The sequence below is a fragment of the Streptomyces sp. NRRL F-2580 genome, assembly GCF_000720115.1.
Classification (GTDB): domain Bacteria; phylum Actinomycetota; class Actinomycetes; order Streptomycetales; family Streptomycetaceae; genus Streptomyces.
Window position 1 is genome coordinate 1 of sequence record NZ_JOIR01000052.1, and the last position, 54,174, is coordinate 54,174.

General features: G+C 70.1%; 58 protein-coding genes and 4 pseudogenes (1 of these 62 only partly in view). 32 read left to right on the forward strand and 30 right to left on the reverse strand.

Going from position 1 to position 54,174, the window contains the following annotated elements:
• On the reverse strand, positions 1-232 hold a 232-nt coding region (locus IF88_RS41420), incomplete at its 3' end, for a hypothetical protein (RefSeq protein WP_037808318.1).
• Between the two features lie 191 nt (positions 233-423).
• Between IF88_RS41420 and IF88_RS0135915 the strand changes: the two genes are divergently transcribed.
• The gene (locus IF88_RS0135915; RefSeq protein WP_158754792.1) at positions 424-807 is read left to right on the forward strand and encodes a hypothetical protein; all 384 of its coding nucleotides are present in this window, start codon (positions 424-426) and stop codon (positions 805-807) included.
• 58 nt (positions 808-865) lie between these two features.
• Here IF88_RS0135915 and IF88_RS0135920 read toward each other — a convergent pair whose 3' ends face one another.
• Together IF88_RS0135920 and IF88_RS48700 are read right to left on the reverse strand one after the other, a co-directional pair.
• Entirely contained in the window at positions 866-1,843 is a 978-nt protein-coding gene (locus IF88_RS0135920; protein ID WP_063754895.1) for an AraC family transcriptional regulator, read from the reverse strand.
• A 124-nt stretch (positions 1,844-1,967) separates the two neighbouring features.
• A pseudogene (locus IF88_RS48700) lies at positions 1,968-2,081 on the reverse strand (DUF6480 family protein); the annotation flags it as partial.
• A gap of 268 nt (positions 2,082-2,349) precedes the next feature.
• Between IF88_RS48700 and IF88_RS0135925 the strand changes: the two are divergent.
• The 3 genes from IF88_RS0135925 (at position 2,350) to IF88_RS0135940 (ending at position 5,864) form a co-directional block, all read left to right on the forward strand.
• Positions 2,350-3,150: an SDR family NAD(P)-dependent oxidoreductase gene (locus IF88_RS0135925; protein WP_030722564.1), complete on the forward strand. Its 801-nt coding sequence runs from the start codon at positions 2,350-2,352 to the stop codon at positions 3,148-3,150.
• A gap of 292 nt (positions 3,151-3,442) precedes the next feature.
• Complete coding sequence (locus tag IF88_RS0135930) at positions 3,443-3,988, forward strand: type 1 glutamine amidotransferase domain-containing protein (protein ID WP_030722568.1); 546 nt, start codon at positions 3,443-3,445, stop codon at positions 3,986-3,988.
• 601 nt (positions 3,989-4,589) lie between these two features.
• Positions 4,590-5,864 (forward strand): cation:proton antiporter, encoded by a 1,275-nt coding sequence (locus tag IF88_RS0135940; RefSeq protein ID WP_030722574.1) that lies wholly within the window; start codon positions 4,590-4,592, stop codon positions 5,862-5,864.
• A 112-nt stretch (positions 5,865-5,976) separates the two neighbouring features.
• Here the strand turns inward: IF88_RS0135940 and IF88_RS46040 are convergent, their stop codons facing one another.
• The 5 genes from IF88_RS46040 to IF88_RS0135965 form a co-directional block, all read right to left on the reverse strand.
• Complete coding sequence (locus IF88_RS46040) at positions 5,977-6,297, reverse strand: hypothetical protein (protein ID WP_030722577.1); 321 nt, start codon at positions 6,295-6,297, stop codon at positions 5,977-5,979.
• A gap of 90 nt (positions 6,298-6,387) precedes the next feature.
• Positions 6,388-6,654: a DUF4235 domain-containing protein gene (locus IF88_RS0135950; protein WP_030722581.1), complete on the reverse strand. Its 267-nt coding sequence runs from the start codon at positions 6,652-6,654 to the stop codon at positions 6,388-6,390.
• Positions 6,651-7,139, reverse strand: coding sequence for a DUF3618 domain-containing protein (locus tag IF88_RS0135955; RefSeq protein ID WP_030722584.1), 489 nt, complete (start codon positions 7,137-7,139; stop codon positions 6,651-6,653). Before IF88_RS0135955 ends, IF88_RS0135950 begins: the two co-directional genes overlap by 4 nt.
• Positions 7,136-7,549: a phage holin family protein gene (locus IF88_RS0135960; protein ID WP_030722587.1), complete on the reverse strand. Its 414-nt coding sequence runs from the start codon at positions 7,547-7,549 to the stop codon at positions 7,136-7,138. The genes IF88_RS0135955 and IF88_RS0135960 overlap by 4 nt, the downstream gene beginning before the upstream one ends.
• A gap of 172 nt (positions 7,550-7,721) precedes the next feature.
• Positions 7,722-8,708, reverse strand: a complete 987-nt coding sequence (locus tag IF88_RS0135965) for a magnesium and cobalt transport protein CorA (protein WP_234323821.1) — start codon at positions 8,706-8,708, stop codon at positions 7,722-7,724.
• A 139-nt stretch (positions 8,709-8,847) separates the two neighbouring features.
• On the opposite strand from IF88_RS0135965, the gene IF88_RS0135970 reads away from it, so the two are divergent.
• The 4 genes from IF88_RS0135970 (at position 8,848) to IF88_RS0135990 (ending at position 12,927) form a co-directional block, all read left to right on the forward strand.
• Positions 8,848-9,252 (forward strand): DUF1622 domain-containing protein, encoded by a 405-nt coding sequence (locus IF88_RS0135970; RefSeq protein ID WP_030722593.1) that lies wholly within the window; start codon positions 8,848-8,850, stop codon positions 9,250-9,252.
• 67 nt (positions 9,253-9,319) lie between these two features.
• On the forward strand, positions 9,320-10,480 hold the full coding sequence (locus IF88_RS0135975) for an FUSC family protein (protein WP_078893364.1): 1,161 nt from the start codon (positions 9,320-9,322) through the stop codon (positions 10,478-10,480).
• Positions 10,481-11,268: 788 nt separating this feature from the next.
• Positions 11,269-12,183, forward strand: coding sequence for a SigB/SigF/SigG family RNA polymerase sigma factor (locus IF88_RS0135985; RefSeq protein WP_030722599.1), 915 nt, complete (start codon positions 11,269-11,271; stop codon positions 12,181-12,183).
• A 315-nt stretch (positions 12,184-12,498) separates the two neighbouring features.
• Positions 12,499-12,927, forward strand: coding sequence for an ATP-binding protein (locus IF88_RS0135990; protein ID WP_234323822.1), 429 nt, complete (start codon positions 12,499-12,501; stop codon positions 12,925-12,927).
• Positions 12,928-12,941: 14 nt separating this feature from the next.
• Here IF88_RS0135990 and IF88_RS0135995 read toward each other — a convergent pair whose 3' ends face one another.
• Positions 12,942-13,481, reverse strand: coding sequence for a DinB family protein (locus tag IF88_RS0135995; protein ID WP_051838155.1), 540 nt, complete (start codon positions 13,479-13,481; stop codon positions 12,942-12,944).
• 267 nt (positions 13,482-13,748) lie between these two features.
• On the opposite strand from IF88_RS0135995, the gene IF88_RS0136000 reads away from it, so the two are divergent.
• Positions 13,749-14,162: a TraR/DksA family transcriptional regulator gene (locus tag IF88_RS0136000; protein ID WP_051838157.1), complete on the forward strand. Its 414-nt coding sequence runs from the start codon at positions 13,749-13,751 to the stop codon at positions 14,160-14,162.
• 99 nt (positions 14,163-14,261) lie between these two features.
• Here the strand turns inward: IF88_RS0136000 and IF88_RS0136005 are convergent, their stop codons facing one another.
• The gene (locus IF88_RS0136005) at positions 14,262-14,540 is read right to left on the reverse strand and encodes a GlsB/YeaQ/YmgE family stress response membrane protein (protein ID WP_030389541.1); all 279 of its coding nucleotides are present in this window, start codon (positions 14,538-14,540) and stop codon (positions 14,262-14,264) included.
• 796 nt (positions 14,541-15,336) lie between these two features.
• Here IF88_RS0136005 and IF88_RS48705 point away from each other — a divergent pair.
• Complete coding sequence (locus IF88_RS48705; protein WP_234323826.1) at positions 15,337-15,681, forward strand: hypothetical protein; 345 nt, start codon at positions 15,337-15,339, stop codon at positions 15,679-15,681.
• Here IF88_RS48705 and IF88_RS0136015 read toward each other — a convergent pair.
• Positions 15,575-16,018: a MarR family winged helix-turn-helix transcriptional regulator gene (locus tag IF88_RS0136015; protein WP_030722609.1), complete on the reverse strand. Its 444-nt coding sequence runs from the start codon at positions 16,016-16,018 to the stop codon at positions 15,575-15,577. The two genes, IF88_RS48705 and IF88_RS0136015, sit on opposite strands and share 107 nt — an antisense overlap.
• 107 nt (positions 16,019-16,125) lie before the next feature.
• Here IF88_RS0136015 and IF88_RS0136020 point away from each other — a divergent pair, with 107 nt between their 5' ends.
• Positions 16,126-16,686, forward strand: a complete 561-nt coding sequence (locus IF88_RS0136020; protein WP_030722611.1) for a quercetin 2,3-dioxygenase — start codon at positions 16,126-16,128, stop codon at positions 16,684-16,686.
• Positions 16,687-16,785: 99 nt separating this feature from the next.
• Positions 16,786-17,043 carry a hypothetical protein gene (locus IF88_RS46955; RefSeq protein WP_158754794.1) on the forward strand — a complete coding sequence of 86 codons (258 nt, stop codon included), beginning with the start codon at positions 16,786-16,788 and terminating at the stop codon, positions 17,041-17,043.
• A gap of 94 nt (positions 17,044-17,137) precedes the next feature.
• Here the strand turns inward: IF88_RS46955 and IF88_RS0136030 are convergent, their stop codons facing one another.
• From IF88_RS0136030 to IF88_RS0136055, 6 genes and pseudogenes are all read right to left on the reverse strand, one after another.
• Complete coding sequence (locus IF88_RS0136030) at positions 17,138-19,618, reverse strand: SpoIIE family protein phosphatase (protein ID WP_030722617.1); 2,481 nt, start codon at positions 19,616-19,618, stop codon at positions 17,138-17,140.
• Between the two features lie 320 nt (positions 19,619-19,938).
• A pseudogene (locus IF88_RS44750) lies at positions 19,939-20,121 on the reverse strand (glutathione-dependent formaldehyde dehydrogenase); the annotation flags it as partial.
• A 212-nt stretch (positions 20,122-20,333) separates the two neighbouring features.
• Positions 20,334-22,442 (reverse strand): prolyl oligopeptidase family serine peptidase, encoded by a 2,109-nt coding sequence (locus tag IF88_RS0136035; RefSeq protein ID WP_051838159.1) that lies wholly within the window; start codon positions 22,440-22,442, stop codon positions 20,334-20,336.
• 40 nt (positions 22,443-22,482) lie between these two features.
• Positions 22,483-24,264 (reverse strand): N-acetylglutaminylglutamine amidotransferase, encoded by a 1,782-nt coding sequence (locus IF88_RS0136040; protein ID WP_030722623.1) that lies wholly within the window; start codon positions 24,262-24,264, stop codon positions 22,483-22,485.
• A 645-nt stretch (positions 24,265-24,909) separates the two neighbouring features.
• Positions 24,910-25,173 carry a DUF5133 domain-containing protein gene (locus IF88_RS41430; RefSeq protein WP_324617230.1) on the reverse strand — a complete coding sequence of 88 codons (264 nt, stop codon included), beginning with the start codon at positions 25,171-25,173 and terminating at the stop codon, positions 24,910-24,912.
• 445 nt (positions 25,174-25,618) lie between these two features.
• Positions 25,619-26,173 carry an isochorismatase family cysteine hydrolase gene (locus IF88_RS0136055; protein ID WP_030722629.1) on the reverse strand — a complete coding sequence of 185 codons (555 nt, stop codon included), beginning with the start codon at positions 26,171-26,173 and terminating at the stop codon, positions 25,619-25,621.
• A gap of 220 nt (positions 26,174-26,393) precedes the next feature.
• Here IF88_RS0136055 and IF88_RS0136060 point away from each other — a divergent pair, with 220 nt between their 5' ends.
• From IF88_RS0136060 to IF88_RS0136075, 4 genes are all read left to right on the forward strand, one after another.
• A complete protein-coding gene (locus IF88_RS0136060) occupies positions 26,394-26,612 on the forward strand; it encodes a GlsB/YeaQ/YmgE family stress response membrane protein (protein ID WP_051838167.1) in 219 nt (72 codons plus the stop codon).
• A gap of 191 nt (positions 26,613-26,803) precedes the next feature.
• Positions 26,804-27,694 carry a glucose 1-dehydrogenase gene (locus IF88_RS0136065; protein ID WP_030722635.1) on the forward strand — a complete coding sequence of 297 codons (891 nt, stop codon included), beginning with the start codon at positions 26,804-26,806 and terminating at the stop codon, positions 27,692-27,694.
• A gap of 257 nt (positions 27,695-27,951) precedes the next feature.
• A complete protein-coding gene (locus tag IF88_RS0136070) occupies positions 27,952-29,157 on the forward strand; it encodes an amidohydrolase (protein WP_030722639.1) in 1,206 nt (401 codons plus the stop codon).
• Positions 29,158-29,846: 689 nt separating this feature from the next.
• Entirely contained in the window at positions 29,847-30,176 is a 330-nt protein-coding gene (locus IF88_RS0136075; RefSeq protein ID WP_030722642.1) for a plasmid stabilization protein, read from the forward strand.
• Positions 30,177-30,448: 272 nt separating this feature from the next.
• Here the strand turns inward: IF88_RS0136075 and IF88_RS0136080 are convergent, their stop codons facing one another.
• Positions 30,449-31,213: a helix-turn-helix domain-containing protein gene (locus IF88_RS0136080; RefSeq protein ID WP_078893357.1), complete on the reverse strand. Its 765-nt coding sequence runs from the start codon at positions 31,211-31,213 to the stop codon at positions 30,449-30,451.
• Position 31,214: 1 nt separating this feature from the next.
• Entirely contained in the window at positions 31,215-32,405 is a 1,191-nt protein-coding gene (locus IF88_RS0136085) for a CynX/NimT family MFS transporter (RefSeq protein WP_037808328.1), read from the reverse strand.
• 138 nt (positions 32,406-32,543) lie between these two features.
• Between IF88_RS0136085 and IF88_RS0136090 the strand changes: the two genes are divergently transcribed.
• Together IF88_RS0136090 and IF88_RS0136095 are read left to right on the forward strand one after the other, a co-directional pair.
• Positions 32,544-33,014, forward strand: coding sequence for an Lrp/AsnC family transcriptional regulator (locus IF88_RS0136090; protein WP_420711029.1), 471 nt, complete (start codon positions 32,544-32,546; stop codon positions 33,012-33,014).
• 795 nt (positions 33,015-33,809) lie between these two features.
• Positions 33,810-34,385, forward strand: coding sequence for a site-specific integrase (locus IF88_RS0136095; RefSeq protein WP_051838171.1), 576 nt, complete (start codon positions 33,810-33,812; stop codon positions 34,383-34,385).
• Positions 34,386-34,390: 5 nt separating this feature from the next.
• Here IF88_RS0136095 and IF88_RS0136100 read toward each other — a convergent pair whose 3' ends face one another.
• The gene (locus IF88_RS0136100; protein ID WP_030722656.1) at positions 34,391-35,005 is read right to left on the reverse strand and encodes a TetR/AcrR family transcriptional regulator; all 615 of its coding nucleotides are present in this window, start codon (positions 35,003-35,005) and stop codon (positions 34,391-34,393) included.
• Positions 35,006-35,073: 68 nt separating this feature from the next.
• Between IF88_RS0136100 and IF88_RS0136105 the strand changes: the two genes are divergently transcribed.
• Positions 35,074-36,408: an alpha/beta hydrolase gene (locus IF88_RS0136105; protein WP_030722659.1), complete on the forward strand. Its 1,335-nt coding sequence runs from the start codon at positions 35,074-35,076 to the stop codon at positions 36,406-36,408.
• A gap of 170 nt (positions 36,409-36,578) precedes the next feature.
• Entirely contained in the window at positions 36,579-36,743 is a 165-nt protein-coding gene (locus IF88_RS46960; RefSeq protein ID WP_158754797.1) for a hypothetical protein, read from the forward strand.
• 249 nt (positions 36,744-36,992) lie between these two features.
• Here the strand turns inward: IF88_RS46960 and IF88_RS0136115 are convergent, their stop codons facing one another.
• Positions 36,993-38,108 carry a glutamate--cysteine ligase gene (locus tag IF88_RS0136115; RefSeq protein ID WP_030722662.1) on the reverse strand — a complete coding sequence of 372 codons (1,116 nt, stop codon included), beginning with the start codon at positions 38,106-38,108 and terminating at the stop codon, positions 36,993-36,995.
• Positions 38,109-38,839: 731 nt separating this feature from the next.
• Here IF88_RS0136115 and IF88_RS46965 point away from each other — a divergent pair.
• Entirely contained in the window at positions 38,840-40,780 is a 1,941-nt protein-coding gene (locus tag IF88_RS46965) for an NACHT domain-containing protein (RefSeq protein ID WP_158754799.1), read from the forward strand.
• Positions 40,781-40,827: 47 nt separating this feature from the next.
• On the opposite strand, the gene IF88_RS41435 is transcribed toward IF88_RS46965, so the two are convergent.
• Positions 40,828-41,250 carry a hypothetical protein gene (locus IF88_RS41435; RefSeq protein ID WP_158754801.1) on the reverse strand — a complete coding sequence of 141 codons (423 nt, stop codon included), beginning with the start codon at positions 41,248-41,250 and terminating at the stop codon, positions 40,828-40,830.
• Between the two features lie 680 nt (positions 41,251-41,930).
• Positions 41,931-42,353, reverse strand: coding sequence for an STAS domain-containing protein (locus tag IF88_RS41440; RefSeq protein WP_037808334.1), 423 nt, complete (start codon positions 42,351-42,353; stop codon positions 41,931-41,933).
• A 740-nt stretch (positions 42,354-43,093) separates the two neighbouring features.
• On the opposite strand from IF88_RS41440, the gene IF88_RS0136140 reads away from it, so the two are divergent.
• Positions 43,094-43,369 (forward strand): isoamylase early set domain-containing protein, encoded by a 276-nt coding sequence (locus IF88_RS0136140; RefSeq protein ID WP_030722674.1) that lies wholly within the window; start codon positions 43,094-43,096, stop codon positions 43,367-43,369.
• A 591-nt stretch (positions 43,370-43,960) separates the two neighbouring features.
• Here the strand turns inward: IF88_RS0136140 and IF88_RS0136145 are convergent.
• From IF88_RS0136145 to IF88_RS0136155, 3 genes are read right to left on the reverse strand one after another with little or no spacing between them, the layout of a single operon-like run.
• Complete coding sequence (locus tag IF88_RS0136145) at positions 43,961-44,314, reverse strand: Asp23/Gls24 family envelope stress response protein (RefSeq protein ID WP_030722677.1); 354 nt, start codon at positions 44,312-44,314, stop codon at positions 43,961-43,963.
• Entirely contained in the window at positions 44,311-44,982 is a 672-nt protein-coding gene (locus tag IF88_RS46065) for a hypothetical protein (protein WP_051838174.1), read from the reverse strand. Before IF88_RS46065 ends, IF88_RS0136145 begins: the two co-directional genes overlap by 4 nt.
• On the reverse strand, positions 44,973-45,617 hold the full coding sequence (locus IF88_RS0136155) for an RNA polymerase sigma factor (RefSeq protein ID WP_078893361.1): 645 nt from the start codon (positions 45,615-45,617) through the stop codon (positions 44,973-44,975). The genes IF88_RS46065 and IF88_RS0136155 overlap by 10 nt, the downstream gene beginning before the upstream one ends.
• A gap of 164 nt (positions 45,618-45,781) precedes the next feature.
• On the opposite strand from IF88_RS0136155, the gene IF88_RS0136160 reads away from it, so the two are divergent.
• The 5 genes from IF88_RS0136160 (at position 45,782) to IF88_RS0136180 (ending at position 48,257) form a co-directional block, all read left to right on the forward strand.
• A complete protein-coding gene (locus IF88_RS0136160; protein WP_030722686.1) occupies positions 45,782-46,258 on the forward strand; it encodes an Asp23/Gls24 family envelope stress response protein in 477 nt (158 codons plus the stop codon).
• 81 nt (positions 46,259-46,339) lie between these two features.
• Positions 46,340-46,519: a hypothetical protein gene (locus IF88_RS0136165; protein ID WP_030722688.1), complete on the forward strand. Its 180-nt coding sequence runs from the start codon at positions 46,340-46,342 to the stop codon at positions 46,517-46,519.
• Positions 46,516-46,917, forward strand: a complete 402-nt coding sequence (locus IF88_RS0136170; RefSeq protein WP_030722689.1) for a hypothetical protein — start codon at positions 46,516-46,518, stop codon at positions 46,915-46,917. The genes IF88_RS0136165 and IF88_RS0136170 overlap by 4 nt, the downstream gene beginning before the upstream one ends.
• 35 nt (positions 46,918-46,952) lie before the next feature.
• Positions 46,953-47,603 (forward strand): DUF6286 domain-containing protein, encoded by a 651-nt coding sequence (locus IF88_RS41445; protein ID WP_234323824.1) that lies wholly within the window; start codon positions 46,953-46,955, stop codon positions 47,601-47,603.
• Between the two features lie 48 nt (positions 47,604-47,651).
• Positions 47,652-48,257 carry a hypothetical protein gene (locus IF88_RS0136180; protein ID WP_030722693.1) on the forward strand — a complete coding sequence of 202 codons (606 nt, stop codon included), beginning with the start codon at positions 47,652-47,654 and terminating at the stop codon, positions 48,255-48,257.
• A gap of 478 nt (positions 48,258-48,735) precedes the next feature.
• Here IF88_RS0136180 and IF88_RS0136185 read toward each other — a convergent pair whose 3' ends face one another.
• Positions 48,736-49,551 carry a sulfite exporter TauE/SafE family protein gene (locus IF88_RS0136185; protein WP_030722695.1) on the reverse strand — a complete coding sequence of 272 codons (816 nt, stop codon included), beginning with the start codon at positions 49,549-49,551 and terminating at the stop codon, positions 48,736-48,738.
• 365 nt (positions 49,552-49,916) lie between these two features.
• Between IF88_RS0136185 and IF88_RS41450 the strand changes: the two are divergent.
• The 4 genes and pseudogenes from IF88_RS41450 to IF88_RS0136205 all read left to right on the forward strand — a co-directional run.
• A pseudogene (locus tag IF88_RS41450) lies at positions 49,917-50,266 on the forward strand (NADPH-dependent oxidoreductase); the annotation flags it as partial.
• Between the two features lies 1 nt (position 50,267).
• The gene (locus IF88_RS0136195; RefSeq protein WP_030722697.1) at positions 50,268-51,161 is read left to right on the forward strand and encodes an SDR family oxidoreductase; all 894 of its coding nucleotides are present in this window, start codon (positions 50,268-50,270) and stop codon (positions 51,159-51,161) included.
• Positions 51,162-51,303: 142 nt separating this feature from the next.
• A complete protein-coding gene (locus tag IF88_RS0136200) occupies positions 51,304-51,570 on the forward strand; it encodes a hypothetical protein (protein ID WP_030722700.1) in 267 nt (88 codons plus the stop codon).
• Positions 51,571-51,965: 395 nt separating this feature from the next.
• Positions 51,966-52,202 carry a DUF6479 family protein gene (locus IF88_RS0136205; RefSeq protein ID WP_030722702.1) on the forward strand — a complete coding sequence of 79 codons (237 nt, stop codon included), beginning with the start codon at positions 51,966-51,968 and terminating at the stop codon, positions 52,200-52,202.
• 208 nt (positions 52,203-52,410) lie between these two features.
• On the opposite strand, the pseudogene IF88_RS44790 reads toward IF88_RS0136205, so the two are convergent.
• Together IF88_RS44790 and IF88_RS0136210 are read right to left on the reverse strand one after the other, a co-directional pair.
• Positions 52,411-52,569 (reverse strand): annotated as a pseudogene (locus IF88_RS44790) (DUF4235 domain-containing protein); the annotation flags it as partial.
• A gap of 10 nt (positions 52,570-52,579) precedes the next feature.
• Positions 52,580-52,999 (reverse strand): DUF3618 domain-containing protein, encoded by a 420-nt coding sequence (locus tag IF88_RS0136210; RefSeq protein ID WP_078893363.1) that lies wholly within the window; start codon positions 52,997-52,999, stop codon positions 52,580-52,582.
• 169 nt (positions 53,000-53,168) lie between these two features.
• Here IF88_RS0136210 and IF88_RS0136215 point away from each other — a divergent pair, with 169 nt between their 5' ends.
• Complete coding sequence (locus IF88_RS0136215; protein ID WP_051838178.1) at positions 53,169-53,750, forward strand: DUF2231 domain-containing protein; 582 nt, start codon at positions 53,169-53,171, stop codon at positions 53,748-53,750.
• Between the two features lie 100 nt (positions 53,751-53,850).
• On the opposite strand, the gene IF88_RS0136220 is transcribed toward IF88_RS0136215, so the two are convergent.
• Positions 53,851-54,174: the 3' portion of a hypothetical protein gene (locus IF88_RS0136220; RefSeq protein WP_030722719.1), read on the reverse strand. Its footprint extends 99 nt past the window's final position; only the last 324 of its 423 coding nucleotides appear in the window; the start codon falls outside the window, past its right edge; it ends in the stop codon at positions 53,851-53,853.

Consider the following 54,174-nt stretch of genomic DNA (forward strand, 5'->3'; position numbering starts at 1 on the left):
AGTAGACGGTGCCCTGGTAGAACTTGCAGCCCGGCATGTTCTTGACGTCCTTGATCTTGCCGTGCTTCTTGCCCTGGTTCTTCTTGCCGTGCTTCTTGCCCTTGCCGTGGCCTTGGTTGTCCTTCTTGCCCTTGCTCTCATGACCGCTCTTCGCATGGTCGGCAACCAGCGTGACCGACTCGCCGACCTGCGGCTTGGCCGGCGCGGCGAATGCACTGGTGGGCAGCAGCACGCCTCCCCCGACAATCGCGGCCGAGACGGCGCGCTTACCGGAGGCTCCTCGCCCTGGCCGGCTGAGGACACCCGCCCCGCCTGCCCCCGCCCGCACGGGCACGGCTGCCGGCTTCGTTTTCCGGCTCGACTCGTGAGGATCTCTTCGCACAGCGGCTTTCGCATGCGCCGTCGGGTCGCTGAAGTAGGTACATGCCATCCACATCGGCCGCACCGACCTCCGAACCTCCCGAGGATGGAACCGACGACCATTGCGAACGGGTGCGGCGCATCCTCACCCGGGCCGGTTTCGACACGGCGTCGGAGCGGGGTGACGGCCTGCGCGTGTGGACGGCTCCGGAGGGGGTCATGGTGGGGTGGGTCGCACGGGAGGTGCTGCGGCCGACCGTTCAAGTCCACGGGCACAAAGAGGACCTCTCCCGGTTCACTTCCCTGGCCGGCCTGCACAAGGCGCTCCAGACCGCCCTCGCGCTGATTCTGCGCGAAGCGGGCCTCGATGTCGCCACCCGCGGGAATCATCTCGTGGCCGTCTGGCCCGGGACGGCGTCACCGGCGGGCGACGAGGCGGGCCCGTAGGCCAAGGGGCCGCACGCCGCACAGGACTGTGGCACTGCGGCTGGCCTGTCGTCCCCGGTCAGGACTGGGCCAGCGTGCGCCGGGGAGGACCTCCGTAGGCGGCGCGGTAGGCGGCCGAGAAGCGTCCCTGGTGGTGGAAGCCCCACCGCTGGGCGATGGCAGTCACCGTGTCGCGCGACGGATCCGCCGCGAGCAGGTCGGCATGGGCGAGAGCCAGCCGTACGCGGCGCAGGTAGGCCGTCGGAGTCGTCCCGAGGTGGCGTCGGAAGGCGTACTGGAGCGCCCTCGGGGTGACACCGGCTGCTGCGGCCATCTCGCCCAGGCCGATTTCGGCATCCGGCTCCGCCTCGATGAAGGCGACCGCCCGGCGGACGGTCTCCGGCGTCGCGTCCCGGGTGTCCGCGAGCACGGGCTCGGGGCGGGCGTTACTGGGGAAGGCGACGAGGACGGTCGCGGCGAGCATCCTGGCGAAGGCGTCGATCATCAGGGGTTCGCTCTCCCCCGGCAGGGCCAGGACGCTCTCCTCGACGTAGTTGACGGTCCTCTTCCACTGGGTGGCGAGGGCGTCGGAGGCCGGAGTGAAGCGGGTGAGGCGTAACGGGCGTGCGGACCGTCCGGGCATGCGGCCCGCGAGCTGTTCGAGCAGGGCGAGCGGGATGGTCACGGCGCGCAGCTCGGCCGCTTGCACGCGGCCCGCGTAGGGAAGGTGCGGTTGCGAGATCGCCAGGACGTCGCCGGGCCCGGCTTCGGTGACGTCGTCCGCGCACTCCCGGGCCATGCGGCCGCTGACCACGTGCGTGATGGCCACCGCTCCCAGGGGGTCAGTGGTGTAGGCGTAGTCCGTCGGCAAGGACAGGGTGCTGAGCGACACGGGACCGGCGGCGGTGCGGGTGTACCAGAAGGAGCTGTGCGGGGCGGGTGCCTTCATGCGCAGGCTCGTTCCGTACGCCGCCTTCAGCCAGTCGCGGGCGACGTCCACGTCGGTGGTCCGAACGCTCCTGACGCCGGGTGGGTCCGCGTACGGCTGAAGAGGCATGGTGAGGGACCTCCTTCGGCAGCGAGCGCGGCACGGGCGGCACGGCGAGCAGTGCGGGCCCCAGCGTACGTCGCGGAACGGGTGCAGGTGTACGTCCAGGCGTCCTCCCCGGGGCGCAGGCCTGGGCGACCAGGCAGATCGCCACGAGGGGGCCCTTGGCCCAGCCGCGGTTGAGGAGGCGGTACGGACCCACCCCGGAGCCGGTGCTCGACTCTCTGGGCGGGGTCTCGCCCGGCGGTACGCCGCCGCCGTACCGCCGGGGCGCGTTTCACGTGCCTGGGTCTGGACCATGTGCAGACATGTCTGCCTCCTCGCCACGAAAGCCGGGCCCAGCCTTCCGGCAGGTCGGCCGGGGCTGTCCCACCCCCTCGCGGGCCAGTCCCCCGGACCGCCCGGCCAGACCGAATCCGAGGGGCCCGGGGCACGGCGCCCGAGCAAAGCCCGGGCCGCCGAGGGCCCCCGTCCTGGCCGGGCGTAGGCCGTACCGGTGAGGGTAGGCGCCGCGTATGAACGCTTTGCGTCCGCTGGCCGTCGTCACCGGCGCCTCCAGCGGTATCGGCTTCGAGCTGGCAACGGAGGCCGCGGTCCACGGTCACGACCTGGTCATCGCCGCCGAGGAGCACTCGATCGAGGACGCGGCCGCCCGTCTGGAGGTTCACGGGGTGGAGGTCCGGGCGGTCCAGACGGACCTCGCCACGTATGCGGGCGCCGAGACCCTCGTCCGGCAGGCGCGGGCCCTGCGGCGGCCCGTACGCACCGTGGTGCTCAATGCCGGGATCGGCCACGGCGGCGCCTTCCTGGACGCCGACCTCGCCGGACTGACCCGCGTGATCGATCTCAACATCACCGCAACGGTCCATCTGTGCCGGCGGCTGCTGGAGGATCTGGTGGCGCAGGGCGAGGGGCGGCTCCTCATCACGTCCTCGGTCGCGACGCAGGTTCCCGGTCCGTATCACGCGGTGTACAACGCCTCCACGACGTTCCTGCGCTCCTTCGGCTTGGCGCTGCGCACCGAGCTCCGCGGTTCGGGTGTCACGGTCACCGTCCTGATGCCCGGGCCCCCGCACACGCGGTTCTTCGTACGGTCGGGTCTGCTCAGCACGCGGCTCGGGCGTTCCCGCAAGGAGGATCCCGCCTTCGTGGCCCGACAGGCGTACGAGGCCTTGGTCTCCGGCCGCGCCCAGGTGGTGGCGGGCTCGCTGCACACCCGAGCGCAGGAGCTGGCCGCGCACGCCCTCCCCGTACGCGCGAAGGCGACCCTGCACCGCCGACTGGCCGAACCGGGCGGTAGCCGGAGCCACCTCTGAGAGTCGGGGACGTGGGACGCCGCCCGTGGACCTTCTACGCGCCGCGCCGTAGTGGACCTGTCGTCGGAACCCTCAGCCGCCCGCACCTGCTCGTCCGACGGACCGGCCGGGCGCCGCCGACACTCGGCCGCGGATCTGCCGCGCTCCGGTTCAGGACCGGCGGCAGGGGAAGGCGCGCAGGGACCGAGTCGCACGCCGGGCCCGAGCCGGCGCGACAACCGCCGCGCCTGCGCCGACGCGGCAGCGGCGGTCCACCGGGGTGACCGACACCCCGACGAAGGGAGTGAGCGACATGCGCATCGCGTTTCTGACCGCCCCGGAGGGTGTGGAGGAGGTCGAGCTCACCGTGCCCTGGAAGGCCGTCGAGACGGCCGGCTGGGTCCCGCAGCTCGTATCGACCGAGCCCGGACGGGTGCAGGCGTTCAACCACCTCGACAAGGCGAACACCTACCCCGTCGACCACCTGCTGGCCGGCGACACCTCGGACGCCTTCGACGCACTCGTGCTGCCGGGCGGTGTCGCCAATCCGGACGCCCTGCGCATGAACGAACGCGCCGTCGGGTTCGTCCGGAGCTTCTTCGATGCGGGCAAGCCCGTCGCGGCGATCTGCCACGCGCCCTGGACCCTGGTCGAAGCCGACGTCGTACGCGGCAGGACGCTGACCTCGTGGCCCAGCCTGGCGACCGACATCCGCAACGCGGGAGGCACCTGGGTCGACGAGGAAGTCCAGGTCTGCCGCGCGGCTCCGGCGACGCTCGTCACCAGCCGCAAACCCGACGACCTCGACGCCTTCTGCGCCACGCTCGTGAAGGAGTTCACCCTCGCCGCGCAGGCGTGACGGCACAGCGCCCGTCCTGGAGCGAGGGCTGCGGTGTCGCCTCGGCGAACTCCCGCGCGAGGCCGTCCCGCGCCGGAGCACGGTGAAGCGCGGGCGTCAGCCGACATGGCCAGGACGGGCCGTGCCGGTCGTCACGGGGTGGCTCCCGTGCGCTCTGGTTGCCATCGGCGTCCACGAAGGCGCCGTGGCGGCCATCACCCGGCAACGGCGCCAGAACGTCGAGCTCGGGCCAGGTCGCTCCCCCGCTGTCCTTGCGCAGGTCGACGACCCACCCGCAGGGCCTGGAGACGTCGAGCGTGCGGACCACCTGTGCACCGGGCCGGGTGTCGGCCCGGTCACGGTGCGGGTGCCGTACGCGACCAACGCCCGGTGGTGCAGCCAGGAACGCGCCCGGCCGGCCAGGGGCCCGGACCACCAGGACGTACGGCTGCCTGGAGCACCGCGAGGGGGCCGGCACGGCACCGTGGACGGCTACCTCCTCCGCCATCCCCATGGATCCTCCCGAGCTGCCGGCGATCACCGCGCACCGAAGCAGCAGAGATATGTCGAGGCTGCCCGCTGCAAGATCGGGTAGGCGGTCCCCACAGGGTCTCGTACGGGAATGGTGATCGGCTTGCTGGGTTGGACGGGGATCGACGTGGTGTACGCCTGCGCGGGCCTGGGGGCGTTGTGCGCGGCGGTGCTTCCGACTGCCCTGGCGAAGCGGCCCCTGTCCTTGCCCATGGTGTTTCTGGCGGCGGGTTTCCTGGTTTTTCTGCTGCCGCTCGACGCGCTCCCGGCACTCGATCCCGTCCGGCACCGGAGCCTGGTGGAGCATCTCACCGAGGTCTGCGTCGTGGTCGCGTTGATGGGCGCCGGACTGGCCATCAACAGGCCTCCGGGCCGGCGTGCCTGGTCGACGACGTGGCGGCTGCTGGGCTTGGCCATGCCCCTGACGATCCTGCTCACCGCGGCCGTGGCGGGCTGGTTGGTGGGGTGGCCGCCGGCCGTGGCCCTGCTTGTGGCGGCTGCCCTCGCTCCCACGGACCCGGTATTGGCCGCAGAAGTACGCGTGGGTGAGCCGACGGACGAGGACGACGATGAGGACGAGGTTCGCTTCGCGCTCACCAGCGAGGCAGGGCTCAACGACGGTCTGGCCTTCCCCTTCGTCCTGGCGGCCATCGCGCTGACCACGGCCTCGGCGACGGGTTGGTCCACGGATGGGCTCTGGCACTGGGTGTGGAGCGACATCCTGGTGCGCAGCGTGGTGGGATTGGCGGTGGGGCTCGGCGTCGGACGGCTCCTCGGCTGGATGTTCTTCCAGGCCTCCTGGAAGGCGCTGCGGCTCTCCGAACACCGCGAGGGCTTCGTCGCGCTCGCCGCGACCTTCACGGCCTACGGGCTGACCGAACTCCTCCACGGCTACGGTTTCCTCGCTGTGTTCGTCGCGGCCTGCACGATCCGCAACGCAGAGCGCGCCCATCGGTACCACCGCGTCATGCACGCCTTCACCGATCAGGTCGAACGGCTCCTCACGGCCGTCATCCTCTTCCTCGTCGGCGGCTTCATCGCCGACGGTGGCCTCGCCGCACTGACCTGGCGTGGAGCCGTCCTGGGGCTCGTGCTGTTCCTGCTGATCCGCCCGGCCGTCGGCTGGGCCGTCCAAATGCGGGGCAGTGCCACGGGGAAAGAGCGCATGATCATCGCGGTGTTCGGCATCCGGGGCATCGGATCGTTCTTCTATCTTGCCTACGCATTGGGCGAAGCCGAGTTCGCCGCGCCCGCGCGCGAGCTGTGGGCCGTGGTGACGTTCACCGTGTTGCTCTCAGTACTCCTGCACGGCATCGCGGCGACACCCGTTACGGCCCGGCTCGACCGCTCGGCCCCGGAGGGATGAGAAGAGCCGAGCACCGATGGTCTCCTCGCGTGCTCGGTCCGCGGGCGTACCGCACGGCGAGATCAGTCGTCGATCGGGCGGGGCTTCCGGGCCCGGAGCCAGGCCGTCCCTGTCAGTTCTGGGCGCGGCCCGTGTCCGAGCGCGGGTAGAGCGGGGCGATGCTCGCCCAGTACCGCTCGAGGTGCGCGTCGGCTGTCCGCAACGCTTGATTGCCCGGCAGGTCGAGGAAGGCGGCGTGCGGGCCGACCCCGCGGTCGTGAACCGCGCCGGCCCCGGAGGATGTGGCCCGGCTCCATGGCGCGCGGGCGGCGTCGGCGCCGTGCCCGCTGTGGCGTCGTGCGCGAGTGCGCCACCAACGCCCCGTGAGGACGCCGGTGGTGACGGCTGCCGCGGCCACGGCGGCCAGGACCTGCAGACCGTGTTGCACGGCCATGACTTCCTCCATGAGAGGAACGTTGTCGGCAAAGGGTGTGGTGGGGGCGGTGCCGGCCGGCTCGGGGAGAGTGGCCGGCACCGCGGCTGGTCAGCCCGGCCAGCTGCCCGTCAGACGCCGTACGGCCACAGCCCCTGACCTGTCGACCGAGGCCTTCACCACGGCGAAGATCGCACCCTGGATGGCTGCGGCGAGCAGGATCTGCTTCCAGCTCCGGTCCTCGTCGGTGGCGTCGGGAGCGTCGCCCTCTCCCTCAATGGTCTTCCACGCCTGCTTGAAGGCGGCGCCTGCGATCAAGCCGCTGAGGGCGCCCAGGGCCAGCCCGACGGGCTTGTAGGCGATCTTGGATGTCTTCATCGGCGACGTCCCCGGCTGCGGCGGACCAGCAGGAGGACGACTACGGCGGCTCCGGCCACCAGGAGCGGGGTGCGGTTGGCGCGTGCAGCCGTCGCCGCCTGACCGGCCTTCTCCAGGAGCGGGTCGGGCGTCTTGTCCGCCGCGTACTGGCCCGCCTTGGCCGCACTCTCCCGTACCTGGGCTGCGGCCTGCGCGGTCTTCTCCAGGAGCGGGTCGGGGGTCTTGTCCTTCACCAGCTGGGCGGCGGCACCCGCCTTCTCGCGGATCTGGTCGGAGACCAGCACTGCCTTCTCGGCGGCCTGGTCCTTGACGGCGGCCGTCTTCTCCTTCGCCTGGGCCTTGATGTCGGCCTTCGCAGCGAGGGCCTCGACGGTCTGTCCCAGCTCGTCGCGGGTGCGCTCGACCTGATCGCGTAGTTCCGCCGAGCCGGAGTTGCCAGGGGTGGGGGCGGGGGTGCCGATGTTGGTTCGGGCGTCGTCGTTCATCGGTGTGCCTTCTCCTTGATCTCGGCCAGATCGGCCTTGACGCTGTCAATGGTCTGCTCGGGAGCCGGGATACCGGCCCGGGCGATCTGCTTCTTTCCGGCCAGGGCAGTCCCGCCCGCCACGATCCCCAGGACCGCGGTGATGATGACGGCGGACGCCCACACGGGAAGAACCAGCGCGAGAGCGGCGATGCAGGTTGCCACCAGCGCCTGAAGTGCCAGGATGCCGGCGATTCCTGCGGCGCCGAAGAGGCCGCCGCCCTTCCCGTAGCGCTTGCTCTTCTGCGTCATCTCCGCCCGGGCCAGCTGCATCTCTTCGCGCACCAGCTCGGACATCTGTTGCGAGGCGCGTGAAACCAGGACGCCCACCGATTCGTCGGCGGCGTGGGACTGCCGCTCTACCGTGGTCATGGTGCGGACACCTTGCCCTTCTTCGCGTTCGTCGTCACGACGCGACTACCCCGCAACCGCACCGTCACCCGCGCGGCAACCGGCGTTGTACGAAAGGCGGCTTGCCAGCGACCCGCTCGTGGCCGGTACCCCCGCGATCGTCGTCTCCATCGGGGCCCGGCGGCGCCGGCTGCTACAGCCAGCCGTTGCGGCGGAAGGCACGGTAGAGGGCGCCTGCCGCGAGCGCCATGAGACCGACGGCGAGCGGGTAGCCGTAGGTCCAGCCGAGTTCCGGCATGTGCTCGAAGTTCATGCCGTAGACGCCGGCGACCATCGTGGGAATCGCGAAGATCGCCGCCCACGCGGAAATGCGTCGCATGTCGTCGTTCTGCCAGGTGCCCACGCGGGCCTGCTGCGCGCCGAGGACCGAGTCCAGCAGTTCGTCCAGGGTCCGCACCTCGATGTCCGTGCGGTGAAGGTGATCGGCGACGTCACGGATGTACGGTGCGATCTTCGGCTGGTGGTTCTCCTCACCCGGGCCGCCGGGCAGGAGGCCTTGGACCACCGGAACGAGCGGCTGCACAGCGTCACGGAACTCGCGTACCTCCCGCTTGAGGGAGTAGATGCTCCCGGTGTGGTCGACGCGGGAGGTCGAGAACACCTCGTCCTCGAGCCGGTTGAGCGTGGCGCGCACGCTTCGGGCGGCGTCGCTGTACGCATCGACGGTGACGTCCAGCACGGCGTGCAGCACAGCCCAGGGGCCATGGCTCAGCATGTCCGGATCGGCGTCCAGCCGGCGGGCGGCCTCGGTGCAGGGATCGATCGTTCCGTGGCTCACGGTGAGAACGCTGCGGGGTCCGACGAAGATCATGACGTCGCCGGTCTCCACTGCCGCTTCTTCTTCCACGTACCGGAGGGTCTTCAGCGCGACCGCCAGGACGTCGCCGTATCGCTCGCGCTTCGGACGCTGTCGCCCGTGGAGCGCGTCCTCGACGGCCAACGGGTGAAGGCCCAGTTCCTCGGCCAGCTGGGCCAGTTCGCCTTCCGAGGGGCCTGCCAGTCGGACCCACGCGAACTCACCGTCGCCCAAGCCCCGCAGCCGCTTGAGGACAGACTGACAGGCGTCGTCCGGCAGCTCGCACTCCACGCGCTCCGACCGGCCCGAGACCTGGTCGTACATGACACATTCCATCTCCCGCGCATGCTTCACCAGCCCCGTTTCATGCGCCCGCAGCCGGTTCTCGTTCTGCGGGCGCCGTGTGGCGGGAGACACCGGAGCAGCTCGTGTAGGCGCGCGGACGCGGGTAAGGAGCAACCCCATGAACGCGTCGAGTGAACTGTTGTCCGAGTCCGGGGTGCGGGAGCTGATCGGATGGCTGGTGCACGTCATCGAGGCGGGCGGCGCGCTGATCATCTTCGCGGGCGCCGTCTGGGCCTTCGCCCGGTTCGCCACGACCGGCCTGCGCAGACGCTCCCTCATCGTCGAGTTCAACAAGATCCGCCTCAGCCTGGGCCGCTTCCTCGTCCTGGGACTGGAATTCCAACTGGCGGGCGACGTCCTGCGCACGGCGGTCGCCCCCAGCTTCACCGAGATCGGCCAGCTGGCGGCCATCGCCGCCATCCGCACCATCCTGAACTTCTTCCTCACCCGCGAGATCGCGCAGGAGCGCGCCGAGATCGAAGCCGACCAGAAGGAGCCGGTGCAGCGGACCGTAGCCTCCTGACCATTGCGCTCCGCCACCGGTGTTTGACACCGGTCGGCGGGGAACACGGGCTTGCGAGGTGATCACTGTGCCCACACCCACACGGGACGAAGTACGCAGCCGAGTGCGGGCTGCTGTCACGGGAAAGATCGAATACCTGCGGCGTGCCGCACATGGTCCTGGAAGCGAGCGGGACGATCTGATCCTGGTCATCAAGTCCGTGGTCGCCGCCATGGCCGCGTGGGTGATCGCCCGCTACCTGCTCCCGCCGACCGTTTCCACGTTCGCACCGTTCACCGCGCTGGTCGCCCTGCAGGCCACGGTGTACCGCTCGGTGCGCGAGTGCGTCCAGTACCTGCTGGCGATGGCGGCGGGAGCCGCACTCGCAGCCTCCCTGGCGGCCGTGGCGGGGATTCACGGGTGGACGTTCGGACTCCTCACCCTGATCGCGCTCTTCCTGGGAAGGAGCGAGCGGTTCGGCCAGCAGGGCACCCAGGTCGCCATCATCGGCTTCTTCGCGTTCTCCTCCGGCCAGGGACGCATCGATTACATCGGCCACCTGGCCGCGTCGGTTGCCGTCGGTGCGCTCTGCGGCCTCACCGCCCACCTCCTCCTCGCGCCCGCCCGCCACGTCCACCACCGGCAGCAGGCCGTCGCCGACCTCTACGCCGCGATGAGCCGACGCCTCGACGACCTGGCCGAGATCCTCGAAGGAAACGACGCCGACACCCAGCGCATCCGCCACTGGCGACGCGACTGGCGCAAACTCGCCGCCTCCTGCGAACGCATCCGGAAGACCATCGACACCGAGATCGAGAACAGCCGCTTCCATCCTCGCCGCACCGTCGACAGCGCCGACGCCGCCCTGCCCCGTGCCCGCGACGCCGTCACCGTCGCCGAACGCACGATGGACCACCTCCGCTCCCTGACCCGCACCCTCGACTACGCCCTGGACAGCCGCGAAATCGAGAACCTGCCGGAGTCCTTCCGAACCGCCTCCAGCTCGCTGCTGCGAAGGGCGGCCACCGCGATGCAGAAGATCGGCCAGGTTTCCCTCACCGACTCCGGACAGCTGGACGACCTGATCGACGACGCGACGGCAGAACTCGACCGCGTCGAACGGCAGGAGCGCGCAGCCACCGACGCCGCACCGGTGGTGCACACCCTTCAGGGAACCCTTCTCACCGACATCGGCCGTGTTCTGGCCGAGCTCCGCTCGGGCCGCCAAGACCTCACCCCGAAATCCTGACCGATGCCGCCGGGGTGCCGGCACGGCCGGAACGCCCTGGCAGCGCGTATCGCTTCGTGGTCTGGGAACACGAGCGGTCATGTACGGACGACATGCACGTCCCACGAGCAAACCATTCGGCCCGGCACCCGCAGCCAAAGCGCCCCCGCCCGGCCATGACGGCGCCAAACACTCGCGCCGAAGCCGGATAAGCGGCCGGTTCCGCCGCCGGATACTGGCGTACCGGGCAGTCGAATTCCTGTCCGCACACATCCCGGAGGCCTCGGGCCCGGGCGAGGAATGCCTGCTGCTCGTCCACGTCCGTCAGGTCGTCGGCCAGGTTCACTACCGGATCTGCCAGGACTGCGCCCGGGGCGTCATCACCGCGGTCATCATCGACCAGCGCTTCCACCGCGCCGGCCTGGGCACCCGGGCGCTTTCGCACCTACGCTCCCGCCACCCCAGGACTGCCTGGCGCACCACGGCGACGAGGCGCACCGCCCGGGATCTCCTGCGCCGCATGCGCATTCCCACGATCACTTCTGATCCGTTTTGCATCCATACGCGCCGACCCTTGCTTGACCCGACTCCGGCCACCTCCTGACCGACGACCCGCCGCTCGCACGCAAGCGCTACCTTCTGCGACTCCGCCGGCCTCAGCGCCCTCCTCCACGCCCGCCTGATCAGACGCGCGCTTCCGCCCCCGTGTCCTGCTGCGCGCCACCCGCCACGACAGATCAGTGCATAGAGCCGCAAAGCCTGGGCAGAAGGGGCGGACAGCCGTCGGTCAACTGGGAGGGAAGGTCGTCATGTCTCGCTCGGCCACCATGATGGGCCCCGTTCGGGCAAGGGAAGCGCAAGTCACAGGTACCCCGGGGTTGCCCACGGAGGAGCCGGAAACGGTCCGAGTGGACAACGCCCGCGAAATGGCGCCCGGCGACGCACGCGAGCTGTCGCGTGTCTTCTTCCGGAGACTGCGCACGCTGGAGGAGGGCACGCGCGAGTACCAGTACACGCGCAACACACTGATCGAGATGAACGTCTCCCTCGTGCAGTTCGCCGCACGCCGCTTCCGCGCCCGCGTGCTCGGCGGCGGACTCGACATGGACGACATCATCCAGGTGGGAACCATCGGCCTCATCAAGGCGATCGACCGCTACGACCTCGACCGCGAGGTCGAATTCTCCACCCTCGCCCTCCCCTACATCATCGGTGAGATAAAGCGTCACTTCCGCGACACCACCTGGGCCGTGCACGTCCCCCGCCGACTCCAGGAACTGCGTAGCGAGCTCGCCCAAGCCCAGGAGGCACTCACCGACGTCCTGGGCCGGGCCCCGACGGTCAAGGAGGTCGCCGGGCACCTCGAACTGACCGAGGAAGAGGTCATCGACGGACTCATCGCCGCGAACGGCTACACGAGCGGCTCCCTCGACACCGCCGCCGCGGAGAGCGACGTATCGTCCCCGACGAGCCGTACCACTCGGCCACTGGCCGAGCTCGTCGGCGATGTCGACCCCGCCATGGAACTCTTCGAGGACTTCCACACCCTCGCACCACTGCTGCAACAGCTGGACGAGCGCGACCGGCTGATCCTGCGGATGCGCTTCGGCCAGGAGAAGACCCAGGCCGAGATCGGCGCCGAATTGGGCATCTCCCAGATGCAGGTCTCCCGCCTCCTGTCCCGAACTCTCGCCCGGCTTCGCGCCGGCATGCTCGCCGGGTAGGGGCGACTGATGACGTCCCTACCGGGGAACGCGGTGCCGCGGTCCGAGGTCGACCCACCGATTCTGCGATCTGGTCGAGCTCCGCAGCACCGCCGGCAGCTTCACAGTGCGGCTTCACAAAGCAACGCCCTGAGACGAGGGGTCCCCTACACTGTCACGACCACGGCGAGGCTTCCCGCCCCACCCACGGGCATCCGACCGCCTCATGACGCCGGCCGCTATCGTGGCATGGGCCCGGTGCCGGGAGCAGAGGCCGTGGGTGAACACGGGGGTGGGATCACAGTGGAGACCAAGGAACCGGAGGCGAGCGGTCCGATGAGCGTTGGCCTTCCCTCCAGGAGGCAGCGCCGACGGCTCGCCCTCGTGGGCGTTCCGGGGGCCGTTGCCAAGGGCCGCGACTTCACCCGCCAAGCACTCCGGGACTGGGGCTGGGACAAGACCGAGACCTCCGAGGACGTCCTCCTCGTCGTGTCGGAACTGCTGACCAACGCTTCACTGCATGCGAACGGCTGCCACGAACTGGTCCTGACCGCCGAAGAAACGGCCTTGCACATCGAGGTCCACGACGGCACGACCACCCCTCCCGTCCGCCACCCGGCGCCCCAACGCGGGATGCCGGGCGGCCGCGGTCTGTACATAGTGGAGCGCCTGTCCGATCGTTGGGGCGCACACATGTACGAGACCGGGAAGGCCGTATGGGCTGAGATCGAGGCTTCCCGGCTGGAGCACGGCATCAACGCCTGAGGAGTGCGCCGGGTTCAAGCCTCATCTGCCGAGGTCCCGGCAGCCTGACCCCGGCCTGTCGTGCCGTCGAGCATCTCGCGCAGGATGTCCAGGTGGCCGTTGTGGCGGGCCGTCTCCTCGGTGAGGTGGAGGAGGATCCAGCGCAGGTCGACGTGGAGGCCGTTGCGGACGGCTCGCCGGGCCTTGTCGTCCAGGCGCTTCCCGGCGACCAGTTCGCGGTAGCGAGCGCTCTGTTCGGCGTATTCGTCGAGCAACTGCGTCAGTGGGAAGTCGACGGCGATCCGCATCTCGCGGTCGGGGTCCTCCTCGGTCCAGGGCCCCTGGTCTTCCTCGCCGAGGAAGACCACCTGGAACCAGTAGTACTCGACCCAGCGGAGGTGGTTGATCACTCCGCTCACGGTCATCAGCGGTGAGCCCGGCAGGAGCGCCTTGCGGGCGTTCTCTGCGCAGACGCCGGCGCACTTGGCGCGGGCGGTGTCACGTGTGTAGTCGAGAAACGTGGTGAGCTGGGTGCGCTCGTCCCACGCGGGCGGCGTGTCGTCGATTCTGGCCATCGCGCGAAGCGTCCCCGATCACCGCGACGATGTCGAGCGTATTTCTCGACGGACCCAACCCGCTCCACCCAGCTCCTTGTCCGGCGGGTCACCAGAGCGATTCAGCACCGATGGGACGCCCGGCAGGATCCGCCGGAACTTCGCACTGGGCGCTCGCGGATCCGTGGCAGGGACAGATCATGGGGGAACGCCGAACCAGCCGTTCTGCTCCGTGCGTGAACGCGTGCCGGGGGAATCGGAGGACCGCGGGCCGGCGTTGTCATGTAGGTGGGTAACGCATCCCGGTACGGCCATGACGAGCAGGGCCCGGCCGATTTCGAGGCCGCCCGCGCACGCATTGCGGCCGACCGCGCCGACACCGTCGCGCGGGCGGCCGCGCTCGGCCGCGACTTCGACGGGATCGTCGCGGCGAACGCCCTGGTCGCGGTAGACGACGAGCACGACCCCGAGGGGGCCAGCACCGCCTTCGAGCGGGCGCACGTCGCCGCCCTGATGGCGCGGGCACGCGAGCACCTGGAAGAACTGGACCGTGCACTGGAACGGCTCGAACGGCACGAGTACGGGCGGTGCGAAGTCTGCGGCGAGACGATTCCGCCCGAGCGCTTGGAGATCCGTCCGGCAGCGACCACCTGCATCCGCTGCGCCCGGACCGCCCCTCACCGGTTGACGGGCCCCGCCTGACGTCGGCCCGTCCGAGGCGTGCGAGCCCCCGGCCAGGGGCAGCGGAACGGCTCCGCCCTCGGAAGGAGGGGGAGCCGTTTCTGTCGGGGGCTGGGTCGCTCAGGCGTGACGGTGGTGGCGCCGGTTGCCGGTGACGAGTCGGTAGACGGCGAGGAGGATGACGGAGCCGATGATGGCGGCGATCCAGGTGGAGAGGTCGAAGAAACCGTCGATGGAGTCGACGCCGAAGATGACCTTGCCGAGCCAGCCGCCGAGCAGGCCGCCCGCGATGCCGATGAGCATCGTAATGATGATCCCGCCCGGGTCCTTGCCGGGCATCAGCGCCTTCGCGATGAAGCCCGCGAGCAGTCCGATCAAAATCCAGGCAATGATGCCCATGCGCTTCTCCTACCTCGATGGAAAGGCCCGGCGACAGAGCCGGTGATAACGCTCGTCTTCACCGCTTCGAGGGTTCCAAACGTCCGGACCTTTGATTGTCACGACAGGTTCTTGGATCTTCTTGCTCACCATCGCGCCGAGGCAGACCGCGCCCGTGATCGACCCACCGAACTACGCGGCCAGTCCCCGTCGTTCGAACGTGACAGGGGTCGGTCTCCTTGGGTGCGGCGCATGCCGAACGGGACGTGCCGGCACTACCCCGCATTCGATCCGGGTGCGTGAAGCAGTGAAAGCGGGGCAAGCGGAGTTCAGGCGGAACGCAGCACACCGCCGAACACGACGTACGGAAGAAGGAGGATCGGCGGAGAGGGCATTTCCCCGCCGTCCCCCATTGACCGAGGAGTTGTTTTCGCGTGACTGAACATGTGTGGAGTTACAAGTCGACGTCGGGCCACCTGGCCGGTACGGACCCCTTCGACACCGGCTCGCCCCGCGGGCCCGGGAGACGGCCGTGAAGGAGTGACATGACCGACGGCCAGACCGTCCGGATCGCCCTGGCCGGAGGCGGCGCCTTCGGCGCCAAGCACGCGGCCGCGCTCAGGCGGATCGCGTCGAGGTGGCCGCCGTCGTGAGCGGCACCCTCGACAGCGCCGGGAAGTTCGCTGGATGCCGAGGCGTGCCTGGAAGCGCAGCAGCGCACCGGACTGGTCGCGATGGTGGGGCACACGCGGCGCTTCAACCCGAGCCACCAGTGGGTACGGCGGCAGGTCCAGGCCGGGACTACCGCATCCAGCAGATGGACGGCCGGCCGCGCTCCTGGACCGACCATCTGCTGTGGCACCACGCCCCGCACACCGTCGACCTGTTCGCCTACCAGACCGGCTCGCCGATCGTGCAGGCCAACGCGGTCCGGGGCCCGGTCCACCCCGAGCTCGGCATCGCGATGGACATGTCGATCCAGCTGCGCACGGAAAGCGGCGCGATCTGCACCCTGTCGCTGTTGTTCCGCCCGATCGGCCGCGCGTCGATGCCGCTCAGGGTGCTTCGACCAGCGGGGGCTCCCCCATGGGGACGGTCAGCGCCTCGCGCAGGGCGCCAACGGCATCGGCGCCGATGCGTTCCGCCAGGACGCCTTCGATGACGGCGAGGGTGTCCTGGGCCCGTCGATGCACGCGGGCACCCTCGGCGGTGGGGCGGATCAGTAGGCTCCGGGCAGAGGCGGGATCGGGCGCCTGTTCCAGCAGCCCCATGCCGATGAGGGCGTGCACGGCCTGGTGGGCGGTCTGCCGCGTGACGCCCATCCTGCGGGCCAGTCCCGAGACCGTGGTGCCCTCTTCGTCGAGGGCGGCGAAGACGGCCGCCTGCCCGACGGTGACCGGCTGCTCGCCGGCGGCCCGCATGCTGGCCAGCAACGCGTCGTCGAACCAGCGCTTGGCCTCGGTGAGCAGCTGGGGGAGGTTGGGTGCGGGGGTGGTCATGGTTCCTTACGGGATGAGGTTTCGAGGATAACGACCGTACGGGGGCTCCCGGGCAGTGAATGTCAGGTAGCCTGACATTCACTGTTCCCGTCGCGCCAGAGGCCCTCATGACCTTGGAGTTCGCCCGTCCCCACCGCCCGCGGTCGCACATCCCGGCCGAACCCGGGAAGCCGTACTTCATCGAGAAGGGCCTGGGCGACCGCGCCCACCTGTTCACCGACCTGGTCACCGTCTACACGGGCGGCGAGCAGACCGAGAACGCCTTCAACTTCTTCACCGTCGAGGGTCCCAAAGGCGACGTGATCCCGGCCCACGTCCACTCCGACACCTACGAGGTCTTCTACATCACGGACGATGCGGTGCGGCTTTTCGTCGAGGACCTGGAGGGTGAGCAGTACGAAAGGCTGCTCACCGCGGGCGACTTCGGCTTCGTAACCAAGAACTGCCCGCACGCCTACCGCATCGAGCGCCACCACAGCCGGGTCGTCGGCGTGGCCGCAGGACCCGGCGGCACCTTCGAGCGGTTCTTCGAGAACCTCGGCGTCCCGACCGAGGAACTCGGTCTGCCGCCCGAACCGTACGTCCCTGGTCCGCACAAGTTCGCCACCGTGCCCGAGCGGTACGAGGTGCGCTTCCTGCCCGGACACCAGTGGCGCACCGGGAGCTGACCCCGCGCCGCTGACGCCCGACCTCGCCTCGTTCCTGGCGCCGCCCGCCCCCGAGCGGCTGCCGCTCCCGCCGCGCACCCTGCAACCGGCGTACGCCTGTTGCGCGGTGTGCCGTACGCCTACCGTGCGGGCACCCGACCGCTCGAACTCGATGTGTGGCTGCCCGACACGACGCACGGGCCCCTGCCCGTCGTCCTCTACCTGCACGGCGGGGGCTGGAGCGCGGGCACGCGCACCACCAGCCGGTGCAGGCACAACCGCTCCGCGCCCGCTGACTGGGCGCTGATCCCCGCCCCGAAAGTGCCGCCCTGGATGCCTTCATATATGCCGGTCCGCACGACCGTGCACTGCTTGTGAATGCCATGCGGGCAGTACACCCGGCATCCGACGGCGTACGAGCGGTTCCCGCCACGGTCAGGGACGACCCGCGCCTCGAACGACTCACCTGGTGTCACCCGTTCCACGCAAGGTTCGCCGCAGCCGCGGAGTGCCCCTCCGCGGCTGCGGCAAGGGGGAACTCCGTCCAGACGGTCTTGCCGTCCCGGGAGTAGCGGGTGCCCCATCGTTCGGTGAGCTGGGCCACCAGGAAGAGGCCGCGTCCTCCCTCATCGGTGGTGCGTGCCCGTCGTAGGTGCGGAGCGGTGCTGCTGCTGTCGGAGACCTCGCAGATCAGGCTGCGGTCGCGGATGAGCCGCAGGGTCAACGGCGTGCCGCCGCCGTACCGGTAGGCGTTGGTGACCAGTTCGCTGACGACCAGTTCCGCGGTGAAGGCCAGCTCCTCCAAGTCCCACCCGGTCAGTGTGGTCTCCGTCAGGTGCCGTGCCCGGGCGGCGGCGGTCGGCTCTGCGGGCAGTTCCCAGGAGGCGACCTGCTCCGACGCCAGCACGCGGGTGCGGGCGAGCAGCAGTGCGACGTCATCCGGTGGGTGATCCGGCAGCAGGGCGTTCTGCACGTCCGCGCAGGTTTCCGCCAGCGAGCGGCCGGGCCGGGACAGGGCTTCTCGCAGCCGCGAGAGCCCCTCGTCGAGGTCGAGGCCACGGGCCTCGACCAGGCCGTCCGTGTACAGCGCCAGCAGACTTCCCTCGGCGAGCTCCAATTCGGCGGACTCGAACGGAAGCCCGCCCAGCCCCAGCGGCGGTCCCTCGGGAAGATCGGGCAGGCTCACCGTGCCGTCGGAGGTCACCACGGCGGGGGGCAAGTGACCTGCCCGGGCCATGGTGCAGCGCCGGGAGGTGGGGTCGTAGACCGCGTAGAGGCACGTGGCGCCGACGATCTGCTGCCCCCGCGAGCGTCCGTCGGCAGGCTCCTGCTCAGCCGCCAGGCGGTTGACCAGGTCATCCAGGTGGGAGAGGACCTCGTCCGGAGCGTAGTCGAGGTTGGCGAGGGTGTGCACGGCCGTGCGCAGGCGGCCCATGGTGGCCGCGGCGTGGAGACCATGGCCGACGACATCGCCGACGACGAGGGCGACGCGTGCTCCGGAAAGCGGGATGACATCGAACCAGTCGCCGCCGACACCGGTGGCGGCATCGGCCGGCAGATAGAGGTGCGCGACCTCGACCGCGCTGTGTTCGGGCAGCGCCTGCGGCAGCAGGCTGCGCTGCAAGGTCAACGCGGCCTGATGCTGCTGGGTGTAGCGGCGGGCGTTGTCGATGCACAGGGCGGCCCGCGCGGCGAATTCCTCCGCGAGCGTGAGGTCGTCCTCCTCGAACGGCTCGGGCCGCTCGGCGCGCCACAGGCTGAGCAGGCCGAGGAGCAGACCGCGGGCCGTCAGCGGTACGACGATCAGCGAGTGCGCGTGCAGACCGAGGGCGCGCTGTGTGCGCTCCGGATCCTGGAAGTACCAGCCGGGGCTGCTCTGGAGCACTGGTTCGAGGATGGGCTGCTGCTCGGCGAGGCACCTGGCCTGGGGGGTACGAGGATCGAAGTGGAAGACCTCTCCGGCGGAGTACATCACCCGCAGCGCTTCTGCCATGACCGAGTGGACCGCCATCCTGCGGACCGGTCCTGTCGTCTGCTCGGCGGTCTCGTCGCCTCGGGCGACCGACTCCAGCAGATCCACCGAGACGGCGTCCGCGAGGTCGGGGACGGCGACGTCGGCCAGTTCCCGGGTGGTCTGGGCGAGATCCAGTGTGGTCCCGATCCGGGCGCTCGCCCGGTTGAGCAGGGCGAGCCGCCGCCGGGCCCGGTAGCGGTCGGTGACGTCCTCCACCAGTTGGGTGACTCCGAGGATCCCGCCGACGGGGTCCTCCATCCGAAACGCCGACACCGAGACCACCCGCTCGTGGCCGGGGTCACTCCTCAGGCGACAGGGCTGCTCGGTGAAGATCAGGGGGGCGCCCGTCTCCAGCACCCGTCGCAGCCGGGTTTCGATGGTCTCGACGTCCGGACCGATGAGGAAGTCGCCGATGCGTCGGCTTCGGATCTCCGCCGCGGAGAGTTGCGTGAACCGGGCCAGCGCCCGGTTGATCCGCAGGATGCTCAGATCGGGGGCGTGGACGGACAGACCGATCGGGGAGCGCCGGAACAGACCGTCCAGGACCGACCGGTCCGTCTCCCACTGGAGCACCTCATCCGCCGGTGCTACGACGAGGAACCACTCGCGGGCGGAGCCGGCGCGGATGACGGCGCGGGCGCGAAAGCCCAGTTCCACCCGTCGCCCGCTGCGGTGCAGGACGGGCAGGAGGCCGGACCAGCCCCGGTCGCGCTCGCACGCGGCCGCCGCGTCCCGGACCGCCTCACGATCACGAGAATCGAACAAGAATTCCAAGGCCGTGCGGCCCAGCACCTCTTCCGGCAGGTAGCCGAGGTGCTGCTGTGCGCGCTCGCTCCAGCCGACGACCCTGCCGTGGTCGTCCACAACCGCCGAGGCGGAGTTGTGCAGCGCGAACGGGTCCTCGGGCGCCTCACCCGATCCCGGCGCCGGTGCGTGCATCGCTGCCACCCTTCGACCTGCTCGACCTGCCGAACGGACCGTGCAACGGGCATTGCCGCGGCGACTACCCAGAGTGATCAGAAAAATCAGTGGTTGAGCAGTCGGCTTACCTTCAGTATCACCGCGCCGCCGCACGTCGGCAGAGGGTCGTCCACCGCCTGCCCCCGAGTTCGCCGGCCTGTCCGAGCAGGAACGCGCCGATCTGGCCGCGCCGATCTGGCCGCGCCGATCTGGCCGGGCCGGTCTGCCCGCGGTCGACGCATCACCGCGGGCGGCCGCGAGCGGTCGGACCAGGGTGTGAAGAGGACCTGACGGCGCCGTCCTGCTTCTTCTCCGTCGGTGAGCAGAGGGGGGATGTCGTCGACCCAGCGCCGGACATTGGCCTGGCCCATGCGCAACGTGAGCTGCTTGTCGAACATGGTCAGCAGGGGCAGCGGATCGGCCGCACCTCCGTAGACCCCGGACACCGAAATGGTGCCGCCGCGGCGGACGAGGTCGATGGCGGCACCACCGATTTGTGCGCGTCCCGGCCGACCAGCAGCTTCTCGTGCGGTCCGGCGGCGGGCAGGGGTCGGCGCCCCGTCCCTGCTTGTGTCCCGGGGGCGTGAACGGGGTCTGCCCGCTTTCGTGGGAGGGGCCAACACATCGAGTACCGGTGCTGTCACATGGTCCACGCCTCGCGCCTGCCCCGACACCGCTGCCGAAACGGACATCGTCACTGGGCCGGGCGGAGATGCCGCTCCAGCCAGTCCGCGGCAGCGCGCCGGTAGAGCCTCCGGTTGTCCGCCCGCAGGAATTCGTGGCCCTCATTGCGCAGCGTCAGCTGCCGCGCCAGCACCCCGCGGTCGCGCGCCGCGCGGACGAACTGCTCCGACTCCGTCGGCGGCACGTTCGTGTCGTGCTCGCCGTGGACGGCCAGCACAGGGGCGCGCAGCTGATCGATGCGGCTCATCGGGGACAGGGAGCGCAGCAGTTCCCTGTCGTGTTCGGGATGTCCGTACTTGGCGGCTGCGGACTGCGCGATCCACGGCTCCGTACCGGCGAAGAAGGTGGCGAAATCCGACATCCCGCACACTGCGACCCCGCCGCGGAAGAGGTCCGGATGCCACACGAGGGAAGCCATGGTGAGGTATCCGCCGTACGAGCGGCCCATCACCCCGAGCCTCAGGGGGTCGGCGTAGCCGAGCGAGACCACGTGTGCCGCGCAGTCGGCGACGTCGTCGATCGCCGCGAACCGGCCGGCGCCGAGGTCGGCGTCCACGAAGGACCGGCCCCAGCCGGACGAGCCGCGGACGTCGGGGGCGAACACGTCCAGGCCCCTGCCGAGGAGTTCGTGGTAGAGCGGATTGAACACGGGCCGTTCCTGTTCCTCCGGTCCGCCGTGGAGGTGGATGACGCACGGGGCCGGCCGGCCCGGGTCCTGCTCCGGCGCCCGGTAGTACCAGCCACCGAGTACGAGCCCGTCCCGGGCCTCGCACCGCAGGGGCACCGGGCGTACGGGAGGTCGCCCCGGCGGGACCGCGTCCTCGTCCCGCGCCGACCAGCCGGTGCGCGCGGGGGCGAGGGCCTCGTCCAGTTCCCAGATGCCGGGCCTGCGCCGGGATCCCGAGAGGGCGGCGAACAGTCCGCCGCGCTCCACGGGCGCGATCCGGGTCACCACCTCGTGGGGCAGGACGGGATGGTGGCGCGGTCCGATGGCGCCGTCCGTACGGTCGAGGGTGAGCCCCACGCTTTCCAGCTCGGTCGCGCCGTGCGCGTTCCAGGCGAGCACGGCCGACCGGCCGTGGTCGGGCACGCTCAGCAGATCGAGGGCGGAATCCTCCCGCTCGGCGGCAACGGACAGCCCCAGGGACCTGCCTCCCTCGTCCAGCCGTACCCTCAGCAGGGCCGCGAACTCCCGTTCCGCGTCGCTGCGTAGCCACAGCGTCCGCGTGTCGGCCGAGAACCGGCCGATCCAGGGGTCCCCGTCGGCGACGTGCAGGGCGAAGGTGGTGCGGCCCGAAGCCGTGTCGAGTACGAGAGCCTCCCGTCGGCCGCGCGGACCTCGGCGGACGAGCGCGAGGCGGCCGTCCGCACTCATGTCGCACACCCGAAGGGAGGCGGCTCCCTCCTCGCCGAACAGCAGGACCGGTGCGGTCGCCGCGTCCGGGTCGACCAGATAGGCGGCCAGCCCGCCGCTCCGGGCCGGGCCGAGGGTGGGACCGCCGCGTTCGGACCACGCCGAGCCCGGTGCCCCTCCCCCGGTCGGCAACGCACCCTCCACGCCCGGCGGCAGGTGACCCGGTCCGGCGTGCTCCGAGCGCACCGGGGAGAGCTGGGCGACCGTGACGGCGAGGGCGGTGCCGTCACGCGTCCAGCACCCGAGGTGGGCCGAACTCCCCGGCTCCGCGCCCGCGAGCACCTGACGTCCGGTGCCGTCCGGGCGCACCACCAGGACACGGGTGTGCTCCCCGCCCCCCGGCGCCGAGGTGTAGGCGATCCAGCGCCCGTCCGGCGACCAGGACACCTCGGCCACCGGGTCGGGATCGCCGTCCAGCACGTGCACCTCCGTCCCCCGGGCGGGCCCGCTCCACAGCTGGGGGACCCCGGCCCGGTCACAGATGAACGCCACGTGCACGCCCGTGGGGTCGGCCGACGGGTACCAGCATCCGTGGGCGGCCAGGAGGGTCGGCGGGTCGACGCCGCGATGGGAGGGCATCGCAACCGGCCCCGGGGCCGGTACCGGGTCCGGGGCCGGCGGGGACCCTCCGGCAATGGGAGGACCGGCGGCCCTGCGGGACGTTCCGTGCGCGTGCCTCAGGGGTGTCGTGTGCTCCGGGGACATGGGCCGCCTCTCCCAGGCTTCCGCTTCAAGCGTCGACCGTTCACTTGATTCCGTGCGTCTGCAGCCAGATCTCCAACGACGCCACCTGCCAGAGGGTGTTGGCCCCGCGTCTGGTGCGATGGCGGTTGGGTGCCTCAAGCAGCTCGTGGACCAGGCGCTGGTCGAAGATGCCACGTCGGCGTGCATCCGGGGCCGTGAGGGCGTGGCGTACGCGAGCGAGCACGGGTTCGGCCATGTGCCGGACCGCGGGGACCGGGAAGTAGCCCTTCGGTCGGTCGACGACTTCAAGGGGCAGGATCTTGCGTCCGATGTCCTTGAGCACGGCCTTGCCGCCCTGTGCGAGTTTGAGCTGCGGAGGGCAGGCCGCGGCCAGTTCGACGAGCTCGTGGTCCAGGAAAGGCACCCTGGCCTCCAGGCCCCAGGCCATCGTCATGTTGTCGACCCGTTTGACGGGGTCGTCGGGCATGAGCGCGTGGACGTCCATGCGGAGGGTCGAGTCGAGAGCGGTCGCGGCCCCCGGTGCGGCCATGTGCGTCCGGACGAACTCCATCGAGGCGTCGTGGTCGGTGGTGAAGTCGGGGTGCAGCATGGCGGTGAGTTCGGCGTGCGTCCGGTCGAAGTAGGCGTCCGCGTACGCCCGGTCGGCATCCGGCCGGGCCGCCGAGGCGATCTGCGGGTACCAGTGGTAGCCGGCGAACACCTCGTCCGCGCCCTGACCGCAGAGAACGACCTTCACCTCCTTGGAGACCTGTTCCGAGAGCATGTGGAACGCCACGGCGTCGTGGCTCACCATCGGCTCGCTCATGGCCCCGATCGCGGCTTCCAGCGCGGACGGCAGGCGGTCGGACGGGATCATGAGCTGGTGGTGGTCGGTCGAGAACCGTCGCGCGATGAGGTCCGAATACCGGAACTCGTCTCCGTCCTCCCCGTTCTCCGCCTCGAAGCCCATCGCGAAGGTCGCGATGTCCTCCTGCCCCGCCTCGGCGAGCAGCGCCACGATCAGGCTGGAGTCCAGCCCGCCCGACAGGAGCACGCCCACGGGGACGTCCGCGACCGTGCGCCGCCGCACGGCCGTGCGCAGCGCGTCGTGCACCGCCTCCTGCCAGAGCGCCGGGTCCTCGCCGAGCTCGGAGTCCCGGGTGTACGCCGGCTGCCAGTAGCAGTGGTCGCGGTGCGTACCGTCCCGCTCGACGACGCGGACGGTGGCCGGCGGGACCTTCCGTACTCCGTTCAGGACGGTGCGGGGCGCCGGGACCGTGCCGTGCCAGCTCAGGTACTGGTGCAGGGCCACCGGGTCGAGGGACGTGTCGACGCCTCCGCCCGCCAGCAGGGCGGGCAGGGAGGAAGCGAAGCGCAGTCGGTCGCTGTCCTGCGTGATGTACAGGGGCTTGATCCCCAAGCGGTCGCGGCCCAGTACGACACGGCCGGTGTGGTGCTCGACGACGGCGAAGGCGAACATGCCGATGAGGGACTCGACGCACTCCAGGCCCCACTCGGCGTAGGCCTTGACGACCACCTCGGTGTCGGAGCGGGAGAAGAAGCGATGACCGAGTCCTTCCAGGCGGTCACGCAGCTCGCGGTAGTTGTAGATGCAACCGTTGAAGACCGCGGTGAGCCCCAGCTGCGCATCGGTCATGGGCTGGGAGCCGCACTCGGAAAGATCGATGATCTTCAGGCGACGATGCCCGAGCGCCACCGCGCCCTGAGACCACGCCCCTCTGCCGTCCGGACCCCGCGGCTCCAAGGTATCGGTCATGCGTTCGACAGCAGCGAGGTCCGGTCGCCGACCGTCGAAACGCACCTCCCCGCTCAACCCGCACACGGGAAACCCCCCGCACTCACGGCACCTCGGGGGCGCCGCCCCCGCAGGGCCTCGCTCGTCGTGGAACACCTGGTCACGTACACCATCACTACACTCCCGTGCCCCTTCGGCCGACAATGGATACGCCGGCCCGAACAGGCGATCGACATATGAGGCGCCTGCCCACCCGAGCGCTCCTTAAGCGACCGCTCTCCTCGCCGCCGCACTGCCGGGGCCGATGCGGGCGATGCGGGCGATGCGGGCGATGCGGGCGATGCGGGCGATGCGGGCGATGCGTCAGCCTTCGACGCCCTTCGACGTGTGGGCGGCGCCCACGGACGGATCACGGAGAAGTGGAGCATCCTGTGAATGCGGACATGTGGAGCTACAACCCCGAGTCCAGCTACACGCCGGGGACCCGCCTGATCGGCTTCAAGGTCGACTACGGCAACGACCACAGCTGCTGAAGAAGGCGGACCTGCGGCCCGGGGACGCCGGCCGAAGGTCACCTTCATCGACGGCGACACCACGCCTGCCGCCCTGATCGCCGGGGCCCGACCAGCACCGGGATGTGCGCCTCCGGGAGCTGCCCAACCGGCCGACTCGTTGCCCTGGCCGGCTCGCCACCGGTTCTACCAGGGAGCGCGGGCACAGGGCACGGACCGACTATCCCGCCGTACCACTCAAGGTCCGGCCGTCCCGCGCCACCGCCTCCGCGTCATCCGCGTCACCGAGCCAGGCGGTATGCAGCCGCTCTCGCGCCACGGCCAGCGCTGCGTCTATGTCACGCGTCCCGGTCGACACGCACAGCGTGTAGATCACGTCCTCCATCTGTTGCCGCACCGGTCCGTGGGGACCTGCGGCTCGGAGCTCCGACTCCCTCTCGTACTCCTCCACCAAACGTGCCAGCACCGCGGGGTGAGTCATCATCACGATCTCGCTCCTTCACACACGTCGGCGTCACAGGCGGCCTGCCGCCCCCGACGCGTCGCCTGCCCCGGCACGGGCGTCTCATGCACCACAGGCGTCGTCGCGAAACACTCCTCCGCTTCCCGCACGGTCACCAGTGGGTCAGTGCGTGGGTACGAGGACGCCGGCGGCATAGCGGACCGACCGCTTCTTCCGAGGCCCGCGGGGCGCCGTTGACGGTGGTGATCCGCAGGACGCCCGGGCGTTCGGTACGCAGCACGTCACCCAGAAGATCGACCACGTAGATCAGTACCTGGGTGAAACCACCCCGGCCGCGTGCTCGGCCGTCTCTGCCGACAGGCTCCGACCCGCGGCTCGGAGAGTCAGGCCGGCCGGAGCCACCGGGGACAGGCCCGCACCGCTTCGGCGGCTCTTCACCGGCGAGCGACGCCTTCACCCACCTCGTTCACTCCACCCGCCGGGCATCGAAGGTGATGTCGTCCACCGCGCAGATGTCTGCGGACATGTTGCAACGCATCATCCGCAAGGCCGCCTCGGCCAGGTCGGCGTCGATGTGGGCGACCGCGTCGGCCGCTACGACGACATCGAAGTGCCGAATGTGGGCGTCCAGAGCCGAGTACAGCACGCACTGTTCGGTCACCTGCCCGCACAGGACCAGGCGCTCGGTCCCCAGTTGGCCCAACAGGTAGGCCAGCGGGGTTTCGTAGAAGATCGAGTGCCGCGCCTTGACGACGAAGAGCGAGTTCTCGTCGGGCGCGACCGGCTCCACCAGTTCGCTGTGGTGGCCGTGGAGGGCAGCCCGCAGGATCTCCCCGTGGTGCGAGCGCCACTCCCCGAAATTGTCGTTCACATAGATGACGGGCGAGTCGCTGGCCCGGGCGTGCTTCAACAGTGCCGTGACCCCGTGCAGCGCCTCACTGACGGACGGGACCAGGGCCTCGGCGTCCTCGTGTGCGTAGGTGCTGAGCATGTCGATCACGATGAGCGCTGTACGAGGCATGGAAGCCGCCGCCTCTCGTCCCGTCCATCCAGCCTGCGACCGTCCGTCGGCGGGGGACCGCCGTGGGCCCGGGCTCGCGAGGTCCGAGCCGCCTGCTGATTCCAGTCTCCATCATCCGGGGCGGTGCGGCCGGTGGAACGCGCCGGCGGTCCACCACCGTCGTGAGCACAGGCCGGCAGCCCCTGAGGCCCGCGGCGCGTGCCTCATCGCCAAGGCGATCATGCCGGGCAAGGACCCGGGCGGCATCATCATCGCCATGGTCATCGGCATCGCGGGCGGCCTTCTCGGCGGCCGGCTCGGCAAGGTCATCTTCGGCGTCGATTCCATCGACGGCTTCTTCGACCTCTCCACCTGGATCGCCGCCATCATCGGTTCCGTCATACTCCTGGCCCTGTGCCGCCTGGCCATCGGAAGCCGGCACTCTCACCGGCATGCCTGATTGCGGCTGCTGCGTGTCGGCGTAGAACTCCTCTCGCCTCTTCGACACCGTTCACACCGGAGGCACGGGGCCCGACTGCCGCCTGCCGCCTGCCGCCTGCCGCCGTCAGATGGCGGGCGGTTGCGGACGCGCACACCATGACCGTGACGTCACACCCCTGATCCGCCCGACAAGGGCACCGACGGAGACTCATGCCTCAGGAAGAGCCCCGGGCCCCCGACCCGGTGACACTCCACCCGCGCCCTCCCTTTCCCGACCAGGAGCAGGAGCATCCCGGCTCCACGGAGCGGATGGAGCCACGACCCGACCACGGCGAGGACTCCTACCAGGGTCACGACGTACTGCTCGACCGGGCGGCGGTCGTCACCGGCGGCGATTCCGGCATCGGCAGGGCCGTCTGCCTGGCGTTCGCCCGCGAAGGTGCGGACGTCGTCTTCACCCACCTCTCCGAAGAGGCGGACGAGGCGGCCGAGACGGCGCGCCTGATCCGCTCGGCGGGCCGCACGGCCGTACCGGTCGCGTGTGACATCCGTGACGAGGAGCAGTGCGCGGCCCTGATCGACCGGGCCGTGCACGAACTCGGGCGCATCGACCTCCTCGTCAACAACGCCGCCTATCAGATGTCCCAGCCCGAGGGCATCGAGGCGATCACCACGGAGCAGTTCGACCGGGTGATGAAGACCAACCTGTACGGGATGTTCTGGCTGACCCGTAAGGCCCTGGAACACATGCCGCGTGGCGGCTCGATCGTCAACACCACCTCCGTGCAGGGCTACCAGCCGAGCCCGCATCTCCTCGACTACGCGATGACGAAGTCGGCGATCATCTCCTTCACCCACGGACTGGCCCAGATGCTCGCCGAGCGCGGCATCCGTGTCAACGGAGTCGCACCCGGGCCCGTGTGGACGCCGCTGATCCCCGCGACGATGCCGGATGCTACGAAGTTCGGCGAGCAGTCACCCCTGGGCCGCCCCGCCCAGCCCGCCGAGATGGCGCCCGCCTACGTGTTCCTGGCTTCGCCCCAGGCGAGCTACATCACCGGAGAGATCGTCAACGCCACTGGCGGCACACCTCTGCCCTGACCCCGGCCGCCAGCAGCGCACCATGCGCGCTCCGTTGCTCCATCAGGACGCAGAGGGTGTACGCGGCGCCAGGGGGTGGCCGGCGGAGTCGACGAAGCGGAATCCGCTCCCGGCGCGCTGGCGGGTACAGGCCGGTCGATCCGCCAGGATGCGCCTGCTGAGCAGTCACCCGCAGACCGAGGGCTTCACGGCCCGGCGCAAGCGCGTAATCGGCCGCCCGCTGGACAGAAGCGGGCACGAGGCTGCGAGGAGGCGACATGGGCGACGTGCGCGATCCATCCGATGAGCTCTACGCGCGACTGCGGCGGGAGTGCGGCCGCCGGGCGGACGATCTGTGGGCCGTCAGCCGCGCCCTGCACGCGGATCCCGAGCTCGCCTACGAGGAGCACCGTGCGGCCCGGCTGCTCACCGACGAACTCCGGCAGGCGGGGTTCGCCGTCGAGCCGGGGACCGCCGGACTCGACACGGCTTTCGTGGCCCGCGCAGGAAGCGGGCGGGGGCGGTGCGTGGCACTGCTGTTGGAGTATGACGCGCTGCCGGAGCTGGGACACGCGTGCGGGCACAACCTGATCGCCGCGGCGGGGCTGGGGGCCGCACTGGCGTTGCGCAGCGCCCTGGAAGAGGAATTCGAGGGCACGGTGCTCGCCGTGGGGACACCGGCGGAGGAACGGGGCGGGGGGAAGGTCGCTCTGGCCGAAGCGGGGGTGTTCGACGGTGTGGACGCTGCGTTGATGTTCCATCCCGGCGTGCACGACTGGTCATGGGCGCCGCTGACCGCGCAGACGCAGGTGCGCGTGGGCTTTCACGGCCGGGCAGCGCATCCGACGGGCGATCCCACCCGCGGGATCGATGCCCTGGCCGCCCTCATCCAGCTGTTCAACACGGCCGCCGTGATGAGCGGGCGGTTGCCGTCCGGCTCACACGTGCAGGGGATCGTCACCGACGGAGGCAAAGCGACCAACATCGTGCCGGCCTTCGCCGAAGGCCTGTTCGGCCTGCGTGCGGCCACGAGCGCCGCCCTCGACGGGCTGGTGGCCGAAGTCGGCGTCTGGGCCGCAGGGGTGGCGGCCGCTACCGGCACCACGGTGGAGGTGACCCGCCTGGGCAAGGGCTACGCCCATTTCCGGGACAACGACGTCCTCTCGGACCGGTTCGGCCTGCACCTCGCACGCTCGGGCATCCGACTCACGCAGCCCGTCGGCGGGGTGTTCCTGGGCTCGTCCGACATCGGCGACGTCAGCAGTCGGGTCCCCGCCATCCATCCGTTCGTCGCGATCCTGGGCGACGAGGCCTCGGACCACACCCCGGCCTTCGCTCGGGCCGCGGCCTCGGAACGGGGCCGCGAGGTGATGCTGGCGGCCGCCGAAGCCCTGGCCTGCACAGCGGCCGACGTCCTCACCGACGCCGGAATCAGCGCCCGGGCCTGGGCCCGCCAGCGGGAAAAGGCGGCGGCGGGCCTCTGATCCCCAAGACGGGACTCCTCGTGCCGTTCCCGGCTGCCCGTACGAGGACGTCGGCGCTCCGGGGCGGGGCGGGGGCCGCCCCCTCCCCGCAGGGGGCCCACCGCTCACGGCACCCCCTCCGTACTCCGGTCGGACCGGGGCCATACGTAGGGCAGGTCGTCCGGTACGCCCGGGAAGCGCTCCCGGCAGAAGGCCGGGTCCTTGCACGCCCAGGGCGGACTGATGGCTTCGATGGACGTCCGGTGCGCCCAGCCACGGCGACAGGTCCCCATCGGGGGTCAACTGTCTCTGCGTCCGCGGGGCTCCCCCGGCCGCCACGCCCCGAAGTCCTGGACGCAGGGTGACGGCGCGCCCCTCGGCGGTCCACACCCCGCAGACCTCCAACCCGTACCGAACGGTTGCCTCCTCATAGCCGGCTCACATCGATACGTCGGTGCAACCGGTACCCCTCTGCCGCCACCCACTGCCCTGCGGGCACAGTGCGAGCTTGGCAGAGGCCTCGGAGTTCGGAGTAACGCGCCCGCGCACATTCCATCGGACGATCGGACCCTGGTCTCCCCGTCTGCCGCAACGAACGTCACGGCCCGACCTCGCGACGAGAGCTCCTGGTTCGAATTGCGCGAGATGCGGCGTGATCCGGGGAGGCGCAGCATGACCGTGACATCACACTGTCGAGGAAGGGTTCCGTCATGCCCCGAGGTTCCAGCCCCAAGCGCGAGCGTCAGTACGAACACATCAAGGAGTCGGGCGAGAAGCGCGGTATGTCGGAGGGCCGTGCGAAGGAGATGGCCTCCCGCACGGTGAACAAGGAACGCGCCCGTTCCGGGGAGAGCGAAACGGCGAGCCGCAGCTCCACCCAGGGCAAGTCCGCCTCGCAACGCGGCGGCGAGAAGTCCCGTGGCGGCGGCGGTTCGTCCGAACGTACCAAGGACGACCTCTACCAGGAAGCGAAGAAGCGCGGCATCGAAGGCCGCTCCACGATGACCAAGCAGCAGCTCAAGAACGCCCTCGGCCACTGAGGGTCATGCCGGGTGCGCGCGTTTCATGCCCTCCTCCAAGAAGGCCAACGCCGCCCCGTGGAACGACAGCGCGCTCGCACTCCTGGTGCACGGCTACGCATGGCTGCCCCACCGGATGCGCCGCAGCCGTGACGGCACGGTGCGGACCCGCCTGTTGGGACGGCCCACGATCGCCCTGCGCGGCCCTGACGCGGTCGCCTTCTCCTACGACGGCCCTGCCCGACCCGGTCCTGGACCCTCTTCGGGCAGGGCGCCGAAGTCGCCGCGCTGGGCTAGTTGTGGTGTCTCAATGAGGTTGGTTCCACGAAGTCTTCGATCATGAGTTGCCGCGGAGAGTCGTCGATGGGTTCGAGTGACGTACCGAAGACGACGCGGTAGTCGCTGCCGGGGGTCCCGCTGATTGGTGGTCTTCCGCCGATGCCGCCGTGTACCCGGAAATGGGAGTGGTCGTCGAGCGCGGAGTGCAGGTACGTGTATCCGATCTTCCCGTTGCCGGGGCCTGCGCGTTTGGAGGCGCGGGCGGCGGCGGTGCCGATACCGTGCATTCGCCATCCTCCGCCTTCGGGGATGCGTCCGAGCTTCTTGATGTCGACGTGGACCAGGTCGCCGGGCTGGCCGTACTCGTAGCGGATGACCTGTCGAAGCTGCTCGCCGCTGGGCGGGTCGAGGTCGCGCAGCCGGTTGAGTCCGCGGCGGACCAGGACGCGGTGCACGGTGGCCGGCGCGCGCGTGATGCCGGGGAGCCGTTCCAGGTCGGCGGCCAGACGGGCGGGCCCGTGCTTGGTCTGCCGCCGCAGGGTCTCGAGCATGTCGGCGATGTCCGCCGCGGTCCGGGCCGGGCTGTCGGAGGGACGGGAGGAGCGGTCGAAGAGTCCGTCTTCGCCCTGCTCGCGCCAGCGTGCGTACCACTTGGCCAGGCAGCGCCGGGAGATCCCCGCTTCCGCCGCCACGTGGGCGATCGGACGTCCGGTGTCCACCCGTTCGCACAGTCGGCGGCGCCCCTCCGGCGTCAGCGGGGCGTTGGGATGCCCAGCCATATCAGCCCGCCCAAGTGCTGAGGGCGATGCCCAGAGCGGCGCAGGCGCAGGTCAACCACCAGGTGGAGTGCCAGCCGCCGGTGCCGGCGGCCAGCCACGCGGCGATAGTGGGGCCGATGAAGCTGCCGGTGTTGAAAAGCTGCTGGAACAGGCCCATGGTGGCGGGCGCGGAGCCGCCCTTCGGCGTCAGTTCTGCGACCTTGCGCAGCAAGGTGGCTGGTATCGCGCCGCCGGTCAGGGAGAAGGCCGCGACGCACAGGAATTGCCCGGTAGTGCCAGCGGGCAGCGTGTGCCAATCGGGGGCGAAGGCCAGCAGCGACGTGATGGCCATCAGGGCGAAGGCGGGGATGAGGAGGGCGCGGGCGGGCAGGCCGCGTTTTAGGAGTGCCGCGGTGGTGACCGAGCCGATGGCGTTCACCGCGCCCACCACGGCACTGAGGACGCCTGGCCAAACGCCCGTCATCCCGCTGTCCCGGTAGATGGTGGGCAGGAACCCGACCACGGCCATCCACTGGAGCGTGTAGCAGGCGAAGACGAGGCCGGCCGTCCATGGACCGGGAGAACGGACGGTGCGTCCGATCCGGGTGAGGGCCGCCACCGCGCCGCGCGCACCACCGGCCTGGTCACGGGGAACGCGGGCCAGGACCCAGGGCAGCGGCGCCAGCGCGAGCACGGCCATGGCCCACCACCACACCCGCCACGGCACCACCTGCAAGACCAGTGCGCCGGCGATGAGCCCGGTGAAGGTGGCGATGCCCTGGAAAGCACCCCAGAAGCCGATAGCCGTGGTGAGACGCCCGGGTGGCGTGCTGCGGCGGATCAGCCCCGGGCCGGTCACCGCCACCAGGATGAAACCGGCACCCTCGACCGCTCGGGAGGCCAGCAGAGGGGCCGCCGACCAGGCGAAGCAGCCGCCTGCCGATCCGAGGAACAACAGGACCAGCCCCCCGCTCAGGCAACGCCGCTCGCCGATCAGTTCGGCCAGGAGCGACACGGCAAGTCCGCCGAGCATCCCGGCCAGTTGGATGACCCCCAACAGGGTCCCGGCCTGGACCAGAGTCAGTGACAGGTCGTGCCGCAGGGCCGGGAGCGCGGGCGGCAGTTTCCACACCTGCAGCCCGGCAGCCACCCCCGCGGACACGATGGCGATCCAGGAGCTACAGGTGCCGGTGGGGCGCGTCTTCAAGGCCACGGGGGCGGTCCTTCATCGGGGCAGGGGCACGGAACGTCCCACCACCTTGACCACACGCCAGGGCATCCGCGCAATACATCCATTGCCTAGTGCGACAGATGCTCAATAGAGTGTGATCTAGATGTCAGAATGCGCATCATGACACTCATGGACCCCTTGGACGCCCGGATCGCCCTGGCCCTGGACGACGACCCGGACGCCACGATCCTCGCCCTGGCCCAGACCCTGGGCGTGGCCCGGAACACCGTTCACGCCCGGCTACGCCGGATGGCCGCCGACGGCACGCTCAAGCCCTTCAGCCGACGAGTCGACCCCGCCACCCTCGGATACGGTCTGGTGGCATTCATGTCGCTCGCGGTAAGCCAGGCCGAGCCTGACAGCGTCCACGAGGGACTGCTCGCCCTCCCCGAAGTCATCGAGGTCCACTACACCACCGGTGACGCCGACCTCCTCGCGCACGTCGTGGCCAAAGACACCGCCGACCTCCACCGCATCACCAAAGCGATCCTCGCCATCGACGGCGTCGACCGGACCAGCACCGCCATCTCACTGGCAGAAGTCATCCCCTACCGACCCCGGTCCCTCCTGCGACGCCTCGCGAACGGCTGATCCCACCGGCGGCGGAGCCGCTCGTGCCGCGCGATCCCACCACGGCATCAGCCCGACTGCCCCTGGAACCGACCTCATGAGATGGCACAGCTAGTACGTCAGTCGGCGGTGGCGCGAAGCGATGGCCGATCGGCAGCAGGACCGCGTGGTGCTCTTCGACGGGGCCGCCGAGGTCCTCGCACTTGCCGTCCGCGACTGAGCGGGCGTGCCACTCTCCGACGCGGCGGCCGCAGATCTGGCCCGCAACTGCACGTCCATGGTCGACGGTTTCGCCACCCCCGCCCCCGCCACCTGCGCGCCCGCCAGGCACGGCGCCGCCAGGACCACGTGGCATCTGCCTCCGGGGTCGTGCGCACATTGCTGATCAGGCCGGCGAGGGCAGATGCGCCTGCGCCTGCGGGGGGGCACAGAGGTGTTGACCGGACTACCGAGCACCTCGCCGGGCCACGGCGCATCCCCCGGTCGGTCTAGTCGGTAGATGTTGCGCATCCGAACGAGCGAGGATCGCAGCAAAGTTGGACGAGTTCTCGCGCGATATCCGAATGGCCACCATCATCAAGCGCCTTCGCGACGCCAACGGCGGCAAGATCCCGCTCGTTGCCCGCTACGACTCCCACGAGCGCGTTACCGGCCCGCTGCTGCCCCACCTCTTCCAGCGGCGGCCCTACTGGCAGCCGCAGGGTATGAGCGAGGCCGCCGTCAAGCACAGGCTCGATCGAACGCTGGAAGCAACCGGCCTGCGCGACCAGGCAGGACAGCCAGCCGCTGACCTACACCCCGCACGACTTCCGCAGGATGTTCGCCACCGAGGCCGTGACCGGCGGGCTGCCCGTCCACATCGCCGCCCGCATCCTCGGACACAAGACGCTGACCACGACTCAGGCATACCTTGCGGTCTTCCAGGACGACCTGGTGCGGACCTACCGCGGCTTCCTCGACCGGCGCCGGGCTGACCGGCCGCAGGACGAGTACCGCGAGCCCACCGAGCAGGAGTGGCACGACTTCCGGCAGCACTTCGAGCTCCGCAAGGTGTCACTGGGCACCTGCGGGCGGCCCTACGGAACCCCGTGCAAGCACGAGCACGCCTGCATCCGATGCCCCGTCTTCCAGATGGATCCCCACCAGCGGCCCCGCCTCCCGCAGATCGTCCAGAACCTCCGTGAGCGCATCCGCGAGGCCCGCGCCAACGGCTGGCTTGGCGAGGTCGAAGGACTTCAAGTCGGCTTTGACGCCGCGATGGCCACGCTCAACAGCCTCAAACGGGCTCCGACCGATGGCCGGCCGCAGCTGATTGACCTTGGCATGCCGGTCTTCACCGACCACGCACCACTGCTTCAGCCAGGATCGGGAGAGCCCGGATACCGGCCCTGATCCTGTCAAGCGAGTTCGGCTTGGCGAAGACTGCGGAATACCTCCGCGGTCGCCCATCCGCGCAGCGTGGCGTGAATCGACGAGCGGAATGCGGCCTCGGCCGTGGTGGCGTCGAGGGCCCCGGCCAGTTCGAGAGTCACGAGCCCATGCAGGGTTGCCCAGATCGACAGGGCGATCGCCGTTGCGTCGCCGGCGAGGACGGACGCCGTCAAGGCGCGATCGATCGCCGCGAGGAGCGGACGGATCGGGTCACTGGCACCGACCTCCCCCGACGGGTCGAAGGACTGCACACCACCGAACAGCACCGTGTACAGGTGGCTGTATCCGCACCCCCAACGACGGTAGGCGAAGGCCAGCGCGTAGAGGTCGGCGAGAGGGTCCGCGGAGGTCTGCACCGCCGACACGTGCTGGAACAGGCCGGCGACGGCTCTGTCGCGCACCGCACCGATCAGCCCGTCCTTACCACCGAACAAGGAGTACACCGCCGTCGTCGACGCCTCGGCAGCAGCAGCCACGGCGCGGACCGTCACCGACTCCTGCGGACGGGTGGCGAGCATCTCGGTCGCGCACTCCACAAGCCGCTCTTTGACGGCTTCGTCGTTCGTTCTCGGCCTACCCACGGCCAGCAGCCTACCCCCTCTGATAACGTCGTTTTGAAACAGCGTTCTGAAACTGTCGGAGGTCCGCCGTGCCCACGTCCGTTTTACGTCTCGTCCGCTTCACCGGACGCTTACTGCTGGCCCTGGCCGCCGTCGCGACGCTGGTCGTCGTCTTTCTCGCACTGATCGCCCTCACGGACGGGGCAGGTTCGGGGCTCGCCGCCTGGTTGACGACACTCGGGACCGGGACTGTCCTCGCGCTGTGGCGGGGCCGGCACCGCACCTGGCCGGCGCGGCTCGTGCCGTTCCTGCCGGTGGTCATCGCGGCGGCGTTGACGGCGACGGTCTGCATCCCGACCGTGCCCACGGCCCGGCGGCACCCGCCCGCGCTGCCGTTCGTGTCCACTCAGCAGTGGAACCTGGCCACAGGCAGCCGGGTCGCGGTGTATCACTACCCGCCCGCGAACCCCGGCCCCCGGCATCCCGTCCCGTTCGTGTACCTCCACGGAGGACCCGTCCGAGGCATCTCCGTGCAAGACCACCGGTTCCTGCAACTCCTGGCACGTCAGGGCTACGACGTCTACGCCTACGAACAGGCCGGCGGCGGACGAAGCGACCTGCTCGCCATGGACCAGTACACGATCTCCAGGTCGGTCCGTGACCTCGCCGCCTTCGTCGACCGCCTGGACAAGGGCGAGGTTGACATCCTCGGATTCTCCGGAGGCGGGGTCGTGCTCACCCGAGCCCTGGCCGACCCTGGCGTCGCCACACGCCTGCACCGGGCGATCATCGCCGAGCCCGGGCCCATGGACGGCCCCACCGCACACATCACCGGGCACAAGGGCCGAGCATCCGCACGGGGCCTCGCCCCGGCCCCGGCAGGACCGCGATCGACGCACGTCCCCCGGTACGCCGTGGCATTCGGCCTCATGCGACTCGGACTCCTCACCCCCGACACCGGACTGATCGGACAGGCCGAAGGCGACAACGCCTTCACCGCCGCAGACCTCGGCAGCGACACCGCATCCGCCTACTGCGCGCGCGAGGCGCACCGCATCCCCGCCGAGGACACCGCACAGAACTTCTCCTTCAGCCCCGCTGCCAGCCTCCGTGTCCAGCAGACAGTCAAGGACTCGCCCTCCATCGCACCGCTACTCAGGCAGTCCCGGACCCCCGCGATGCTGATGATCGCCGAATGCTCCTCTCAGGTCCGTCAATGGGCGGCCGCCATCCTTGCCCATGACCCCGCTGTCCAGCGCATGCAGTACATCCCCGGAGTCGGACACCACATGTGGAACGGCCTGGACGACAACAACGACCGAGCCGCCGCCGTCATCACTGCGTTCCTTCAGGACAAGCCAGCCCCCCTGCCGAACTACCCGACCCGCGACGAGATCCCTACCTTCCTGCGCGACCACAAATGATGACGTTGTAGCCCGTCACCGGCAACGGCGGGCGAACCCTCGAAGCCGCCCGGGCCCTGCGCGAAGTACAGCCAAGGGCGATCTCTTAGTCCGGAAAAGGACGCAGGCACCAGTGGCCGGCGCCAAGGGGGTATCTCCCGTATCCGGAAGGCAGGCAGGCAGGCCACAGCATGAGCAGTCGCGGCGAGGACCGGCGCAAGGCGGCCAGCGACGAGGAAGGCATGTACGAGACGGGCCCCAAGGTCCGCTCGCAGCGCCCCAGCGGGACCAAGGACGCCTTCGCATCCACCGGCGTCGACCCGCAGGATCCGCCCGGAACCGGCAGCGCCGGGTGACTCCCGGGCCTTTCGCGCAGCCGCTCCGGCCCTGGAGTACTACGGCCCCCGGCGGGCCTCCGAGTCGCCGCTTTCGCCGCGAGCCCGCGACGGCGGGGCAGGCGCCCGGGTTGCGCTTCCCGGTCTTGGGGACCGCGCGCTCCGTTCATCGCTCATCACATTCACACCGGCATGCCCCGCGTCTGCCCGGTCCGGCACCCGCATCACATCGGCCGCGGGCACCGGTCCTGCCCGAGCCGCCGCAGCGCCTCACGGCTTGATCGTCATCTCCGCACACCGAGCGACCACGGATGCGAGCCCCTGCCCGTCGGCGTGCAGCCGGCGCTGCGTGCGGGCGCCGTTCCCCCGTTCGTGCAGGTGCGCGATGCCTTCCCGGACCCGCTCGTCATCGCCCTGGTCCTTCAACGCCTCGCGCACGTGCTGGTACAGGGCCTCGACTGCGTCCTCGGCAGACGTCTCCCTCATGGTTTCGGGGTGCAGCAGGGGGCCGTCCAGGCCGGAGCGGCCGCCCCGCCAGGAGGCCAGTCGCAGCAGACTCGTACCCACCCTGGCCGGAGGCTGTCCGTCCTGCCAGGCGCGGGCCGCCGTCTCGACCAGGCCGCGGATGAGGGCGGCGAGCAGGACCGGCGTCGAGGCGTCCAGGCAGACGTCGGCGACCCGGACCTCGACGGTGGGGTAGGTGGCCGACAGGCGGGCGTCGAAGTAGATCATGCCCTCGTCGCGCAGCACTCCGGTGTCGATCATCGCGCGGACCTGCTCGTGGTAGCGGTCGGCGGAGCCGAAGATTTCGACCGGGCCGGCGGACGGCCACCGGTTCCATACCCGGCTGCGGTAGCTTCCGTACCCGCTGTCCTCGCCCTGCCAGAAGGGCGAGTTCGCGCTCATCGCCGTCAGGACGGCCATCCAGGGCCTGATGCGGTCCAGGACCGCGACGCCCTCCTCGTCCGACGCGACCGACACGTGGACGTGGCACCCACAGGTCAGCTGCTCCTGCGCGGTCAGTCCGAACTGCTCGCCCATCCACCGGTAGCGCGGGCCGGCATTCAACGACGGCTTGACGGGCAGCGGGGATGTCGCGACCGCCGCCACCAGGGCTCCGGCACTCGCCGCGTGGTGGGCCGCCTCACGGCGGATGCGGACGATCTCCTCTTGGAGCTCGCCCATCGCCGTGACCGGTTTCGTGGCGAACTCCAGCTGCTCCTTCTGCAGTTCCTTCTCGAACTCGTGGTCCCGTCGACCGCTCGTGCCGGGACGCCGCCAGGCCGAGCGCTCCGCGGCCGCCAGCACCGCCCCCGACACAGCGCGCGGGGCACCACTGTCCGCGTCCACGAGCAGCAGCTCTTCTTCCACGCCTACGCTTCGCATGTGCCCGCCTGTGGATCGAACCGTCAGATGCCCCGCACCTGCCCCGCCTCCTCTCGACCATGCCGCCGCCCTGCGCGTTCTCCCCGGTGGAGGTCACTTCCGCCCGCCACACCCCCATCGGCAGCAAGCCGTCACCGAGCTCTACACCACCATGGCCCAGCGCCTCGACGACCTCGCCGACACCCTCGAAGCGAATGATCCCGACCGTGACCACCTGCGCCTGCGGCGCCGCGACCGGCGAGCCTGTCCGCCGACTCTGAGGGCACCCGCCACAGCAACGAAACCGAGATCGAAAACGGCCGCATGAACTCAACGCCCAGTCGATGGCCGCGTGCGTGCCGACTGCAGGCGAGAAATCCGCCTCGTTCCCTCGGTAGGACGTTCACCGAGGAGGTCCCGCTGGGACGACGGGAGAGGTCCCCCTCAGCCGTAGCCTCTGAGGCAGACAAGGGCAGGATCCATGGCGCTCCCGGCCCGAGGGGGCTGCGTACCACGTCCAATGTTTCCGTCACGGTCCGATCCCTCCTGGTGTCCGGTACGGGTGCCCCGAGCACACTTCTGGAATGAGGCGAAGGCATCGGGGAGGGCGCCGGGGGCGGCTGGCGGAGGCTTGTCTCCAACTGGCCGGAGGGCTTGCGCTGACCGCCGCAGGCGGGTGGGGGATCGTACAACTGACAAGGGGCGACCAAGACGCGGGCGACACTTCCTCGATCGTTTCGATGGTCGCCGCGGTGGCCGACCTCGTGCTCGCACGGGCGGGCTTGAACGCCGCCCGACTCGCGCTCGGCCAGCCGGATGACGCGCGCCGACTCGCCGAAGCCGCGGTCGACACGCTGGCGGGAAGGATCGCGGAAGACGAAGCGAGCGGGCTGCGCGCCATGGTGGGACAGGACGGCCACAGGCTCAACCTGTCCTACACGCGCCGCCCCGACGACAGGCTCCCGGGCGAGGCCCCTCCCTGTGGGCAGCTCGAAGAGGACGGCGCGTCGGGTGTGCCCGACATCGCCACGTACTACCAAGGGACGTCCACGGGCCGCCTCGTCATCACCGGCCCTCCTGGAGCGGGGAAGACCGTGCTGTCGGTGGAGCTGCTGATGCAACTCCTCGGACGACGTGCCTCGGGCGGGCCTGTCCCCGTCCGGCTGTCGCTGGCGGAATGGAGCACCGACATCCCGTTCGAGCAGTTCCTGACCGCCCATGTGGTCCAAGCACATGGCATCTCACCGCAGCGCGCGGCCTGGATCATCGAGCACCGGCTGCTGATTCCGGTCCTGGACGGACTGGACGAGATGGACCCGGGCCTGACCACCGAGGACGGCGCCCCCGTGTACGGCCCAGACGGACTGCAACTCCCCGACCCCGGGGCGCCACGCGCCTTGAAGGTGCTGAAGGCCCTCAACGCCTACGGGCCCGTCGCGCCCGGCCTTCCGCTCGTCCTGGTGTGCCGCACCGGCCACTACGACGCCCTGCCCGTCGCCGAGCGCCTGTGGCACGCGGCGGGCATCGACATCGACCCCCTCGACCGCGTACGCATCGAAGCCCACCTGACCCACTTGTTCAAGCACGACGAGCGCTGGCGGGCCTTTCTCGCCGCCCTGCCCGCGCACTGGTCGGGGGCGCTGCGCGAGACCCTGTCCACTCCCTGGTGGCTCTTCCTCCTCAAGACCGTCTACCAAAGGGGAGGCGATCCCGCGGAGCTCTTCGGCTACGCCACGGAGCAGGCACTGCGAGAGCATCTGCTCTCCCTGTTCATCCCGGCAGTCGTGGACCTGCACCCGACGTCGCACGATGCGGAGAAGATCCGGCGCTGGCTGAGCACCATCGCCCGCCACTTGGCACCCGGGCCCGCCGGCGCCGAGCGTACCGACATCCACCGGCAGCGCCTCTGGCCGATCGCCGGCCCACTCCGCGTACGTTGCCTGGACGCCGTAACCGTCGCTCTGGCGTTCCTCCTTCTCCTGCCGATCCCGTTCCTCGCCGGGAGCGCCAATCCGCGGGCGATGGCGGCGACCATCTGTCTTGCCGCCGCGCTCACGGCTCACACGGCATTGCAATTCCAGTCCGATCCGGCCTGTGTGCCCTGGGGAAGGGTGTTCTCCAGGGCGACCGCGACCCTGTTGATCGATTCGCTGGCGGCGGTGCTCGTCCTTGCCCCGCTGGGCGCCCTCCTCGCCCTCCCCCTGGCCTGGCTGGCGGCCAAGTTCGGCGTCTCTTCGTTCGTCGCCTTCCTACCCCCCCCTCGCCGCCTTCTGGGCAGTCCGGCTGGGCATCGTCAACGTGATCGGCACCGGCATCACCCAGGCGTACGGCCGGATGTACGCATCAGACACCAATGCCGCCGTGAAGTGGCGCCACGAATTCCGCGGCGACCTCCTCATCGGCTGCGTGGCCCTCCTCGCCGCGGGAATGTCCATCATGGCCGCGTGGTGGGTGATGTCCTTCTCGGACGTACTCGTACTCGGTTCCACGCCCAGCCCCGACGCGATGATCATGGGGCTGCTCGCCGTGTCCATGAAATGGGCGTCGCTCTTCGGGGGCGGCCGCCGGTACTTGGTGTTCTTGCTCTGTCTGGGCCGTCGGCTGCCGCGGCGGCTCGGGCGGTTCCTGGACTGGGCCTACGAGGGCGGTCTGCTGCGCACAGCCGGCGGCGCCTACCAGTTCCGCCACCGTGAATTCCAGAAGTGGCTGACCGCCACCTCGGTAGCGGAGGGTGACCGGGTCAGTTGAACGGAACGTAGCTCTGGCCGTTGAGGAAGAGGTACCCCTGGGGGCCGATCCCCCACAGGTACGTCTGGGATGATCCCCCCTGGGCATAGGTCGTGAGGTGGTTCCCGTCGACCGTGAAACGACCGACGATGCGCGCATTGCCGATGTCCATCCTGAACGAGCCGTCCGGGTAGAAGCTGTACACGGAGGACTCGAAGCCGTCGGAGCTGCCGCCGCTCCAACTTCCGATCAGAGCGGCCGGGATGCCGGGGATCCGGCCCTGGTCGGCGGAGGCGCCGCCGACCGAGACACCGGGCTCGTCGTTGCCACCCGAGGTACCACCCGTACCGCCCCCGCCCCCACCACAGGCACCGAGGGTGAGCAGGGCGCAGAGCACCACCGCGGATACTGCCGCCGTGCGTCGGGTCTTCCTCATGGAGCCTCCAAGCGCTGCGGTAAGCGTTCAGCCCACCGTCGATCCAGCTGCATCCGAGCGCAAGGAGACGACAGAAAGTAGCGCATAACGACCGCATCTGACCATCTGAGTGCGGACAACGAGCCGAACCCTGGCCCCGGAGGACCAGCCGCCTGGCTCGGCGAGGGCGGACGAAGCCGCCCGCTTCCTCTCGCACTGCCGCCAGACCGATCCGGAGACGGCCGACCTGTTCGCGTTCCTCATCGGCAGCGGTCTACGCAAAGGAGCGGCCCTCAGCCTGCGCCGGGGCGGTGTCCACGTGCCGAACTGGGCGGCCGCGCCCACTACACCCTCGGGCACGGAGAAGGCCGTCCCCTCACGAATGAGAGAACGGCTTCCGACGTGCATGAAGCACAGTCGGGACGACAGGGCTTGAAGCTGCGCCAGGAGGCCGTCACCCGCCACGAGGCCGCGATCCCGGGCGTGCCTGCTCGCCCGAGGGAATGCCGCTGCCGCGGCGCCGGCGCTCGGAGCTGGGCTCTCCCTGGACGGCGAGAGGTCCAAGGGGGGCCTGGGCGAGCAGGCCCCCCACACCGCGAGGGCCAGCGTGCCGGAGCGGTCGGGTATCGAGCACCCGCGGATCAGTCAACACTGACTCGACCGCTCAGCCGGGCTCGCCACAATCCCCTCGACTGTGGTGGTCAACACCGACGCGTCGCAACGTCGACAGCATGTGCGGCTCGATGCCTCCGGGCCGGCGTCAGGCGGGACCCCAACTCCAGGGAGACCGGCGGGAAGACGACGTTGCGTGGCGGGGTGCAGTGGAGCAGGTGGTCGCTGGAGGTGAGGGCGAGGAGCCGAATGGGCTGCCGCTGGAATCCACTGATGGCCAAAGGTGCTTGACGTCGTTGGAAGTCGTGCTGGAGGTCGAGCAGCAGGTGCAGTGCGATGACGTCCATGAAGGGCACGCCGTTGAGGTCCAGGCGTAAGGGGGTGCCATTGGCTGCCGCGGCGGCGGTGGCCCGGTGCAGGGTCGGGCAGGTGTCCATGTCCAGTTCGCCGGCCACCGTGATGAATGTGCCTTCTGGACCGTGGCTCATGGTGACGTGGATGCCGTCGTTCATGGTTCGCCCCGTTCAGGGGTCGAGCCCATCACGGTCGCCCGCCGATGCGGGAGAGAAAGCCGCTGAGCGCATGGCATAGGGCCACGCGCAGCCGAGCGAGACCACCCGTACCAGGCCTTGGCCATTGCATGGCCATAGGGGCGGCGCGGGGTCTCCCACCAGACCAGGCTGGTTGTCCCCCTTACAGTCCCAGAAGCCACGGCCGCAGTCCAGACGACGCCCGGCCGCTGTGGATAGGCCGTACATATGGGAAGGAGCGACGTGGATCGCTGGACTTCATCGTCATCGTCGCGTCCAGCGGACGCGCCCCGTCTGCCCCTCGGTCTGCCGGACCGGGACAGCACCACCCCTAGGACCAGATCCGTCGTCACACCTCCCGCAGGCCAACCACCTGCTGGAACTCAGCGGCGCCGAGCGCCTGTTCCCCATCACTGCACGCCCGAACACCTGACCACCGCGCCCGCACCGCTCTGTCGTGCCAGTCCGATCGCTGCGCCCGATACGTCCCCGAGTGCGTCTGGAGCGGGCGCCGCGAACCGGCCGGATGAGAATGATGTCCGTCAGGCCTTAGGTGGACAAGGCCGCGGTCCGGTCGCGCACTTGCCGCCATTTGGAGGATGAAACGCGCCCACCGGGGTGACCTCCGCCCGGTTCACGGCCCGGTACCACTGCACCACGCACACGCCGACGCGAGGATGCACGGGCCGGTTTCCCCGATTCTTCGCGGCTGGAGTCCCTCATTGCTCGAACGCAAGCAGCTCAAGGGCCGTACCCAGGTCACCTTCATCCTCCCCGAGGACGCCCCGGACGGGCCGGTCAGCGTGGTCGGGGACTTCAACCACTGGAACCCCGCCGCCCACCCCCTGGAGCCCCGCGGTGACGGCACCCGCGCCGCGACCGTCGCCCTGCCCGCCCACAGTGCGCACTCCTTCCGCTACCTCGCAGCCGGCGATTACTGGTTCGACGACGAACACGCCGACAGCCACGACGGCACCAACAGCCGGCTCCACACCTGACCACCGATCTGCAGGCCGCTGCCGAGCCGCCCCCGAGCCGGCCCGGCACAGCGGCCTCCCTGATCACCCGCGCCTCTCGTTGGCCCAGCAGTCCCAGCGGCCGGGCAGCGACGCGCTCACTCATCACGTCCGGGCTTTCGCGGCCATGCTCGCGGACCGCAAGGGTGAGGCGTCTGCCCGAATGGCTTGCCGCGCTCCGGCAGGACGACCTGCCCTGGAACTCTGGTGTCGTCGAAGGCCACGTCGGCTCACCCCGGCAGGCTATGGGCACGGCCACCCCCGCCTACCCACCTCTGCGCCGATCGGGGGGCTCCCGCCTTTCCTGGCCAGCCGCACCGGTGAATCCGTTCCGGCTGGGCGCACGCTGACTCAGACGGCAGGATGTCCACGCCTCCTGCTGTCGTCGGGCTGTGACCGTGGTTGACGCCTCTTCTTCCGGTCACAGCCCGACGCCCCCTCAGCTTGCTCTGGTTGTGTCCTTTCCTGTCGCCGCCCCCGTTGGTCGCGTCAACACCGGCACGACCCCGCCGCAACCGGCACGATGCCTGTCATGCAGCCGCTGCCGGCAGGCAGGGCGTGCGAGCGGTCGGTTCAAACGGTGCGGGTGACGGTGACCAGGACGGCGACGGGTTGGGTTGCGTCGTGTTGGGTGAGACAGGCGGTGACTGCGGTCCGCACGTCCTCGCGAACCTGTCGGGCGATGTCGACGACGCGACGGTCAGCGTGCAGGATGCAGCGCACTTCCACGTGCCATCCGCCTTCTGGGGTGTGTTCGCAGCGGATGCCGGCCGCCTCGTGGTGCGAGGTGGTTCTTGCCGTCATGGCGCGGGAGGCTGCGAGAGCCAGTCGGTCGGCGAGAGCGGGCTGAAGTGCGGCGACACCGGGAGCGGCGAGGGCTGCTGCGGCTGCCGCCTGCTGGATGTCCTCAGGGTGGGGGGCGGTCATCGTTCGCTCAGCTCGAACCGCGCGCCACCCGGCACACTGGGGAGTTCCAGCACGGCGTTGATTTCCAGGTCGACGGCTGTGACGGCGAGACCGAGGGTGTGCTCAGCGGCGTTGAGGACAGCTTGTCGCACCTTTTCGGCCCGTTCCCGCAGCGGCTTGTCGAGCGCGGCTGCCACCGTGATGGCGACGGAGTGGCCGTCCGGTACGGGGATCAGGCGGCAGCTGGCCGCGCGGGCGCCGAGGACGGTGTCGGCGGCCCGGCGCAGCACCTTCGCGGCGGCGCTCTCGGCGATGCGCAGATTGCGTTCGGGATCGTCCAGCCAGAGCATGGTCCCCAGTCGCACCTCGGCCCGGACCGCGTTGATGACCCGGTTGGCGAGGCTGTGGCTGTCGGGTTGTTCCTCGGCGCGCAGAGCAAGGGTGGCCCGGTCCAGGGCTGCCAGCCCTTCGACAGCCTCTTGGCAGTAGGGGCAGCTGGTGCTGTGCGGGTCTGCCGCACCGGCGGGGTCCCGGGCCTGTTCCCAGGCGCGGCCGAGGGGGCGTCCACAGGGCAGCAGCTCAGCGCCGACCAGCAGCTCGGCGTCAGGGATCAGTGGTGCCCCGGTCCTCGGGGCACCCACGTTCTCGGGCTCGTCGTGGGAGGTGAGGTGCGGGTCGTCTAGCGCCATGGGCGCATCGCCTCCATCAGAGCGCGTCGTGCGCGAAAGAGTCTGCCGCGCACCGTTTGTTCGCTGGTGCCCACCACGTGGGCGATCTCTTCGTAGTGCAGGCCGTGCAGCTCCCGCAGGACCCAGCACACGCGCAGCTCGGGGCGCAGTTCCATCAGCGCTCGCACCAGGGCGGCTGTCGCTGCGTCCGCCTCAGCCACGCGGGGCGGCGAGCTGTCCGCGTCCGCGGCAGCGGGTTCGGGGACGACGTCCAGGGGCAGAGGGCGGGGCTGGTGACGCAAAGTGTTGAGGCAACGGTTCGTGACGATGCGGTACATCCAGGTGCCGAACGAGGCGCCGTGGCGGAATTCCGGGAGCCGCCTCCAGGCGCTGAGGAAGGAGTCCTGGACGGCGTCCTCGGCGTCTGCCCGGTTGCCGAGCAGATGCTGGGCGAGGGCGAGCAGGCGGCTACCGTGCCGACGGACCAGCACGGCGAAGGCTTCTTCATCCCCTTCGGAAGCCCGTACCGCCAGGACACTGTCGTCCAGGTCGCTGGCACTGCCCCGGTCTGCGGCGACGTCGGCGATCGGCTGCGGCGTCGGCCGCAGCGGGAGGTGTGTGCCGTTCGGGGGCGGGGGTCTCGTCCGATTGCGCATCCGCCGCTCGCTTTCTGCCGGAGACGGTCGTCACGGCCTGCGTACGCACTCCTCGATGGTATGCGGTGTACGTCACGCCGGCCGAGTGAGGAATGCCCCTGCGGCGTGTCTAAAGCATGAGGGCACCGCACCGGCGCCCGGACCGACACCCTGGGGAGGTCCTCATGTCGGACACCGTCAACCCCACCGCGGGCGGGAACGTGTCGCGCCCTGCCGGCAAGGCGCTCACGGGCCACACCGGCGCCGGAACGGCTCCCGAGACGCGGGGCCGGACGACCATCGCCGACAGCGTCGTCGAAAAGATCGTAGGAATGGCCACCCGCGAGGTGCCGGGCATCCACAGCCTCGGCTCCGGTATGGCCCGCACGCTCGGGGCGGTAACGGACAAGGTCGCCGGCGGACGTTCCAACGTGTCTCGCGGCGTGAAGGTCGAGGTGGGCGAACGGCAGGCCGCCGTCGATCTCGCCGTGGTCGTGGAGTACGGCGTTGCCATCGTGGACATCGCCGCCGACGTCCGCACCAGCGTCATCACGGCTGTGGAACGCATGACCGGCCTGGAGGTCGTCGAAGTGAACATCACCGTCGACGACGTCCACCTGCCCGACGAGGAGGACGAGGAGGTCGAGGGCCGCGTGCAGTGATCCCTCGCAGCCCACGGCATTCCGCCGCCGGGCGAAGAAACGATCGACGTGACATTCAGACGTGAAATTCAGGTGAGTGAGATGAGCGCAGCAACCACGGGCCTGCTTGCCGGCATGGCCCTGGGCTTCGCCGCATTCTTCGGCGGCTTCTGGGCGTTCCTGCTCGTGGCGTTCCTGGGCCTGGTGGGCCTGGTGATCGGCCGCATGTTGCAGGGTGACCTGGAGCTCTCCGACTTCACGCGTTCCCGGGACCGGCAGTGACCTCGCAGCCTGCCGCTGCTTCGCCCGGCGGAGCAGCAGCGACCCGGCCGGTCCTGCCGGCTGCCGAACGTGGCGCCACGGTGATCCCGGACAAGGTGGTGGCCCGTATCGCGGCCCGCGCCGCACGGGAGGCTCTGGCCGCGCACGCGGATACGTCAGCCGCGCATGCGAAGCTGGCCGCTCCGCACGCCTCGGTCACCGCCGGGAGCGGCACAGCCCGGCTGGGACTGACCTTGGACCTGCCCTACCCGATAGACCTCGCCGGTGCCTCCCGCCAGGTGCAGCACTACGTCAGCGAGCGGGTCGCCCATCTGACCGGGATGCGCGTCACTGAAGTCACCCTCGCCATCGAGCACCTGGTTCCCGCCAACGGCCTGGAAGACCGACGCGTGCAGTGAACCGGTCCGCAGGCACACCGGGAAGGAGAGCCGGTATGAAACGGGACCAAGCGCCCCCGGCCGGGTCGGAGCAGTCCTCCGCACCCGACGAGGTCACCTCCCGCACGGTGGAGCAACTGGCAAAGCAGTCCTCGGCCGGCCCACTGCCGACGGTCAGGCGCCCGTGGTCCGCGCGCCGGATACCCGCGGCGCTGACCGCCCTGCTCATCGGGGCTGCGGCCGGGACCCTCTTGTTCGACATCATCAGGGTCCACGCGGGCCGGCCTGCATCAGCCTGGCGCACGCGCCTGGCCGACGAACTGGCCACCCGCCCGCTGGATGACACCTGGATACGGATCGGGGCGGTCGTCATCGGCCTCCTCGGCCTCTGGCTGATCGTCCTGGCACTCACCCCCGGCCTGCGGGACCAGTTGCCCCTCAGAACCCCCGACGCGCAGACGCAGGCCGTGCTGGACCGTGACGCCGCGGAACTCCTTCTGCGGGACGCCGCCATGCGCGTCCCCGGGGTCAGTACCGCCAGGATCCGGATCTCCCGGAACCGCGTCGGGACCCGGGCGGACGTGCGTTTCCGCGCCCCGGCCGACGTCAAGGCCGATCTCCTGGCCGCTCTACGGGAGGAACTCGACCGGCTTGCCCTCGCCCGCCCTCCTCGGCTCGCCGTTCGGGTACGCCCGCGCCGGAAGTGACTCGTCGCTGAAGGACCATGGCCGAGCGAGAGACAGGAAACGGATCCCATGAAGAGGAAGTCCGCAATCAACCGAGTCCTGCTGGCCCTGACAGGCATCGTCCTGCTCGGCTCAGGCATCCTGATTCTGGCGGGTGGCTTCGACCTGTACCGGCGCTGGCGGCTGGCACCACCGGACGGCTGGCCCCTGACCACTCCCGACGGCGTCCTGCTCGACGCCGCCGATCGCACCCGCTGGACGGACGAGGGATGGTGGGGGCCCGTGGTCATCGCCGTCTTGGCCATCGTCGTTCTGCTCGCCGCGTGGTGGCTGCTGGCGCAACTGCGCCGCACGCACCCCGGACACATACCCGTGGGCGGACTGCCCGCCGCGGACGGTGTGGAACTGCGGGAGCGCGCCCTCAGCAACGCTCTGGCCGCCGACGCGCAACAACAGCCCGGCGTCCAGAAAGCCCGGGCAAGGATGGACGGCTCGGCCAAGCATCCGGAAGCGCACCTCGACCTCACCCTTACCTCCGACAGCGCCCCCGGCCCCGTCCTCCAGGCGCTGGGCGACGGTCCGCTGGAACGCGCCCGCCACTCCACCGGCCAGACCCACCTCCCCGCGAAGGTGCAGCTGCGGGTAACTCCGCACAAAGCCCACCGCGCCGACTAAGTCCTCTGCGCCCGAGTCCGAGCACCCGACCGTCGGGTGCTCGGGGTGCTCGGGGTGCTCGTCGCACACGACCAGGGTCTCCTCGCCCCACGGCTTGAGCTGCAGAAAGATCCTCGCCTCCTCGCCATACCCAAAGCCTTGAACGAAGCCTCCAGTTCAGCTTCGAGTGTGCTTACCTTCCTGACGCACTCCGGATGGCTTGTGCCAAAGCGGCGCTACCCGGCGCGGCGCCTGCCGGGCGGGTCCTGAGGATCCACGCCCGTCGCGGCGGAGGCGCCTTTCGTCCCGCTGGGCCGCTGGGAGCGGCCGCGGGAGCCCAGTTCGTGCATGCCCCTCTGCTCGGAGCCCTTGCTCTGGTCCTCGCCTCGCTTGCCGTGGCTCTTCACCGGTTTGCCGTGGAGCGCTCGGGTTGTCCTGCTGACGGGGCGACGTCGATGTTCACGAGAACGGGAGGCGCCCCGGCGGGTGCTCGCTGAAGTCAGTTGTGGCGGGCCAGCTTGACCGCGGAGACAAGCAGGATCACGACCAGCAGGGGGATGAGGACCAAGTCCGGGAACACGCCGAGTAGCAGCCCGCCCAGAACGGCGCCGGCGATCGATCCTGTGGCCATGACCGCGATGAAGCGGAGGTTGGCGCCGAGGACGGCGAAGCTGCCGTCGCGGCTGTAGCGGGCAAAGGCCACCAGCATGGTGGGCAGGGAGACCAGAAGAGAGAGGCTTCCGGCGGTTTTGACGTCCTCACCGAACAGCAGCACGATCGTCGGGATCAGCAGCTCCCCGCCTGCCACACCCATGATCGCCGCGACCACGCCGATCCCGAACCCGGCCGCGACGCCAGCAGGCACCTGCGCCCCCAGGGGTAGCGCGAGCCCGTCCAGGGCCGTGGTGTGCGTGACTATCAGGGCGGCGACCATCAGCACCATCAACGCCGCGAGGACCTTGTACAGGGTGGCGGAGCGCATGCGTACCGCCCAGGTGGCTCCGGCCCAGGCGCCGACCAGGCTGCCCGCCAACAAGTTGACGGCGACCGGCCACCGCGCTGCCAGTTCGGCGGCCGGGACCGCAACCAACCGGGCGGGCAACGCGACCGAGACCACGACCAGGCTCATCGCCTTGTTCAGGATGACCGCTGAGAGCGCCGCGAACCCGAAGAGGCCGATCAACAGCGGCAGACGGAACTCCGCGCCCCCCAGACCGATCATCCCGCCCAGAACGCCGATGGCCGCTCCCGCACCGAAGACGACGGACGCCGATCGCGCCGAGCGAAGGGAGACAGGATTCTGGTCAGTGCGCACGACGGGCATCCTCGCTGCTCACGGAACGGCCCGCTACGGACTGACCGTACTTTCAGGGAAACCCACTGAACACCTGCCCAGGAATTGTCATGACCTCCGAGCGCGCCCCGCCCGCTCGGCACGCCTGCGCTTCGGGCCCGAACCTCGGGCGTCACGACACCCTTCCCGACAGTGTCATGTCATCGTGCGCCGGCGCCCGCCGGAGCGGCCTGTAGCCCAGGCCAGGCGCCGCGGGCGCTCTGCCGGGTTCAGCCGCGAATCAAGACGGTGCGGCCTCCAGAACTCCACACTCTGCGGATTGAGCCAAAGGGGATGAATGGGACCGCTTGCTACATCAATGCGGGGTGCGTGGGTAGCCGGGCACCATGGCCCCCCACACTCACACCCCGCTCCGTGCTGTCGCGCTCGTCTGCACCCTGTCCCCCTCCCCCGCGCCGTCGAGTTCCCAGCTTCTCGCCGAGCACGGCGTCACCGGCAAGACCGTCCGGATCGCCGATCACGACGTGAAGCCGGCGTGCAGACCGACATGGGCGACGGGGACGCCTGGCCGGAGATCAGGGACACGATCCTGGGCTGCGACATCCGCATCCTCTCCACGCCGATCTGGCTCGGCCACCCCCAGCGGGTCCTGGAACGGCTGAACGCCGAGATCTCCCAGACCGACGACGAGGGCCGCATGCTCACCTACGGCAAGGCCGCCGCGGTCTGCGTCGTCGATGTCGTCCCATAAAGCGCCCCGCGTTTCGGACCCCGTTACCCGCTACCCGCGCCCGCCGTTCCCCGACCAGGAGCAGGAACACCCCGGCTCGACCGAGGAGATGGATCCCCGCCCTGACCACGGCGAGGACTCCTATCAAGGCCACGACGTACTCCTGGACCGGGCGGCCCTGGTCACCGGAGGCGATTCCGGCATCGGCCGGGCCGTGTGCCTGGCCTTCGCCCGTGAAGGCGCGGACGTCATCTTCACCCACCTTCCCGAGGAAGCGGACGAGGCGGCCGAGACCGCACGACTGGTCGGCGACGCAGGCCGCAAGGCCGTCGCCGTCGAGTGCGACATCCGCGACGAGACGCAGTGCGAGGCTCTGATCGACCGCGCCGTGGGCGAGCTGGGGCACCTCGACATCCTCGTCAACAACGCCGCGTACCAAATGTCTCAGCCCGACGGGATCGAGGCGATCACCACGGAGCAGTTCGACCGGGTGATGAAGACCAACCTGTACGGGATGTTCTGGCTCTCCCGCGCGGCTCTCGCTCACATTCCGCGTGGCGGGTCGATCATCAACACCACGTCGGTGCAGGGCTACCAGCCCAGCCCGCACCTGCTCGACTACGCGATGACGAAGTCGGCGATCATCTCCTTCACCCACGGGCTGGCGCAGATGGTCGCCGAGCGCGGCATCCGCGTCAACGCCGTCGCCCCCGGGCCGGTTTGGACGCCGCTGATCCCGGCGACCATGCCCGACGTGACGGAGTTCGGCAAGCAGTCGCCCCTGGGCCGAGCGGCCCAGCCGGCAGAGATGGCTCCCGCCTACGTCTTCCTGGCCTCACCTCAAGCCAGCTACATCACCGGGGAGATCGTCAACGCCACCGGCGGCACACCCCTCCCGTAACCTGCCGCGCTCACATGCGCAGGTCCCTCGCCCGACCACGCCGGCGCCCCTAAGGAGACCCCCCATGACGTAGCAACAGCAGCAGGCAGTAGACGCCGCCACGAACGGACTGCCGGGCCGACCGGGCCCGGTGCCCCCGCCCGTGGCCGAGCCCATGCAGCCGGGTGAGCCGCTGCCCCCGAAGCAAGCCCCCGACCCCCCGCGCGTCCTGCTGCTCGTCACCGAGGCGCACCGGCACGGCAAGGCCATCGGCGGCCGGAACGGCGCCGGGGATCTCCTCGAATCGTGCGGCATCGGAGCGAACGAGCCGGACATCGCCACCGGCGACACCAGCACGGCGATCGTGGAGGAGCTGACGCAGGCGCTGGGCGAACACCGCGCTTGGGACCGCTTGCCCGCCTACCTCTGACGCCACTGCCCCTCGCCGCCACCCGCAGACCAACGACGGTGCGGTATCTGTCTCGGCCTTGCTCTTTCGCGGCCCGGATCCGGGCGGTGGAGCCGCAAGGTCGCTCGTGTCAGCGGCTCGCGCCCAGCCGTTTCTGGCAGCTTGGAGGGGCATGGCGAAGACCGCAGTTGTCATCATCGGCATGCTGAACACGTACGACCATCAGGACACAGATGATCTGGTCCCCCGTCGAACAGGCCCGGCCGACGCTTGTGACGCTCGCCGAGAACGAGGGATTGGCCGGGATGGGCGACATGCCTACGCCGTCCGCTGGGGTAACGAGCCGGGCAGGCACACCGTCGATATAAACCCGTTCGACGGCTGGTATGTCCATGGATCGGGGGTAGGGGCCGCGCATGACTGCTATCGAAACACTCGCGGCCGAAGGCCAGGCCTCACTCTTCCTCATGTTCGCCGGAGTGGTCCTGGTCATCCTCCTGATCGGCGCCTTCTGGTACGGCAGCAGACGCAGGCGCCGCGAAGTACCGCCGACCGAGCAAAACCCTGTCACACAACGCCGCGCGGACTCCTGGCAGACGCCGGAAGAGCATGGGCGCGATCAAAAGGACCAGGAGTATCCCGACCGTGAGTAGACGGGCCGGACCCACTGATCCTTCGAATCGGAACGGCCAGATGGATATCAGGGCCCCAAAGGCTCGTTCAGTCGCGAGAAGCAAAGGCTTCACCGGAGTCACGGAGGGCGGCCGGATCCGCAGAAGGGACGGATCGAGGAGGTCCCTGACGAGGGCCCGCATGCGGTGTACCGGGCGCGGAACGAGGAAACCAACGAAATCCAGGTCATCACCCAGGGCCAGATCGACTGAAGCGTCCGTCTACCCGGCAGGGGGCTCCGGTCGGACGACGTATGGCCACTGCGCCCGATCGGTCGACCGAGGCCTTGACCACAGCCAAGATCGCTCCCTGGGTCGCAGCGGCTAGCAGGATCTGCCTCCACGTGCGGTGGAGGCCTTCATCGGCGACGTGCGCGGCTGCGACGCACCAGCACGAGGGCGATGATCACAGCGCCGGCGACCAGGAGCGGAGTGCGGTTGCCCCGTACGGCCGTCGCGGCTTGGCCGGCCTTCTCCCGCAGCGGGTCCGGGGTCATGTCCGCCGCGTACTGTCCGGCGCGGGTCGCGCCGCCCCACACCTGTGCGGCGGCTTGGACGGTCTTGTCCAGGACCGAGTCGGGGGTGTTGTCCCGCACCAGCCGGGCCGCTTGTTCCGCCTTCTCGCGGATCTGGTCGGCGATGAGGAAAGTCTTCTCGGCGGTTTGCTGCTTCATGGCGGCGGTCTTCTCCTTGGTTTGGGCCTTGCTGTCGGCCTTGGCGGCCAGAGCCTCAACGGTCTGGCCGAGCTCGTCGCGAGTGCGCTCGATCTTCTTGCGCAGTGCTTACCCCGGCACCGCCTCAACACCCGTCCCGACGAGCAGGAGCTCTGCGCGGGTCGGCGCAGCAGGACGGCGATGAAGACCGCGGCCCCCCGCCTCGGCGGCCTGGCGTTCGGGTGCAGTCGGCGCCAGGCCGGGATAGCGGCGTGGCAGCGGGTAGGCGTCGTGTATGAACTCACGCACCCTCGACACCTCGCCCGCGGCCGGGCCGACCGCGGCCCTCGACACTGCCTCGGCATGCTGGCTGAGTACCCTGGACCGGCTCGAGCGGACCACGGTGGCCGATCCGGCCATCCGGGTGTTGCAGCGGGGAATCCGCTCGCTCCCCTTGGGCGGCATGCGCGATCTGCTGCGCGGCAGGCCTCTGGGCCACCCCGTGCACCCCGTGCTCGTGCAGGTGCCCATCGGATGTTGGCTGTCGGCCTCGGTACTCGACTTCGTGCCCGGGGCACACCAGGCGGCGACCACCCTGACCGCCGTCGGCCTGGCCGGCGTCGCACCGGCAGCGGTCGCCGGCTGGGCGGACTGGGCGGACCTGCCGCCCGAGCAGGCCCGGGTCGGCTTGGCCCACGCGGCCTCCAATGTCGCTGCGGTGGCCTGCTACACCGCGTCCCTGACCGCACGGCTCCGCGGCCGCTCGGCGAAGGGCCGACTGTGGGCCCTGGGCGGGATGGCTGCGGTAGCCGTCAGCGGTGCGCTGGGCGGCCACGTGGCCTACCGGCAGGCCGTCGGAGCGCACGCCGCAACGTGAGGGAGCCCCTGCGTCGCGCCCGCTCCATACCCCCTGCTGAGCCCCGATCGGAGCCGAGTCCGGTAGGCCCCCCCCGAGCCGTCGCCAAGCCGGGCGTTCTTCAGGAGGGGGGCGTTGCGGTGTGGTCAGGGTGGTGGGGGGTGCGGCGAATCGTTTTGAGGCGGGCTTCCAGGAGATGGCCACGCCCACCGGCCACCTCGTCGACGATGTCACGTTCCACCGCGGCGAACGGCTGGTAGTAGGTGGAGGTGTAGGCCTCGATGATCTGGAACGTCCAATGCCCCGGGATGACGTTGCGGCCCACGATCTCGCGCTCGACCAGGGCGGCCTGCTCCTCGTAGCCCGCCTCCCGCAAGAGTCGCACCGCTTCGCCGAGCTCGAAGTCCGCAGTCCCGGTCAGCTGATGGAACCCGTAGAGGTGGCC

Excerpts from the sequence above, each read along its gene's own strand:
- IF88_RS48705 (WP_234323826.1), top strand. The coding sequence starts at position 15,337 with ATGGACGGCCGGCCGCGCTCCTGGACCGACCATCTGCTGTGGCACCAC.
- IF88_RS0136075 (WP_030722642.1), top strand. The coding sequence starts at position 29,847 with ATGCCCCGAGGTTCCAGCCCCAAGCGCGAGCGTCAGTACGAACACATC.
- IF88_RS0135950 (WP_030722581.1), bottom strand. The coding sequence starts at position 6,654 with ATGAAGACATCCAAGATCGCCTACAAGCCCGTCGGGCTGGCCCTGGGC.
- IF88_RS41440 (WP_037808334.1), bottom strand. The coding sequence starts at position 42,353 with ATGAACGACGGCATCCACGTCACCATGAGCCACGGTCCAGAAGGCACA.
- IF88_RS0135990 (WP_234323822.1), top strand. The coding sequence starts at position 12,499 with ATGAGCGTTGGCCTTCCCTCCAGGAGGCAGCGCCGACGGCTCGCCCTC.
- IF88_RS41435 (WP_158754801.1), bottom strand. The coding sequence starts at position 41,250 with ATGAGGAAGACCCGACGCACGGCGGCAGTATCCGCGGTGGTGCTCTGC.
- IF88_RS46040 (WP_030722577.1), bottom strand. The coding sequence starts at position 6,297 with ATGGCCGTGCAACACGGTCTGCAGGTCCTGGCCGCCGTGGCCGCGGCA.
- IF88_RS0136165 (WP_030722688.1), top strand. The coding sequence starts at position 46,340 with ATGAGCGCAGCAACCACGGGCCTGCTTGCCGGCATGGCCCTGGGCTTC.
- IF88_RS0135965 (WP_234323821.1), bottom strand. The coding sequence starts at position 8,708 with ATGTACGACCAGGTCTCGGGCCGGTCGGAGCGCGTGGAGTGCGAGCTG.
- IF88_RS0136080 (WP_078893357.1), bottom strand. The coding sequence starts at position 31,213 with ATGGCTGGGCATCCCAACGCCCCGCTGACGCCGGAGGGGCGCCGCCGA.
- IF88_RS0136160 (WP_030722686.1), top strand. The coding sequence starts at position 45,782 with ATGTCGGACACCGTCAACCCCACCGCGGGCGGGAACGTGTCGCGCCCT.
- IF88_RS0135940 (WP_030722574.1), top strand. The coding sequence starts at position 4,590 with ATGGTGATCGGCTTGCTGGGTTGGACGGGGATCGACGTGGTGTACGCC.
- IF88_RS0136095 (WP_051838171.1), top strand. The coding sequence starts at position 33,810 with ATGTTCGCCACCGAGGCCGTGACCGGCGGGCTGCCCGTCCACATCGCC.
- IF88_RS0136215 (WP_051838178.1), top strand. The coding sequence starts at position 53,169 with ATGAACTCACGCACCCTCGACACCTCGCCCGCGGCCGGGCCGACCGCG.
- IF88_RS0136020 (WP_030722611.1), top strand. The coding sequence starts at position 16,126 with ATGACCTTGGAGTTCGCCCGTCCCCACCGCCCGCGGTCGCACATCCCG.
- IF88_RS0135995 (WP_051838155.1), bottom strand. The coding sequence starts at position 13,481 with ATGGCCAGAATCGACGACACGCCGCCCGCGTGGGACGAGCGCACCCAG.
- IF88_RS41445 (WP_234323824.1), top strand. The coding sequence starts at position 46,953 with ATGAAACGGGACCAAGCGCCCCCGGCCGGGTCGGAGCAGTCCTCCGCA.
- IF88_RS0135925 (WP_030722564.1), top strand. The coding sequence starts at position 2,350 with ATGAACGCTTTGCGTCCGCTGGCCGTCGTCACCGGCGCCTCCAGCGGT.
- IF88_RS0136180 (WP_030722693.1), top strand. The coding sequence starts at position 47,652 with ATGAAGAGGAAGTCCGCAATCAACCGAGTCCTGCTGGCCCTGACAGGC.
- IF88_RS46065 (WP_051838174.1), bottom strand. The coding sequence starts at position 44,982 with ATGGCGCTAGACGACCCGCACCTCACCTCCCACGACGAGCCCGAGAAC.
- IF88_RS0136205 (WP_030722702.1), top strand. The coding sequence starts at position 51,966 with ATGACTGCTATCGAAACACTCGCGGCCGAAGGCCAGGCCTCACTCTTC.
- IF88_RS0135920 (WP_063754895.1), bottom strand. The coding sequence starts at position 1,843 with ATGCCTCTTCAGCCGTACGCGGACCCACCCGGCGTCAGGAGCGTTCGG.
- IF88_RS0136055 (WP_030722629.1), bottom strand. The coding sequence starts at position 26,173 with ATGCCTCGTACAGCGCTCATCGTGATCGACATGCTCAGCACCTACGCA.
- IF88_RS0136030 (WP_030722617.1), bottom strand. The coding sequence starts at position 19,618 with ATGCACGCACCGGCGCCGGGATCGGGTGAGGCGCCCGAGGACCCGTTC.
- IF88_RS41430 (WP_324617230.1), bottom strand. The coding sequence starts at position 25,173 with ATGATGACTCACCCCGCGGTGCTGGCACGTTTGGTGGAGGAGTACGAG.
- IF88_RS0136195 (WP_030722697.1), top strand. The coding sequence starts at position 50,268 with ATGTCGTCCCATAAAGCGCCCCGCGTTTCGGACCCCGTTACCCGCTAC.
- IF88_RS0136060 (WP_051838167.1), top strand. The coding sequence starts at position 26,394 with ATGCCGGGCAAGGACCCGGGCGGCATCATCATCGCCATGGTCATCGGC.
- IF88_RS0136115 (WP_030722662.1), bottom strand. The coding sequence starts at position 38,108 with ATGCGAAGCGTAGGCGTGGAAGAAGAGCTGCTGCTCGTGGACGCGGAC.
- IF88_RS0135955 (WP_030722584.1), bottom strand. The coding sequence starts at position 7,139 with ATGAACGACGACGCCCGAACCAACATCGGCACCCCCGCCCCCACCCCT.
- IF88_RS0136145 (WP_030722677.1), bottom strand. The coding sequence starts at position 44,314 with ATGACCGCCCCCCACCCTGAGGACATCCAGCAGGCGGCAGCCGCAGCA.
- IF88_RS0136015 (WP_030722609.1), bottom strand. The coding sequence starts at position 16,018 with ATGACCACCCCCGCACCCAACCTCCCCCAGCTGCTCACCGAGGCCAAG.
- IF88_RS0136070 (WP_030722639.1), top strand. The coding sequence starts at position 27,952 with ATGGGCGACGTGCGCGATCCATCCGATGAGCTCTACGCGCGACTGCGG.
- IF88_RS0136155 (WP_078893361.1), bottom strand. The coding sequence starts at position 45,617 with ATGCGCAATCGGACGAGACCCCCGCCCCCGAACGGCACACACCTCCCG.
- IF88_RS0136065 (WP_030722635.1), top strand. The coding sequence starts at position 26,804 with ATGCCTCAGGAAGAGCCCCGGGCCCCCGACCCGGTGACACTCCACCCG.
- IF88_RS0136035 (WP_051838159.1), bottom strand. The coding sequence starts at position 22,442 with ATGTCCCCGGAGCACACGACACCCCTGAGGCACGCGCACGGAACGTCC.
- IF88_RS0136090 (WP_420711029.1), top strand. The coding sequence starts at position 32,544 with ATGACACTCATGGACCCCTTGGACGCCCGGATCGCCCTGGCCCTGGAC.
- IF88_RS0135960 (WP_030722587.1), bottom strand. The coding sequence starts at position 7,549 with ATGACCACGGTAGAGCGGCAGTCCCACGCCGCCGACGAATCGGTGGGC.
- IF88_RS46960 (WP_158754797.1), top strand. The coding sequence starts at position 36,579 with ATGAGCAGTCGCGGCGAGGACCGGCGCAAGGCGGCCAGCGACGAGGAA.
- IF88_RS0136005 (WP_030389541.1), bottom strand. The coding sequence starts at position 14,540 with ATGGGCATCATTGCCTGGATTTTGATCGGACTGCTCGCGGGCTTCATC.
- IF88_RS0135985 (WP_030722599.1), top strand. The coding sequence starts at position 11,269 with ATGTCTCGCTCGGCCACCATGATGGGCCCCGTTCGGGCAAGGGAAGCG.
- IF88_RS0135930 (WP_030722568.1), top strand. The coding sequence starts at position 3,443 with ATGCGCATCGCGTTTCTGACCGCCCCGGAGGGTGTGGAGGAGGTCGAG.
- IF88_RS0135915 (WP_158754792.1), top strand. The coding sequence starts at position 424 with ATGCCATCCACATCGGCCGCACCGACCTCCGAACCTCCCGAGGATGGA.
- IF88_RS0135970 (WP_030722593.1), top strand. The coding sequence starts at position 8,848 with ATGAACGCGTCGAGTGAACTGTTGTCCGAGTCCGGGGTGCGGGAGCTG.